This window comes from Paenibacillus sp. B1-35 (assembly GCF_050474385.1).
In the GTDB taxonomy this organism is placed as follows: Bacteria; Bacillota; Bacilli; order Paenibacillales; family Paenibacillaceae; genus Paenibacillus_B; species Paenibacillus_B alvei.
In genome coordinates, this window is the sequence record NZ_JBCHVJ010000005.1 from 57672 (window position 1) to 115342 (window position 57671).

Genomic DNA, 57671 nt, shown 5'->3' on the forward strand with positions numbered 1-57671 from the left:
CCAGACAGCGTTGTCGCCGGCTGTCCAAGCTTCATATAGCCAAGGCCGACATCAAGTATCGTTTGAATCTTGCGATGAATGCGCGGAACGTTCTGGAAGAACTCTACGGCATCTTCCACCGTCATTTCCAGCACGTCTGCAATGTTTTTCCCTTTATATTTCACTTCCAGTGTTTCACGGTTATAGCGTTTGCCCTTACATACCTCGCAAGGCACATATACGTCAGGCAGGAAGTGCATCTCAATCTTAATAATCCCGTCGCCGCGACATGCTTCACAGCGGCCGCCCTTCACGTTGAAGCTGAAGCGTCCCTTCTTGTAGCCGCGAATTTTCGCTTCATTTGTAGACGCGAACAGGTCGCGGATATCGTCGAACACGCCTGTATACGTTGCCGGATTCGAGCGCGGAGTCCGTCCAATCGGTGATTGGTCAATATCAATGACCTTATCGATATGCTCTAGTCCGCGAATTTCCTTATGCTCGCCCGGGCGAACCTTCGCTTTATTCAGGTCGCGTGCCAGTGTCTTATATAGTATCTCGTTAACGAGTGTCGATTTACCAGAACCGGATACACCCGTAACGGCTGTAAAGACGCCAAGCGGAATCTTGACATGAACGCCCCGCAAATTGTTCTCCTTCGCCCCGCGAACTTCCAGCCAGCGTCCATCATTCTGACGGCGTTCCTCAGGTACCGGAATGAACTTGCGGCCGCTCAAATATTGACCCGTCAGCGAGTTCTTGTCCTTCATGATCTGGTTCGGCGTTCCCTCAGCCACAACCATACCGCCATGGATTCCAGCGCCTGGACCGATGTCGATAATATAATCGGCTGCCAGCATCGTATCCTCATCGTGCTCAACGACAATCAATGTATTCCCCAAATCACGCATATGCTCCAGCGTCTGAATCAAACGGTCATTGTCCCGTTGATGCAAGCCAATACTAGGCTCGTCCAAAATGTATAGAACACCCATTAAGCTAGAGCCAATCTGGGTCGCCAGGCGAATGCGCTGTGCCTCACCGCCAGACAGTGTTCCCGCTGCGCGGTTTAAAGTTAAATATTCAAGCCCAACATTCACTAAAAAGCCTAGGCGAGAATTAATCTCCTTCAAAATAAGATGCGCAATCAATTGTTCCTTCTCCGTCAGCTCCAAGCCGCTGAAGAAGCGCTGTGCTTCCCCAATTGAGAGGGAGGTTACATAGGCCATGTTTTCCTTGCCAACCGTAACCGCCAAGCTTTCCTTGCGCAGGCGATGACCTTTACAAGATCCGCACGGCTTTGCACTCATAAAGCCTTCAATATACTCACGAATGCCTTCTGATGCCGTTTCGCGATAACGACGCTCCAAGTTATGAACGATTCCTTCGAACGGCACGTACGCTTCCTTCTTATGACCGAAATCATTCTCATAGCGGAAACGAACCTTCTCCCCGCCCGTACCATTCATCAGCTTAGACATCTGCTCCTTATCCAACTGCGACACCGGCACATCCGTAGCAATTCCGTAATGTTCACATACCGCAGCAAGAAACTGCGGGTAGTAGTTCGACGTGCTGCCTGCCCAGGCCTCAAAAGCACCATCTTCAATCGTACGTTCACGATCCGGCACAAGCAGCTCCGGATCCACAATCATCTTCATCCCGAGCCCATCACATTCCGGACAAGCACCAAATGGACTATTGAAGGAGAACATACGCGGAGCAAGCTCATCTATACTGAATCCGCACTCGGGACAAGCCAAATTCGAACTGAATACAAGCTCCTCCTCGCCGATAATATCCACAATCAGCTTGCCTCCTGACAGCTTCAATGCGGTCTCAATGGAATCGGCAAGACGCGATTGTACATCTTCCTTCACGACGATTCGGTCTACAACCACTTCTATCGTGTGCTTCCGATTTTTCTCCAATTCAATCGTCTCAGACACATCGCGTATTTCCCCATCTACACGTACCCGCACGAAGCCTTGCTTTTGGATATCAGCAAATACAGTCTTATGCTCCCCTTTACGACCAGAGATGACAGGGGCAAGCAGTTGAAGCTTAGTACGCTCAGGGTACGTCATGATACGGTCTACCATTTGTTCTACCGTTTGCGACGTAATCTCAATCCCGTGTTCCGGACAATGCGGATGACCAATGCGCGCGAACAACAGGCGAAGGTAGTCATAAATTTCAGTAACTGTACCAACCGTTGAGCGCGGATTCCGGCTTGTCGTCTTCTGGTCAATCGAGATAGCTGGAGAAAGCCCATCGATCGAGTCGACATCCGGCTTCTCCATCTGCCCTAAAAATTGACGCGCGTAAGCGGATAGGGATTCCACATAGCGGCGCTGTCCCTCGGCATAAATCGTGTCGAAGGCTAATGACGATTTGCCCGAACCGCTTAGGCCCGTAAGTACAACAAACTTGTCACGCGGAATCGTTACATCGATATTTTTCAAATTGTGGGCGCGTGCCCCTTTGATTACAATATGTTCACTAGCCAATGGAATACCCCTCCTGCTCGTTCAGGTTCACTCGAACCAAGCACGGCATCTAAAATCACTGCTCTATGTTAGTCCATCGCCTTCAATTCCAGCAAAGCATCACGCAGCTCGGCCGCGCGCTCGAATTGAAGGTTTTTCGCTGCATCTTTCATTTCCGCTTCCAAGCGCTGAATGACCGACTGGCGATCCTTCTTCGACATCTTCTCGACAGACTTGCTTATGTTGTAGTCTTCCTTCGTCTCCGCCGTCTTCGTTGCCTCGATCACATCGCGCACTTTCTTGCGAATCGTCTGCGGCGTAATGCCATGCTCTTCATTGAACGCCATCTGAATGCGGCGACGACGCTCTGTTTCGGTAATAGCCTTATGCATCGAATCCGTTATTTTATCCCCGTACATGATAACAAGTCCCGATGCATTCCGCGCCGCACGCCCTATCGTTTGAATGAGGGAGCGTTCCGCACGCAAGAAGCCTTCCTTATCTGCGTCCAGTATCGCTACCAGCGATACTTCCGGCAAGTCTAGACCTTCACGCAGCAAGTTAATGCCGACTAACACATCATATACACCAAGCCGCAAATCACGCAGCAGCATCATACGCTCCAATGTCTTAATATCAGAGTGCAAATAGCGAACCTTGATGCCGATCTCCTTCAAATAGTCCGTTAAATCCTCGGACATCTTCTTCGTCAATGTCGTGACAAGGACGCGCTCTTCCCTATCCAAGCGTATGCGGATTTCTTCAATCAGATCGTCAATCTGTCCTTTCGTTGGGCGTACCTCGATAATCGGATCCAGCAGTCCTGTCGGCCGGATAATTTGCTCGACCATCTTCGGACAATGCTCCAGCTCGTATGGTCCTGGTGTGGCCGATACGAACACCGCTTGACCTACCTTTTGTTCGAACTCCTCAAACTTGAGCGGTCGATTGTCCAATGCCGACGGCAGGCGGAAACCATGCTCAACAAGTACTTCCTTACGCGCTTTGTCTCCATTGTACATCGCCCGAACCTGCGGGAGCGTAACATGAGACTCGTCGACCACGACAAGGAAGTCGTCAGGGAAATAATCGAGCAGCGTATAAGGCGTAGCGCCGCGCTCGCGGAATGTAAGCGGGCCAGAGTAGTTCTCGATACCCGAACAAAAGCCCATCTCCTGCATCATCTCGATATCATAACGAGTACGCTGCTCCAATCGTTGTGCTTCTAACAGCTTGCCCATACTTCGCAGTTCTTCTAACCGCTCTTCCAATTCCCGCTCAATATTGACAAGAGCCAGCTTCATCGTTTCTTCTCTCGTTACGAAGTGAGAAGCCGGGAAGATCGCAACATGCTCACGCTCGCCGATAATCTCTCCTGTCAAAACGTCGATTTCGGTTATACGCTCGATCTCATCGCCGAACAGTTCGACGCGAACTGCATTTTCGCCATTCGAGGCAGGAAAGATTTCAACTACATCGCCTCGTACGCGGAACGTACCGCGTGTGAAGTTCATATCATTGCGCTGATATTGGATGTCTACCAGCTTGCTAAGGATTGTGTTGCGCGGCTTTTCCATACCTACTCGCAGCGACAACACTAGATTGCCGTATTCCATCGGGGAACCCAAGCCATATATGCACGACACGCTCGCTACGATAATCACGTCACGGCGTTCGAACAAGGAACTTGTCGCCGAGTGGCGCAGCTTATCAATCTCCTCATTAATACTCGAATCCTTCTCGATGTACGTATCGGAAGAAGGAATATAGGCTTCCGGCTGATAGTAATCGTAGTAACTGACAAAATAAGACACGGCATTGTTCGGGAAAAATTCCTTGAACTCACTGCACAACTGTGCTGCCAGTGTCTTATTATGGGCAATAATAAGCGTCGGACGGTTCAAACGCGCTATTGTTTGGGCAATCGTAAAGGTTTTCCCTGTTCCGGTCGCTCCAAGCAGCGTCTGATACCGTTTCCCTTGATTAATGCCCTCAACCAATTGTTCAATCGCCTTAGGCTGATCCCCCTGAGGAGAAAAATCAGATACTAGCTCAAAAGGCCTCTCTTCCCTTTCAAAGTCCGTCACAACTTCACCGCTTTCTATTTAATATCATGTATATTTCATATGATGAACTGCATCAGTCGAGAGTCGAAGCCAAAATCAAGCAGCCGTGCTCATGACCTGTACAGTGAACATTCGTTTATTGCAGAAAAAGCTTCCTTATCATGCCATTGCTTATAGGCATATACTCCTGCATATAAGCACAAATTTTCATTATTCTGGGACATTCTAGGACTCTCGACTCAAAACTTCGGCACAGCTCTGAGAACCTGCCCCTTCCCTAAACTTTACCCATTTTCCACCCGATAAACATATCAGGAACAGCATCGCGAAAAAAAACTTCGCACAGGTCTGTTGGCATTATCATATTGCTTGCAAAATTGTTGCAAAGAAGGTCCCGCATGAGGCGGATATCATCTTTACATATGAAAAAATAAGAATGTTTGTTCCCTTTTCCATTATACTCTTTTCGTCGATTGGATGCAAATGGGAAACATTGAACGGGAGAGAGGATTATTTCTATGGACAAAACAACTGTTATTGGTATTCTTGCCGGCTTGGCTGCACTCATCGGGGGCTTCCTATGGGAAGGCGGCCAAATGGGCGGTCTCTGGGAAAAAACGGCTGCACTTATCGTGTTCGGCGGCACGATTGCCGCCGTCGTCATCAGCTTCCCTGGCAAGCGGCTGCGCAGCATTCCGAATGCGCTTAAGATGGCCTTCGGCCGCAGCACTGAGAACCCACAGCAATTAATTGACGACATTGTTGCGATGAGCACTGTCGCTCGTCGCGAAGGTGTACTTGCATTGGAGAACAGCATCCACAAGCATGACAATGGCTATTTGCGTGATGGTATTATGATGATTGTGGACGGGACCGATCCCGAGCTCGTAAAGCAGATGATGGAGCTGGAGATGGATGCAATTGAAGAAAAGCATGAAGGTTATGCTAAAATGTTCGAGGCTGCTGGCGGCTATGCGCCAACAATGGGGATCATCGGAACAGTCATGGGACTGATTCATGTTCTTGCCAATTTGTCGGATCCCTCGACACTTGGGCCATCGATTGCCGTTGCCTTCACAGCTACCTTATACGGTGTTGCAACTGCGAATATTATATACTTGCCGATTGCAAGCAAAATCAAAGCGCGAAGCATGGAAGACTTGCGTGTGATGGAAATGATCGAATACGGCGTATTAGCAGTACAAGCTGGTGAGAACCCGCAACTCATTCGCAAAAAGCTGGGATCGTTCCTGCTTGCCGAAGACTCCTTCGCGCCGCTGAAATTGGTTCCTGAAGCAAACCGGGGGATGATCCATGAGACGCAGAAATAGAAAACAAGCGGCACGCGCTGAAAACCACGAGCGCTGGCTCATTACTTACGCGGATCTCATTACCTTGCTCATGATCTTTTTCGTCGTCATGTACGCGATGAGTAAAGTTGATGTGGATAAATACGAGTCACTATCTGAAACCCTACAGCTATCCTTCCGAAATACGGATACGTCTTTAAAGGGCTCTACCATTCTAGATGGAGCTTATTCTAAGCCTGGACAAACTGGGGATAAGCAAAAGCAGCAAGATGGGTCAAGCGGCAAAGACAAAGAGGAAAAAGCGGTGGCTATCGGTACAATTACGAATAAGGACCTAGCCTTCCGCAAGCAAGAAGCAGAGCTAAAAAACTTTATGGGCGTCATTCAACAGTATGTGGATGACAATAAGCTTGGAAGTCAAATTACCGTATCTGATACACCCAAAGGCATCGCCATTCGAATGAGCGACCGCCTGTTGTTCGACCTAAGTCGTGCGGATTTAAAGGAAAATGCACTGCCACCGCTGAAGAAGCTCGCTACCTTATTTCCTAAGCTGAGCACGTTAATCAGTATCGAAGGGCATACGGATAATTTGCCGTTTGCACAAGGCGGACGGTATAAAGATAACTGGGAGCTGTCTGCTGCCCGTGCTCTATCTGTACTTCGCTACTTTGTCGACGACAATAAGCTGGATGCAGACCAATTCCAAATTGCCGGATATGGGGACACGCGCCCACTTGTGGATAACGATACCGAACAGCATCGACAACAAAATCGGCGTGTAGAGATTATCGTTCTGCGGAAAATGATCCAATAAGCGAGTAGTTAACAGCTCCACCAAAATGGTTATCCAGTAGTTATACACAAGGGAAACTGGACTTATCCACTTTATTCACGGATTTATCTACAGAATGTTAACAACTTGTCGACAATATCATCGTTTTCACTTGATTTTATCCACAATCCACAAGAGTTCTAAATTCGACTCATAAAAAACAAAGGGATTGACCAGTGCAGCTGTAAACAGCATTTGGTCAATCCCTTTTTATTATCGATTCGACACCTATGGTCGATATTATTGTACCAACATATATCAAGCTCGGTATTTTATCCAATAAACATCCTACTACAAAAAAATAAGATGAATGAAAGAAACTCTCGCTATGCCCGATTATCCACATCTGCAGAGATCGATGCTTTCCCAGCATCCACAGCGCCTTCTGCCTTGTCCGCAGACTGACTACCGCTATCTACATTCTCTTGCTGCTTGCACTTCGCCCCGCGCTTGGAACGAGTCCACGGCACACGCAAAAAGGAAAATAAGGATAGCGCCCGTGTCACTGCTACATATTCGACATGATCATCCGGAGCCAGCAATACACCCAGTTGATGATGATCGCCTGCGTAAATGGCTCTCTGCAGGAACCGAACCTCACCTGCTAAGTTGTTGACTTCAAGCTTGCAAAATGCTGCGTTCATTCGCAGCGCCTGGTGCAACTCCTCTTTTGTCCTCACCTTAATGCCATTTACCTTTACAATGACTTCACCCTGCACGATACCAAGCTCTGCTGCAGGACTTTTAGGAAGTACCGCCAAAATGCGAAGTCCACCCGCATCTTGCGTGAACACCGGACTATGTTCTGCCTCTTCCCTGCGACTCAGCCATATCAGGCCCTCATGCATCCCCAGCGCAGCAATTGCAGCTACAGGGACAAGCGGCGGCCACCAAGCAGCAGCTAGAGATACGGCCAGCAGCAGCGCTGCATATGCGAACAATCGCGTGCTGCTTAGCGCAGCCTTCTGCTGCGGAAGCTTCGTGAACGTCAGCTCTGAGAAGCCGACGACGACAGGAAATGCAACTAACATCCAGCCCTGCTGCCACAGATCTCCGCCAAACAGCGGCGTCCAAGGCAAGGCTGCTCCATCGCTCGAGGCTGGAAAGAGCAGGAGCAGCGGCACTGGCCACATGCTCTGCATGCGATAAGCGCCTACTACGCGTCCGCGTTTGCTCTCTATAAACATCGGGCCAGCCATTTGCGCTGCCTGTTTGCGGATAAGCACAGCTTCAGCGGCATGCAGCAAAGCAACAAGCACCAGCAGACCTGCCGCGTCCATCCCGCGAACAGAAGCAACTGCATCTCCAAGCCAGCCTTCCGGATTCCATGCAGTCCCCCAGATGTTCAATCCAAATTGAATAAGCGCAAGCATGCTCGCTGCATACGCAAGACATAGGAAACGAACACGTACAAGCAGCAGCACGAGCGCAATCATCCATAGCAGTATGATGACTTCACGCGATAGAGTCACACCGAGGCCAATCGAAGCGAATGAAACGAGGATCCCTGCAATCAAGCCACCAAGCCAAGCATGCCAGGTGTGGGTTATCCAACTATGCATCTTCACGGCAAATAACCTTCGCTCCAGGATGACCTGCCTGCGATAATGCAAGGCAATAAGAAGAATGGACAGCCAATAAAATGGTGACAGCAGCCACTGCAATAGAGCCTCTCCCACTCGAACACCGATATCGATAAGCAGGTTCACTTGATTCGCCCCTCTCCATCACCAATTAGACAGTGCATTCCAACTGTGTTCACAAACATGCTACCTATTTGCTGCCTATACGCAGCCTTTCTTGCCTTCAAGCTCACCAACCATCTTGCATTCAAACTATATTCCCACTTTCTTTACACCCTTTGTTACAACATAAACACTCGCACATCATGCGTTCACGTATCCATTTACCCGAAAATTAAACCTTACAATCAAAAGAAAAAGAAGGCCGAAGCCGAGGCTTGCGACCTTCTTTATATTCGACAGCGTTTAGCGGATTTCCTTCTTAAGCACATCAACCGCCTTATGCAGCTGTGCATCATTTTGCGGATCCCGCATCGCCTTAATAATAGCCTGCTCTAACTGCTCGCCAGTCTTTACATCTACCTTGCCTGTAACGTTCAACTTATATGCTTGCTGGAACGCCTTAACGGCTGCTTCGGTCTCTTTGGAGAAATAGCCATCCTTACGTCCAGGCTTATAACCAAGCCCGTCAAGCATAATCTGAATGTTCTTCACATGCTCATTGTTCATATCGAAAGCAAGTGTTAGATCCTTGGCTACAGGAGCGACATAATAGAAATCAGGCTGCTGCACAGCAACATCCGGTTCAATGCCCTTCTGATGGATCCAATTGCCCTGCGGCGTCAGCCATTTCGCAATCGTAATCTTGATCAAGCCGCCATCCCCAGAATTATAACTTGTCTGTACGGTTCCCTTGCCGAACGTATGCTCACCGATAAGCTTCGCTCCAGCCGATTCCTTCAGCGCACTAGCCATAATTTCAGAGGCGCTAGCACTGCCCTTATTCGTCAGCATTGCAACCGGATAAGGCTTCAGTTTCGCTGTTCCCTTGGATACATAGCTGCTGCGTTCTTTGTTCCGATCCTCCACTTGCACAATCGATTTGCCTTCCGGAACGAACAGCTCCGTCATCTTCTGGACAATATCGAGCACGCCGCCCGGATTATTACGGACATCGATTACAAGCCCCTTCATTCCTTGCTTCTCCAGCTTCTCCAGTTCTTCCTTGAAGCGTTCGAATGTGTTAAGTGAAAATTGGCGAATTTCGATATATCCGATGCTTCCATCAAGCATTTTTGGATATACGGTCTCCATATCGACCTCACCCCGAACGACAACGAGCTCAAGTGGAGCCGCTTGCCCAGCACGTTTAATGAGGATTTTAGCTTTTGTCCCTTTTGGACCGCGAATTTTCGCTACGGCTTCATTCAGGCTCTTGCCTTCCAGACTTTCTCCATTTACGGAAATAAGCACATCCTTCGGCTTTACGCCAGCCTTTTCAGCTGGGGATCCCTTGATAGGAGATACAACCGTTACTTCGCCGTTCTCCATCGTTACTTCCGCACCAATACCAGTAAAAGCGCCTTCAATGCTGTGATTGAATTGCTCAGCTTCCTCTTTCTCCATAAAGGAGGAATATGGATCGTTAAGCGCAGCGATCATGCCGTGAACAGCACCGTTCACAATCTTGTTGCGATCAATGGCGGTAACATATTTATTCTCGATAATGCCTAACGCCGAGCTCAGCTTCTGCATCTCGCTTGCTGATAAGCCATTGCCTGTCGATGCAGCTTGTCCACCACTCGCAAATATCGGCAAATCCATTACTGTAAACGTTAAGGCACTGCCTGTCAGCATTGCCGCTCCCACTAACAGAGCGACGGTCCGCCCTTTGAATGACATCGAATCACCGCCTTTGTATTCCCTATGTTCCGTATGCTTGCTCAGACAACATTCGTTTTAGTATATGCCGAAGCTGCCATTTTTATTTCAAGTAAGGCCGTGGATCAACCTGTTCCTTATTCACGAGAACTTCGAAATGCAGGTGGTTACCTGTCGCGCGTCCCGTGGCGCCTACCTCCGCAATCTTGTCGCCGCGAGAAACTTGGTCGCCCTTCTTCACTTTAATGCCCCCATTGCGGATATGACCGTATAACGTCCATAAACCATTACCGTGATCAATGATGACACAATTACCATATCCTGACCACCATTCAGCCAATGTAACCGTCCCTGATTCAGCAGCATAAATATCCGTTCCTCCAGGCGTAGCCATATCCAGCCCACTATGGAACGCGCCTTGCCGTCCAGTGATCGGATCTTTCCGCGAGCCGAACTCAGAAGAGATATAATAATCGGCATGAAGCGGAACTGCTAATTGCCCGCCGGAATATGCAGCACTCGGATTGCTTCTTGGCTTCGGTCTAGGCGATTCCTTCGGCTTCATCAGCTCATTCTTCTTCCGAAGAAGATCAGCACGCTTTGAGGCAAATTCAATAAGCAGCGCGCGTTGTTCCTCGCTCGCTTCATCCGATTCGTCAATCTGCTTGTTATAGCTTGCGATCATGACTTCCTTTTCTTTTTCCTTCAGCATTAAGTCTTTCTTCGCATTATCAAGCTTTGCATACAACAGCTTTACTTGCTTCAAGTTGGTCTCGATTTCTTGCTTTTTCTGCACAACCAGTTGCTTGTCACGCTTATGCTCCGCCAAGATTTCCTTATCGTTCTCCGCAATCGACTGCAGAGAATCAAACCGATCAAGGAAGTCAGAGAAGCTAGTGGCGCTAAACAACACATCTATGTAAGACACAACTCCGTTCGTATACATTAATCGAACACGTGTATCCAATAAATTTTCACGATCCTCAATGCGCTTATTCACTTTTTGCAGCTCATCTGCCGCTTGAGCAAGATTCAGCTCGGTAGTATCAATTTGATGAGCGACATTCGCCATCTCACTTGCTTTTTTATCAATCTCAGACAGCAGGTAGTCCATATCCTTCTTCGTCTTCCCAAGCAGCTTTGTTGCTTCAGCCTTCATAGTCTTTGCTTCCTGCTGCTTGTTTTCTGCCTGGCGCATCTCGTTCTGAAGCTGCTTCAATTGCTGATTGACCTTATCCAACTCCGATGCTTGTCCCGTTGTTGGCGGCACCATTGAGAAGAGAATCGCAAAGCTAGCGAATAACATGAACCACTTTTTAAAATCTGTTCCCCGTTTCAATCCGATGTTCCTCCTATTCTCCCCGATTGGGACTAGCGCTCAAACAGTCACTACACGATAACGCTATACTTTCAAAAATTTACGAATGGAGATTGTACTTCCCCACATGCCGATCAAAATGCCCAATGCTACTAGCGAGCTGCCGACAAGCAGCCATGCATCCTGAAGTGGGACAAGCTTAACCATTTGCAAGCCCAGCTCAAAATTCGTCACGAGCTGCTGATATCCGTAAAATAGAATTCCAACTGTAAGTAATGAGCCTAACAGCCCTATAAGAGCCCCTTCTACGAAGAACGGCCCTCGGATGAAGGAATTGGTTGCCCCTACAAGTTTCATAATGCTGAGCTCGCGTTGGCGCGCCATAATCGTAACTTTAATCGTATTTGAGATAAGAAACATGGCGGTTACAGCCAAACCCGCTACAATGATCAACCCAAAGTTGCGAACAGTTGCCGTGACCTTTAACAGTGTGTCGACGGTACCCTTCCCGTAATTGACCTTCCACAGCGGCTTCGCACTATTCGTATCATTAATGGCATTAATCTTCTTAGCAACCATGCTAATTGTTGCCGGATCATATACCTCTACCGTGAAGGAATCCGGCAATGGATTCGTCTCTTTCGTATAGCCGTTGAGCAGTTCCTTGCCATCCTCGCCCAAGTTTTCCTGCAGCATCTTCATGCCTTCTTCCTTGGAAACCGAGATGACCTTGCTTACCTCCGACATATTGCCGATATCTGTAGCGAGCAACTCCTTCTGTTCCTTTGTCACATCAAGCTTAAGGAAAACTCGGATTTGCACTTTGTTGTCAATCTGCTTCGTCATTTCATTCACATTCAGCGACAACAGCATGAACACACCTAAAATAAACAACGAGATAACAATGGAGCTAACCGATGCGAACGACATCCAGCCGTTGCGTAATATGCTCTTGCTTCCTTCTCTGACATGGCGGGTAAGTGAATTAAAAATCATAGCCGTATTCCCCCCGCGCCTCGTCACGTACAATTAAGCCTTGTTCGATTGCAATAACCCGCTTGCGCATCGAGTTGACGATATCTTTATTGTGAGTTGCCATGACGATTGTTGTGCCGCGGAAATTAATTTCCTCAAGCAGCTTCATAATGCCCCATGATGTCTCTGGATCGAGGTTCCCCGTGGGCTCGTCCGCCACAATCACGGAAGGATTGTTTACGATAGCTCTAGCTATGGCAACGCGCTGCTGTTCCCCTCCGGACAACTGCGCCGGCAGACTGTTCATCTTATGCTTCAAGCCAACCAGCTCCAGCACCTCAGGTACACGGCGCTTAATGACCTTCTTCGGCGCTTCGATAACCTCCATGGCAAAAGCAACATTCTCATAGGCTGTCAGCTTCGGCAGAAGTCTGAAGTCCTGGAACACGACGCCGATATTGCGCCGCACATAAGGAATTTTGCGCTGCTTCAACTTGCCGATATTGAATCCACTTACGAAAATTTGCCCTTTTGTGGGCACTTCTTCTCTATAGATCAATTTCATGAACGTCGATTTCCCTGCTCCCGACGGTCCGACCAAGTAGACGAATTCATCCTTATCAATTTGGACGGATATGCCGCGCAATGCGTGAGAGCCGTCTTGGTACGTTTTCCATACATCTTGCATTTCTATCAAATGATCACACCCTAAGTTTAAAAGATCAGCTAATATACATTCGACATAAGTGCCCCAATTCCTTTAAAAGAAAGGAAATTTCAACATCTTTTTACGCATTGCTCCACAATCAGCTACATATAGCGGCTATCGCCGTCGGATTTGCGTCTTTCTAAATTTCCTCATTACTGCGCAATTGTCCCCCTTTGTATTTTTGGAATAGTAAGAACTCTCATTTCCGTTTCCTAGTGCATTAGTAAAGTTTAGCGTGCAAGTCGCATATAGTATGAAAATGAACGATTCCGCCTATATGGATTGGAAGCATATTTGGAATACGGACGATTTTTTCTTTATTTTTTCATAAGCAGGAGGCTGTTGCAGTGAAAAAAATCCATGCACTATTTATTATCCTTGCCTCGCTCTTATTGGTAGGTACTGCGCTCTGGGGGTGGGCTCACAGCTATGCTTCACAGTCTACGATCCCTCCCAACGTACACTTGTCTACATGGAATATCGGTTCCCAATCCATGGACACCTTCCGCGAGCAATTAAAAGATAAAATGAAGGAATTAGAGCGGACGTCGTTCGAACTCTCCTTCAAAGGCACTAATATTGAACCCATCCAAACGACACTTGCCGATCTCGGTGTAACGTATGATGCAGATCCTATACTGCGCGCACTCGACAAAATGAAGGAAGGCTCACTGTGGGAACGAATCCAAGCCCGCTACAATTTCTCGACGTCCTGGACGCTTCAATTCCGCTGGAATAAGGAGGTTTGGGCAAAGCGCCTAACAGCCGATTGGGAGGCGCAAACCTTTGGCAAGCCCGTGAATGCAAAAAGGGAAATCACCAAAGACGACAGCATTCGATATACTCCCGAGAAAGCAGTCTATCGAATCGATCGGGTTCAGCTGGAACAGTTGATTCGGGCGTCCATCCCGCATACGTGGAATGATGGACGGACGATTGCGCTTGAAGTCCCGATGCAAAAGACAAATCCGCCAGTTACGGTCGCATCACTGCAAGCCGAAGGAATTGAACGAAAAATTATCGAGTTCTCTACAAGCTTTGTGCAAGCCGATGACGGCCGCACCCATAATGTCAATGCGGCTGCACAAACGATCCATGATATGGTGCTGAAGCCTGGTGAAATTTTCGATTACGATAAAGTCATTGCCGAAACGGAAAAGAAATACGGCTTCAAGGAAGCTCCCGTCATCTTTAACGGCAAGCTTGTACCCGGTATTGGCGGCGGCATCTGCCAAGTATCTAGCACACTATATAATGCGGTGCTTCGCACCGGGCTAGAAATTGTCGAACGGCGCAATCATTCCCTGCCAGTCTCTTACTTGCCTATTGGACTGGATGCTACCTTTTCTCAGGGTTATATTAACTTCCGCTTCAAAAATACGACCGGCAAGCACTTAATGATTCGAACCGCTGCCGAGAACGATCGGCTGATTATTAAATTTTTTGGAACTATGGATAAAGGCGTCTCTTATCGAATGGAAACCAAAACATTAAAGGTGTTGGAACCGACGATTAAGTATGTTAAGAATCCAAACCTGCCTATTGGCAGCCATGAGACCATTCAGCGCGGAAAGCAAGGGTATACGGTGGAATCGTACCGGATTAAGCTGGTGAACGGCAAAGAGGTCGAACGCAAGAAAATGTTTGTGGATACGTACAGACCGCAGCCTACTCTTATAGCAGTGAATACAGGAGGCTCCGATCAGTCTTCTACGAGGAAGGATCAAAGTCCAATCTTAGAGGATGGCGTGAATGGGCCAATATTTAACGATGAATCTTAAATAGAGGTAAGCGAAGGCAAAACTCATGAGAAAGAGCCCTGCATCAACTTGTGATGAGGGCTCTTTTACGTTCATATCGATCTCGTATGCAATTTATTAATATACTCGCAGATAGGAATTAAGCTCCCAACCATGAACTTGAGATGCATATTCGTTGTATTCCTGCTCTTTCACCGAAATATACGTATTCAATGCCTGCTCACCCATAATATCCTGGATGATTGTATCCTTTTCCATATGTCTTAACGCCTCAAATAAATCCCGGGGGTAGGCATCCCATTTATACGGAGTGCTATTTACCGCTTGATGAATGTCCCTACTCGCCTCCTTAGGAGGCATTTCCCTCTTTTTCACACCCTCCAAGCCTGACTTCAGCATGACGGCAAACAGTAAATATGGATTAGCAGTTGGATCAGGCGTACGATATTCAATTCGCGTCTGTTTGCCTCGTGCCGCAGGAATTCGGATCATTGCCGAACGATTGTTTTCAGACCAAGTTAGATGAGTCGGTGCTTCATAGCCTGGCATCAAACGTTTATAAGAATTAACTACCGGGTTCGCAATGGCAGACATTCCTTTTGCGTGATGCAGCAAACCGGCTATAAAATAGAGAGCAATGTCACTCATCTTGGATGGTGCTTGCGGATCATAGAACACATTACACTTCGCATCATCCTGCAAAGATTGGTTGCAATGAAGGGCGTTGCCATTCTGACCGCTCATCGGCTTCGGCATGAATGTAGCATGAAGGCCATGTTGATTTGCCACTCGCTTCGTCAGCAGCTTGAACATTTGCCACCGATCGGCGGCCCTAAGCGCTTCACCGAAGCGAAAGTTGATCTCGTGCTGGCCTGGAGCCACTTCATGATGAGACGCCTCGATTTGGAAGCCTTGCTTCCTCATCTCCTGCAATAATTCAAATCTTACATTCTCCCCGCGATCTTGAGGGAATAGATCACAATATCCACCTTCGTCATGAGGCGTGACAATTGGTATTCCCCGTTCACTTAGAGGATAGAGGAAAAATTCGCCCTCTACCCCGATGTAATAGGAATAACCCAATTCCTTCGCTTCCTGCAGCACTTCTTTCAGCATACTCCGGGTACACCCCTGCGCGCGGCTGCCATCCGGCAAGCGGACATCACAAAAGAAAGATGCTATAGTACCGTATGTGGAGTCGTGCCAAGTATCCACATGGAATGAAGTTGGATCCGGATGCAAGGCGAGATCGGATTGATCTACACCGCCGTACCCTGTGACCGAAGAACCGTCAAACATCATCTTCCCTTTAAAGGCAGCTCCCGCTTCATCACGATGGATGACAAGCTGCTTTACCTTGCCGAACAAGTCCGTAAATTGCAAACGCAAATACTCTACAGCATGCTGATGCATCCATTCAACGACTTCGTCTCCAGATTGAATGAGGGGAACATCTTCGCATGGGCTTGATCCAGCTAGGAGTTCAGATGAAGCTGTACAATCCGACGATGGTACAGAACGTTGCATTACGCATCCCTCCTCGTTCGCTGTTGCGGCACATCTGGAAGTGTATTTACAGAAACGATATCTTGGGATTTTTTGCGCGGAGGCGTCCAAAACTGCTCATTGCCGGGCAGGTCATCGAACCATGCGGCATCATCCGGACAATCTAGTATCATGAATTTGCCGTAATTTCCTTCTCGGGATTGATGATATTTCAGAAATGCCTTTCCATTCTCAATTGCCAATATTTCAATTTTGCCGGATGTATGGCTCATGGACAATCGAACTCGCTTGCCAAGACCCGACGTCTTCGCCTTCGCTTCTTCTACGAGCTGGTACGCCTCCTTCAACGAGAGGACAAATTCACTATTTCCAGCGACCGGCCGATTAATAAAGAAATAATAAGGAGTTACCCCCGCCCATGACAGCTTATCCAGCAGTTCGCCCAGCACTTCAGCATCGTCATTGATGCCTCTAAGTACCGGTGTTTGGTTGACCACAATTGCCCCAGCATCATGCAGCGCCTGAAATCCGCGCTTCGCTTCTTCTGTAATTTCACGAGGGTGGTTAATATGGGCCATTACATAAATCCGGTGGTCAGGTGTGGAAAATTCCCGGATTGTCTCCAGCAACAATTCGTCTTCATAAATGCGCATTGGATTGAAGACGGGCAGCTTGGAACCTAATCGGATGATCTTGACGTGCGGGATATCACGCAGACGCTGCAATATCTTTCTTAGCTTCGGTGTGGCTAAAATTAGGCTGTCTCCGCCAGTGAGCAGGACATTATTAATCTCGGGGTGTTCGGCAATGTAGGAGAGTCCTGGATTTACATCGGACATCGCTTCTTGGACATCGTTACGGAAAAGTCGCTTGCGGAAGCAGTATCGGCAATAAGCGCCGCATACCTCTGATACAATTAATAGGGCGGTAGATGAATACTTGTGCTGGCAGCCAGGAACCACGTAGTTCGTATCCTCATCCGAGGCGTCCCATCGTCCATACTCTTTCAGTTCCCCTGTATTCGGGATGACAAGCTTCCGAATCGGGTCATTGGGGTCTTTCCAATCAATGAGGTTCAAATAATAATCATTGACGCGGAATACAAATTTCTCGGTAATTTGCTTAAGCCGTTTCCTTTCCGTCTCGGGTAACTGGGTAACCTTGTCGATATCGGTGACGTACTTCGGCTGAGGCATTGGCATTCCTCCTTATAAAATTTTGAATATAAGTGCACATGTGCACCTCTCTTTATTATACACATATTTACATATTCAGGCAAACACTGAGTGGCTTAGTCTGTCCACCTGAGCAGGAATGTCACTGATTTTTCACAAAAAAAGAGCAAGCGCGTCAGCGCCTCACGGGACGCTATTAACGCGCACTGCTCTCCTCTTTTTATGCTAATGAATCCCTCTATCAAGCCTAGTTGACGCATGTAAAAATCCAGCAAGGTTTCATACTGCCCGCTTCGGTCTCCTAAACTTACATAATAGCTCCATTCGACTCAATCCATACTGCCTTCTGCGCTATTGCTTCCTCTGCTCGCTGAATCGCAGCCTCTACCTGAACTGTTGCCGTTCCTCCGTACACATTGCGCGCATTGACGACTTGCTCTGGCTGAAGCACAGCATAAATCCGATCATCGAACAGCTCCGAAAATTGTTTGAACTCTTCCAGTGTTAAATCAAGCAAGTATTTGTTTTGCTCAATACAATACAGCACCGTCTTGCCAATCACTTCATGCGCCTGCCGGAACGGCAAGCCCTTGCCTACAAGAAAATCCGCAATGTCCGTCGCATTGGAGAAATCCTGACGTACCGCTTCACGCATCCGTCCGCGGTTCACCTTCATCGAAGCAACCATCGGAGTGAAGAGGCGAAGTGCGCCGTTCAGTGTATCCACTGTATCGAACATGCCTTCCTTGTCTTCCTGCATATCCTTGTTGTAAGCCAGCGGCAGTGCCTTGAGCACTGTCAGCATGCTCATGAGATGGCCGTATACCCTTCCTGTCTTCCCGCGAACAAGCTCTGCGACATCCGGGTTCTTCTTCTGCGGCATAATGCTGGAGCCAGTACAGAAGGCATCATCCAGCTCAACAAACTGGAATTCTGTACTCGACCATAGTACCAGTTCTTCGCAGAAGCGTGATAAATGCATCATAATGAGCGAGGCATTCGACAGAAACTCCACGATAAAGTCACGGTCGCTTACCGCATCGAGACTGTTCTCATATACACGGCTAAAGCCTAACTGCTTCGCCGTATAATGGCGATCGATAGCAAAGGTCGTGCCTGCAAGCGCTCCTGCTCCAAGCGGCAGCATATCAATCCGCTTGTAGCTGTCCATCAGTCGTTCAATGTCACGCTCAAACATCGACACATACGCCATCAGATGATGGGCGAACAGGATCGGCTGCGCGCGCTGCAAATGCGTATAGCCGGGAACAATCGTTTCCACGTTCTCTTTCGCCTGTGCAATTAGCGCTTCCTGCAACTTCACAAGCAATTCAACAAAAGTAACGACACGTTTACGCAAATACAAATGCATGTCAGTTGCAACCTGGTCGTTACGGCTTCTTCCAGTGTGAAGCTTGCCGCCAATCGGGCCAATCAATTCAATCAACGCTTTTTCAATATTCATATGAATGTCTTCATCGGATATCGAGTAATCCAATTCTCCGCGACGGATCATACCCGCCACCTGATGAAGCCCATCTGTGATTGTATCCACATCCTCCTGCGGCAAAATGCCGCAGGCTCCCAGCATCGCTACGTGAGCCAGACTGCCTTGAATGTCCTCTTCTGCCATCACTTTGTCAAAAGTAATCGAAGCTGTATATTGTTCGACGAGTTGATCCGTCTGCTTTGTAAATCGACCGCCCCATAGTTTGCTCACGCTGCTCTCCCCTTCCTGTATTACACGCCCGTTTCTTGCAAGGAAGCACCCGCTCCATGAACCTTCGTGCCGTGTACGCCGGCAGCGACCTTCAGACGCAGCGCATTCAAGTGGATGAAGCCTGTTGCATCGTTCTGATCGTAAGCTTGAGACGGATCTGCCTCCATAGTCGCAATATCTGGATTATACAAGCTGACCGGGCTTTGTACGCCCGCGCCCATAACATTGCCCTTGTATAGCTTCAAACGTACTGTTCCTGTCACATGCCTCTGGCTTTCGCCAACAAGCGCTTGGATTGCAAGCCGCTCAGGAGCGAACCAGAATCCGTTGTATACTGCCGCACTGTACTTCGGAATGAGCGAGTCGCGTATGTGCATCACTTCACGATCCATCGTCAACGATTCCATAATGCGATGAGCTGTAAATAAGATGGTGCCGCCCGGTGTCTCATAGACGCCGCGGCTCTTCATCCCGACGAAGCGGTTCTCTACCATATCGACACGGCCAACGCCATGCTTGCCGCCAAGCTCATTCAACGATTCCATTACCTGTAATGGCGACATGAACTCACCGTTGATCGCAGTACAGTTCCCTTTTTCAAAAGTCAACTCGACAAGCTCTGATTCGTTCGGCGCTTCCTCAGGAGATACGGTTAACACATACATGCCTTTATTCGCATCTGCCGTTGCATCGAACCACGGATCCTCGAGCATACCACTCTCGAAGCTGATATGGAGCAGGTTGCGATCCATCGAGTATGGCTTCGCTGCAGAAGCCTGCACCGGAATACCGTGCTGCTCCGCATAAGCAATCATCTCTGCACGACCTGGGAATTGCGCACGGAATTGCTCAGAACGCCATGGCGCTATTACTTGAATATCGGGAGCAAGAGCCGCCGCAGTCAATTCGAAGCGCACTTGGTCATTCCCTTTGCCAGTTGCACCATGCGCTATTGCCGTTGCGCCTTCAAGGCGTGCAATCTCAATCATCCGCTTTGCAATGAGCGGACGCGCGATGCTCGTGCCAAGCAAATATTGCCCTTCATACAGCGCTCCCGCCTGGAACATCGGAAAAATGAAGTCCTGCGCGAACTCAGCGCGCAAATCGTCAATATAGACTTTGGATGCGCCTGTTGCAATCGCTTTTTCCTCAAGTCCATCCAGCTCTTCCTTCTGTCCAATGTCTGCTGTGAAGGTGATAATTTCTGCATCATAGGTTTCTTTCAACCATGTTAGGATGACGGATGTATCTAAGCCGCCTGAATAGGCCAGCACAATTTTGTTCTTTGCCACGACAATTCCCCCGTTCAATGTGCAGTTCAAAGTGAAGTCAATTCGGTTATTTACGCCCCCATAATTGAAGCCATAATCGCTTTCTGTGCATGCAATCGATTCTCCGCTTGATCGAAAATAACCGAGTGCTTGCCATCGATAACGCCTTCGCTTACTTCTTCGCCGCGATGCGCCGGCAGGCAGTGGAGGAAAATATAATCCGGCTTCGCATACCGAGCAAGCTCCTCATTTACCTGGAAACCGCGGAACGCTTGCTCACGCTTCAACTGCTCCATCTCGAATCCCATGCTTGCCCATACATCTGTATAGACTACATCTGCATTGGCGATTGCTTCCTTCGGATCGTTCGTGATGAGCACGTGAGAGCCTGATTGCTGCGCCTGCTCGTGGCATTGCTTTATAATATCCGCATCCGGCATATAGCCTTTAGGCGATGCAACAGCTACATGCATGCCCAGCTTACTTGCTCCCATGAGCAAGGAATGCGCCATATTGTTGCCATCGCCGATGTACGCCAGCTTCAAGCCCTGTAGCATCCCTTTTTTCTCATAGACAGTCTGGAAATCCGCAAGAACTTGGCATGGATGATTCATATCCGTCAGTCCGTTAATGACAGGTACAGTAGCGCCACGAGCCAGATCAATGACGGTGCGATGAGCGAAGGTACGAATCATAATGCCGTCTACATAGCGGGACAACACCTGAGCCGTATCCCATATCGGCTCGCCACGTCCGATCTGCAGGTCATTTTTGCTCAAAAACAAAGCCTGACCGCCCAACTGATACATGCCGACTTCGAACGATACACGCGTGCGTGTAGACGATTTTTCAAAAATCATGCCGAGTGTTTTCCCCTTCAGCGGGTGATACACCTCGCCTGCCTTCTGCTTCCGCTTCAATTCGATTGCAAAATCGATCAAATAGTGCAGTTCTTCCTTCGTATAGTCAGCGAGTGCGATAAAATCGCGACCGCGCAAATCAATTGTCGTTGCTGTTATTGCCATCAAGGCCACCTCCGTATATTTTCTCTGTCTTCCCGCTTCATCTGTGCTTACGATTGCTTACCATCTATACAGGTACAACAACCTCTGAGCGTTTCGCTAATACCTCATGGATAATTGATACTGCCTCTTCAATCTCCTCGTCTGTGACCAATAAGTTCGGCAGCAGGCGAATGACATTAGGCCCTGCACTAAGAAATAACAGTCCAGCTTGCTGGGCGTCCTTAATCAAATCTGCTACAGGCTCACTGCATTCGATGCCAACGAGAAGACCGAGTCCGCGTATATCCTTCACGAGCGGAACATCACTCAGCTTCACACGCAGTGCGTTGAGCAAGGACGTTCCCTTTTCCGCTGCCCGCTGCGCCACCTTCTCCTCTAGCATCGTTTCCAGCGTACCCACAACTGCAGACATCGCAAGCGGATTACCGCCGAAGGTCGAACCATGCGTGCCTGCACTGAACGCTGCCCTTACATGCTCCTGCGCCAGCATTGCCCCTACAGGGAAACCGCTGCCGAGTCCTTTGGCTACAGTAAATATATCCGGCTGCAAGCCGTAATGCTCATAGGCGAACAGCGCTCCCGTGCGCCCCATGCCCGTTTGAACCTCATCCACGATAAGTAAAAGTCCATGCTCGTTGCACAGTTCGGCCACTTCTTGGGCAAATGCCGCCTTAATCGGGAAAACGCCGCCTTCCGCCTGCACGATTTCAAGCATAATTGCTGCCGTACTGTCATTGATTGCGGCCTTCAACGCTGCGATATCGTTAAACGGCACATACCGGAATCCTCCCGGAAGCGGAGCAAATCCCTCCTTCACCTTGTCTTGCCCAGTAGCCGTCAGCGTCGCCAGCGTACGACCATGGAAAGATTGATGGAATGTTATAATTTCCGACCGCCCTGTCTTAGCGACTACAGTCTGATAGCGGCGCGCCAGTTTAATAGCGGCCTCATTCGCTTCCGCCCCACTATTGCAAAAGAACACAGCATCCGCACAAGTGTGAGCGGTCAGAAGCTCTGCAGCCTGTTCTTGCTGAGGGATATGGAACAAGTTCGAAGCGTGCCATAACGTATCCAGTTGTTCTTGTACACGCACCTTAACTCGCTCCGGCACATGTCCTAAGTTCGTTACGGCTATGCCGCTCATGAAATCCAAGTAGCAAGTTCCTTCATCGTCCCATACCCGACTGCCCTGTCCCTTCACCAGTGCAATTGGATAGCGGGCATATGTTGGGAACAAAGCATTCGTTCTCTTCCCGGCATCTACATTCATCGTCATTGTCTCCACCCCTTCATTCGATTTGTATACGATTGTAGTAAGTCTCTTGAGTACATCTCTGCGATTATTATTTATGTTTCTCGTGCTGCTTGCCCCAATCTCAATCTATTGAATGTTCTGCAGAATGATAGTTAGATTGTTCTATGCCTATACTCCTGCTGCACTAACAATCCGAGTTCCAATCGGCTCCCCTGCCATCAAGCGACGCAGCACATCAGATTCTGCCCCGTCTGCAATAACAACCTCCTGCACGCCACCCTCCAAGCACTTCATAGCGGCCTGCACCTTCGGAATCATGCCTCCATATATTTCTCCGCTAGCTATCATCGCTTCAATGTCTACAGTCGTAACGATTGGAAGCACAACCTTGCCTTCCGGTGTATTTCTCATAATGCCCGGCACATCTGTCACGACAATCAATTGTTCGGCTCCGAGATGAGCTGCAACAGCACCTGCTGCCGTATCCGCATTAATATTGTAGCGTTGACCCGTGCCATCAAGTCCAATTGGCGCGATAACAGGCATATAATTCATGTCGATTAATCCAGTGAGCAAGGCTGCTCGAACTTGAATAACATCCCCGACATAACCCACCTGATCCACGTTGGATACTGGTTCCGATTGAATGAGTCCGCCATCCGTTCCTGACAAGCCAATTGCATTGGCTCCCACTTGCATCAAGCGACGCACAATTTGCTTGTTGATCTGTCCGGCAAGCACCATTTCGACGACATCCAACACGGCTTCATCAGTCTTGCGAAGACCGCCTATAAATTCCGATTCAATGCCGAGCTTATCCAGCATGCCTGAAATCGCTGGCCCTCCACCATGTACAATAACAGGCACGGTGCCTTCTTCCTGCAACTGCTGAAGCTGTTCATAGAACGAGTCTGGCAATGCAGCCAGCGTACTTCCTCCGCATTTCATTACGAACAGTTTCACAGCTGTGGCTGATGACTGCACATTACCCTGAGTTTCTGTCGCTGCCATATCCCTCCGCTGAACCTCCCCGCTCTATCGTTACGTCTTACGACGCCTTGTCATGCTTTACTTTGGCGTTCGACCTTCCGTCCGCTGTTTCTCTCCTATTCTTCATTTCCTTTGCACTGCAATGAGAGGTTCTTACCGCTTCTATAGCCGTGCTGTACTGCTGACCCAACTGCCGTCTGCAAGCTATAACGATCTCATACTCGATACTTATTTGCGTACTATGTCCGATACGCTGCATTAATGCGCACGTAGTCATACGTCAAATCGCAGCCCCATGCTTTGGCTTCCCCAGATCCCATATGTAAATCCACTTGGAAAACCACCGTATCGCCCTTTAAATACGCAAGCGCCGCCGCTTCGTCAAATACAACCGGCGTCGACTGCTGCAGCACCATAATTGATCCCATATGAATATCCACTGTCTCGGGGTTTACAGGCTGGCCTGCATAACCAACTGCTGCAATGACTCGGCCCCAGTTTGCATCTGAACCATATACAGCAGATTTCACGAGACTTGATCCGACAATCGATTTGGCAATAGCACTAGCAGATTCATCAGACAAAGCACCAGATACCCGCACCTCAATCAGCTTAGTCGCCCCTTCACCATCTCGCGCGATGGCCTTAGCCAGCTGTTCACACACATATTGAAATGCCGCAGCAAATGCCGGCCACGCTTCATGCTGTTCTGTGAACGGTTCATTACCTGCCATTCCACTGGCCATTGCAAGAAGCATATCATTCGTGCTTGTATCTCCATCAACCGTAATCATATTGAATGTCTTATTCGTCACCGTCCTGAGAAGACCCGCAAGCGTATCTTGTTCGAGCGCTGCATCCGTCGTTACGAAGCCGAGCATTGTTGCCATATTCGGATGAATCATTCCCGATCCCTTCGCACAACCCGCAACCGTGACTTGCTTGCCATTAACAGTTAGAACCGCACAAGCTTCCTTCTTGACGAGATCCGTCGTCAAGATCGCTTGCGAAAACTGTTCTGCGCCCTCGGCAAGAGGAGTCAACTGCTCAGGAAGCTTCATAATGCCTTGCTCCACACATTCCATTTTCAACGCCTCACCGATAACGCCTGTGGAAGCAACTGCTACGTAATGCGGCGCAATGCCAAGCTGCTCTGCAAATGCGCTGCGCATCCGGTATGCATCCGCCTCGCCTTGCTTGCCCGTACAAGCATTTGCGTTGCCGCTGTTCACGATAATGGCCTGCAGCTTGCCTTCCTCCTCCAAACTCGCCCTCGTCACGGCAAGCGGTGCTGCTTGGAATACATTTGTCGTATATACCGCAGCAGCAATAGCTGGAACGTCGCAGACGATTGCTCCTAAATCATTGCGCGCCGTTTTCTTCAATCCGCAATGCAGCCCGCTGGCCCGAAATCCAAGCGGAGTGGTTACTGAACCGTCAATGATATCGAATAATTGCGTCTCTTTCGCATGTACTACCTGCGTTTGCATCATTATCTACCTTCTTCTTTTTCAAAGTCGTACATCTATATCAAGGAGATTTGATCCTTCTGCTCCGCTTCTCACATTTCTATGTTCACATTACGGGTACACTGGCGTGAGCATTAGCCCTGCCGTCTCTTCCCAGCCCATCATATGATTTAAATTTTGTATTGCTTGACCTGCCGCTCCCTTGACCACGTTGTCAATGACCGAAATAATCGTTACGCGATTCGTTCTCTGATCTACGGCAAATCCAATATCACAAAAGTTCGAGCCGAACACTTCTTTCGTCGCCGGCCATTGTCCTTGTGGACGTATGCGCACAAACCTCCGACCTGCATAATATTCTTGATAAAGAGATATAAAGTCCTCTTCAATAAATGTGCCTGCAAGCGATGCATACATCGTACACATAATGCCACGAGTCATCGGCGTCAAGTGTGTAGTAAACGTCACCGTAACCGGGTTCTGCGCAACCTCGCTAAGCACCTGCTCAATCTCTGGAATATGCTGATGCTTGTTGACTTTATAAGCTTTGAAGTTTTCATTAATCTCAGCGTAATGGACACCTAAGTTCACGCCCCGACCCGCTCCGGATATGCCAGATTTTGCGTCAATAATGAGAGTGTTAGGCTGAATCCATCCTGCCTGCAATGCCGGAATGAGCCCGAGCAGGGTTGCTGTCGGATAACAGCCCGGATTGGAAATGAACTTGCACCCCGCTACATACGGTTTCTGGTACATCTCGCACAATCCATACTTTGCTTCAGCTAACAGCTCAGCCGGAGGAGCAGAGTGCTTATACCACGCGCTGTACAACTCGCCATCCTTAATGCGGAAGTCCCCAGATAAATCAATGACGGCGAGTCCTGCCTCCAGCAGCTTCGGCACCAGCTGTCCGCTCACACCCGAAGGGGTTGCGGTAAACACAACATCCGCCTTCCTTCGCATCTCCTCCACATCGACTCCGTCCAGCGTATCGCACATCACTTCATTCAAATGCGGATATCCCTCTGCGATTGGAGCCCCTGCACTCGAAGCCGAAATGACTGATGTGATGGTGACATTCGGATGATTCAGTAACAACCGGATAAGTTCAACACCGCCATAGCCTGTTGAGCCGACAATGGCTGCTCGTACATGCTTCTCTTGATTCATTTTCATTCTCTCCATTCCTCGCTACTGTTGCGTAGGCAATAGCATGATTTCGCAACGTTCGATATACGATTTACGGCTGCTGCTACTGGCTTCAAAAACAATGACACGTCTAGGAAAATGATTCCTCATGAATAATTATGTATCATTATACGACTGTATTTATATAAATACAACGGTTTTCCATGAAATTTCATGATATTTATGAAAAGAGCAAATAGAATGTATCTATGCGAGAGGGATTACAACGGGATAAAACGCTTGGTATAAAGGGGTTTATGGCTACTACGTATGGTCATTAAAAGTATGAGGTTCTTTTCAAACAAATAAAAAAACGCGGATTCGACCGCATTCACTTACAGCATGATATGCAGGAGGAAACCACGTTTTATGAATAAAATCGTACAACTTATGCAAGCTATGCATTCTGTAACAGAGGCATGCATAGCATTCCACTTATAAATTACGCTTGGATCTTAAAGCCTTCTCCAAGTACTTCATTTGTATCACTAATAATGACGAACGCTTGTGAATCTACGGAGCGGACGATCGCTTTCAGTTTATAAACCTCACTCTGTCCGACAACAACCATCAGTACAGTTCGTCCTTCCCCAGTATAACCGCCTTCGCCTTGCAGCTTCGTTAATCCTCGATCAAGATCATGGAGAATCGCATCTGCAATTTTATCCGAATCATCACTAATGATGAATGCAACCTTTGTATAGCCTAAACCTACTTGCACCACATCAATTGTTTTGCTTGTTACAAACAATCCGATGAGTGCGTACATGGCACTTTCAAAGGAAAGCATGAAGCCCGCCAGCAAAATGATAACACCGTCACAAATGGCAACCGCCAGCGCTATATTGATTTTCCCGAACGTACTAAGCAGTTGCGCCGTTATGGCATTGCCCCCTGTAGATCCACGACCGCGGAAAACAATGCCTAAGCCAAGACCGATGCCAATACCGCCAAATATAGCAGCAAGCAGTGGATTGTCCGTTGCCGGCCCTACATGCTGTGTCAGATAGATAAAGGTCGGCAAGGAAACGGAGCCTATTAAAGTCCGTATGCCGAACTGCTTGCCAAGCAAGCACACGCCTAAGATAAAGAGCGGGATGTTGAAGGCATACTGCGTGATCGCCGGATTCCACCCAAATTGATTCTCCAGTACGATAGAGAGGCCTGATATGCCTCCTGAAGCAATCTTATTTGGCAGCATTAATGTATTGAACGTAAGCGCCATAATGAAGGCTCCGAGGAAAAGAAGGCCGTAATCCATTACTGCTCGCATGGGATGATTGTACGGTACCAGCAAGCCATCGGCGCTGCGCCGAGGCTTTTTCAGTTCAGATGTAGATGAATCCGATGTATGAGGCATACTGTGTTCTCCTTCGTATTACCAATATGATAGTGCCAGAACGAATCGGTTGAATGAACAGTATATTGGTACTGCATGCTGTCAGCCGTCTGCTCTGTGAATCTGTCTTATTATGCTCATTCTCTAGCATGGTAAAGCATTCAAGCACAACAAAAAACCTGCCCCGATCAAAGATCGGCGCAGGTATGTGCAGTCGGTACCAACTTATTATGCTTCAGATGATGGTTGAATTAAGGTTCTCAAGTACGCGTCAATAAACGTATCCAAGTCGCCGTCCATCACGGCGCCGACATTTCCGGTTTCCACCTGCGTCCGGTGGTCCTTGACCATGCTGTACGGATGGAATACATAGGAGCGAATTTGGCTGCCCCATGCGATGTCCATCTGATCACCACGGATTTCTGCTAACTGCTTCTGTTGTTCCTCAATCTTGCGTTCATACAATTTGGAACGAAGATGGGTCATGGCACGCTCACGGTTCTTGATCTGCGAACGCTCTGTCTGACACGTCACGACGATGCCTGTTGGTATATGGGTAATCCGAACAGCGGAATCCGTCGTATTGATGTGCTGACCACCTGCACCGCTCGCGCGGTACGTATCGACTTTCAGATCCTCTGTACGAATTTCAATTTCTGCGTCGTCTGTAATCTCAGGCACGACGTCGCAGGATACGAATGACGTATGTCTGCGGCCAGAGGAATCAAATGGCGAGATACGAACGAGACGATGTACGCCCTTCTCCGCCTTCAGATAGCCGTAAGCGTTATACCCTTTAATAAGCAGCGTTACGCTCTTAATGCCCGCTTCGTCGCCTGGCAGATAATCCAGTACTTCGACCTTGAAGCCGCGCTTCTCTGCCCAACGTGTATACATGCGCAGAAGCATTTGGCCCCAGTCTTGAGACTCGGTTCCGCCTGCACCTGGATGCAGCTCCAAAATGGCGTTCATTTTATCATAAGGCTCGCTCAGCAGGAGTTGAAGCTCGAAATTCTCGATACTGGACAGTAGCTTCTCTACACTAGCTGTCAGTTCCTCAGCCAGCGATTCATCATCCTCTTCCTCTGCCAGCTCCAGCATCATCTCGTTGTCTTCATAATCCTGCTTCAGCTTCCCATACTGCTCGACAATGCTCTTGATTGCATTGAGCTCGGAGATAAGTCCTTGCGCTTTGTCATTGTCATCCCAGAAGTCCGGTGCGGCCATCTTCTCCTCGAAGTTGGCAATCATCTCTTGCTTCAGATCGAAGTCAAAGAGACCCCCTAAGGTTTGTAAGTTTAGCTGCGATGCTGCGCATATTGTGACGTACACTTGCGTCGATCATCATAATACCACCTCGGTAAAATTGGTTAGGAAGGGAGCTGTGTCGCTTCCTTCTCCCGAACAACGGGCGGCTATACGGCCGCCCGTTCGGGTCTATCATGTGGAGATTTCGCATTGGCATCTATCCACAATGATGTATGCTTTTGCTGTATTGTATGTCCGATATAAGAGCGTTCATAACCTCAATCGGCATACAAATCTCTAAACCTTATTAGTCTTGCTTACCGTGACATTGCTTATATTTCTTGCCGCTTCCACAAGGGCACTGATCGTTACGGCCAATAACTTCGCCTTTCACGACAGGGCGCTTTTCCGCCGGCTCTGCATTCGTGGACATCTTGCTTTCTTCCACGACAGCTTGACGCTCAACGTTTTGCTCTACATGTGCCTTCATGATGTACGTAGATACTTCTTCTTGAATCGAAGCTACCATGCTGTTGAACATTTCGTAGCCCTCGAATTGGTATTCACGCAGCGGATCCGTACCGCCGTAAGCACGTAGGTGAATCCCTTGACGCAAATGATCCATTGCATCGATATGATCCATCCACTTGGAGTCCACGGCACGAAGCACGACAACCTTCTCGAATTCACGCACAAGTTCTGGCCCAATGCGCTCTTCGCGTTCTGTATATTTCTCCATAACCTTGCCGAACAGGAATTCCGTAATTTCTTCCTTTTCCTTGCCCCACAGGTCATCCTTCGTAATTGTACCCTCGTCAAGCATCTGACGATGCATGTAGTTTACAATTTCTTCAAGATCCCAGTTCTCTGGAATATCATCTTCGTTACAGTGTGCATCTACGACACGCTCGATGCATGGCTTAATCATATCCAACACAATTTGGCGGATATTTTCGGAGTCAAGCACCTCATAGCGCTGCTTGTAAATGATACCGCGCTGTTGGTTCATGACATCATCATATTGCAGGACGACTTTACGTAAGTCGAAGTTGTTGCCTTCTACCCGCTTCTGTGCAGATTCCACAGCACGCGTAATCAGCTTGGATTCAATTGGCTGATCCTCTTCAAATCCGAGACGTTCCATCATGCCCAGTACGTTATCCGCACCGAAACGGCGCATCAGCTCGTCCTCCAAGGACAGATAGAACTGCGAGGAGCCTGGATCGCCCTGACGTCCGGCACGTCCGCGAAGCTGGTTGTCGATACGACGGCTCTCATGACGCTCTGTACCGATAATATGCAACCCGCCTGATGCCGATACGCCTTCGCCCAAGATAATGTCCGTACCGCGACCCGCCATGTTCGTAGCGATAGTAACTTGGTTCGGTTCACCTGCGCTAGAAATGATATTCGCTTCCTCCGCATGGTACTTCGCATTCAATACCTGATGTTTTATACCTTTGCGGCGAAGCATGTCAGACAAGCGCTCAGAGTTCTCAATCGACACTGTACCAACCAAGACTGGCTGGCCATTTTTGTGGCGCTTCACGATTTCCTCGACTACCGCGTTATATTTCGCATTTTCCGACTTATAGACGACATCCGGCATATCCTTACGCTGGTTCGGCTTATTTGTCGGCACTTGGATAACTTCCAAGCCGTAAATGCTCTTAAATTCTTCTTCCTCTGTCTTCGCTGTACCAGTCATACCGGCAAGCTTGCGATACATACGGAAGTAGTTCTGGAATGTAATTGTTGCGAGCGTCATGCTCTCATTTTGCACCTCAAGGCCTTCCTTCGCCTCGATCGCTTGGTGCAAGCCGTCGCTGTAGCGACGTCCAGCCATCATACGGCCTGTGAACTCGTCGACAATGACGATTTCGCCGTCATTTACGACATAATCAACATCCAAGCGCATAATTGCATGAGCCTTCAACGCTTGTTGAATATGGTGATTCAACGTTACGTTCTTCACGTCGAACAGGTTCTCCACGCCGAGTGCTTTCTCCGCCTTCGCCACTCCTGCTTCGGTAAGGGCAACTTGACGCGTCTTCACATCAATCGTGTAATCCTCTTCACCTTTCAAGCGGCTAACGAACCGATCTGCAACGAAGTAAAGCTCTGTAGACTTAGCAGCTTGTCCAGAAATGATAAGCGGCGTACGTGCTTCGTCAATAAGAATGGAGTCCACTTCGTCAATAATCGCGAAGTTCAGTGGACGCTGAACCATCTGCTCTTTGTAAAGCACCATGTTGTCACGCAGGTAGTCGAAACCGTACTCGTTGTTCGTACCATACGTAATATCGCACGCATATGCTTCCTGCTTCATATTGTGATCCATGCCGGAAAGGTTCAAACCAACCGTCATCCCCAGGAAGTTATATACTTGGGCCATAATCTCGCTATCGCGGGATGCCAAGTAATCGTTAACGGTAACGACGTGTACGCCTTTCCCTTCCAACGCGTTCAAATATACAGGAAGTGTTCCGACGAGTGTCTTCCCCTCACCTGTCTTCATCTCAGCAATTTTGCCTTCATGAAGTACCATACCACCAAGCATTTGTACATCATAATGGCGCATGCCCAGCGTACGCTTTGCAGCTTCACGCACAGTAGCGAAGGCTTCTGGCAAGAGCTGATCCAATGTGTCGCCCTTTGCAAGACGCTCACGGAATTCCTCCGTCTTCGATTTCAATTGTTCATCGGATAATTTCTCGAATTCGGGTTCCAGACCGTTAATAACCTCAACCGTCTTCATGAGCCGCTTAACTTCGCGTTCGTTGGCATCGCCGAATATTTTCTTTACAAGTCCTAGCATGCTTAACCCCTTTCATGCAAATCCGATCGTGATTTTATGGCCGTTCTCTATACCACATTCAAGCTTCTGCATATAGAACGGTAACATCGACTCGTTTTGCAATAAATTGTAACAGTTTCAACAGGGTCCCGCAACCGCCGCAGGGCATGTTTTCGGCGATCTTTCATCACATTTTCACACGAATGTAGCGGCATACCGTGGGCAATCCTGCTTCCAGCAACAAAACAAACATTTACAAGATAATATTAGAAGGTATTGAACAATTGATATACAAGTCCAGCCTTCTGTAATGCCATACTATTATATACGTGAAAAGAGCCCATTCCGTTGTGGAAATAGGCTCAGTCCTTTTTTGGTAATCGGGTAGATTCTAGGGTTCTCTGCCTATATTGGCATCCGAAACCTCAATATTCCCGTTCTTAGCCTTGTTCAATCAAGCCATAACGGCCGTCATCGCGGCGGTATACAACATTGACTTCCTTGCTCTCCGCATTCGAGAATACGAAGAAATTGTGGCCAATCATATTCATCTGCAGGATTGCTTCTTCAACGTCCATCGGCTTCAGCGTAAAGCGCTTCGTCCGTACGACTTCAAGATCATCCTCTTCTTCAACCGCAACTGGTGTTGATGTGGACTGCTCACGGAACAGCTGCTCTGCCGCACCAACCTGACGGAACTTGCGGTTGGCTTTCGTTTTATGCTTGCGGATTTGCCGTTCCAACTTGTCTACGACACCATCGATCGATGCATACATGTCCTTGCTTCGATCTTCAGCCCGCAGCAGCAAACCCGGTAATGGGATTGTTACTTCAATATTGTGTACATCCTTCGTAACGCTGAGTGTAACATTAGCGCCTGAAGCAGGGGGAGTTTCAAAATACCGTTCCAGTCGGCTCAATTTCTTTTCGACATAGTCAAGTAGTGCGTCTGTAACTTCAATGTTCTGACCTCGAACTTTATATTCCATATAGCACTCCTCCTTTGGATACTTCTATTATACCATAGCTATGATGGAGGAATCAAAAAAACGGTTACAATCCGTTTACAATTCCGTATCCTTCATTACCCCTCAGTGGAGAAGGTGAAACGATATAAAAGGTTGTCAGAGAAGCTGTATTACGTCTGCCGTATTACATCAAATGGCAACTTACTTATAAGCAGGCTATAAGTAGCCTTGGGATACAGCCACAGAACAAATAAATAACCACTACCAAAATATAAAAACCCCTGGCATTAAGCCAGGGGCGTGTAGCTAATCGGAATCATATATAATTCGACTCACGTCGGGTATGATTACAGTTTGATTACGTTAGCCGCTTGTGGACCGCGAGCGCCTTCAACGATATCGAATTCTACGGATTGACCTTCTTCCAAAGTCTTGAATCCTTCGGATTGGATAGCGGAGAAGTGTACGAATACGTCGTTGCCTTCTGCAGTTTCGATGAAGCCATAACCTTTTTCAGCGTTGAACCATTTTACTTTACCTTGCATGTCGATAACATTCCCTTCATCTTCAAATGCCGTGGAGTTTTTATCCTCCACAAGTTTGACTATATCACCGGGTGGAAGCGTTGTCAATGAGGAAAGGGATATTTTTCTTATTATTTAATCTGTAATATTTTTTGGTTATTATTCACAATCGTTCTCGGCCATTCCCCTAAAATAAAATCAAAAGGCACGGGCTTATAGAATGTTCATAAAACAAACTTCATCCTATAGCCCGTTCCCGTAAAATCTGAAAAATCACGCTCTCAAAAGAGTATATACAGATCTCATTTACTTCATATTCAACCATTCGGAAACAGGTTTTAAATGGCGCATTTTATCCAAATACATGCTTGCCTTCATGTTTTCGCCGCGTTCAACGCAGATATCATACAATTGACTCCAAATTTTAAATGATGGATCGATTTCGCTGCATTTACGGTAGTAATAGTAGCTAGATTCATCATCTCCGTTCAACTTCAAAGCTTTTGCTGCGATTTCAAATATGCGTGCGTTAAGTTTAGGGGAGTCGCTCTCCAAGAGAACATTCAGGGCAACTTCATGGAAGCCATACTGAACTAGTTTTTCACTTAAAATCAGTCTAATGTACGGATCATGAACATGGCTGCCAAAATAATCGATGATATCAAACTCTTGAGCATGCAGCACATCCTCCAATAAATCGGAGACATATTTATAAAATTCGTTAGATAAATCTTTTTCAGATAAAACCATGCCTTGAATCATCTTTTTTAAAATTTTTGATTCTTTTTGATTAAGATTTATATCCAAGGAAGCTCTGTTATAAAGATTTTCGTCTCTTGTCACAAACGAAAGCAACAACATATCTCGGCCATATTGAGAAGATTGATCCCTTGCAAGCTCCCCGTTGACCGCTTCCCTCTCAAGCACCTCTTCGTATTTTTTATCCATAAGAAGCAGGAATCTTTGCATTTCATACGGTATAGAGACATTATATTCCTCAACATAATTCAGTAACAATGGATGACGCATCTGGTACAGGGCAATCAGCAGCAATTCCAGATCCTTGTCCGAATCCAAGTTCCATACTTGTTTGAGTATCCCATATAGCTGCTTTCTATCCCCGCCAGGGAAAATGTTCAGAAAAACTTTCAATGTCGGAAAACTATTTTTGCTTCCTTTCAGCGCTTCTAATGCATGGTTCAGCGACTCTTCCCGACGTTCCTCTTTCAAATATAATTCAGCTAGCTGGGCATGGGCCAAATAAGAGCCGACGCCTTCTTGGGAATTATGGTACGTTTCCGACACTTCGCCAATCTCTAAACATTTTTTGTAGCATGCTTCGGCATCCCGGAAGTATTCGATCTTTTCATATACGAAGCCTTTGAAATAATGCAAATCTGTATACGTAGGATATAAAGCGATACTGTCCCGGAACACTGCAAGCGATTCTTCGTGCCTGTTAAGCTCCATTAGACTTTGTCCCAAATATACAAGCAGTTTTGGCGTAAAGGTGTAGTTGCTTCCCGCAGCAAACGATTTCTTAAATGCATCAATCGCAGCCAAGTGTTCACCTTCAATTTTAAGCTGAACTCCAAGATTGTATAAATTGAATGCATCCGGATTTAATTTGGCTTCTTTTTTTATGATCTGCATGTTTCTCTTGTTTTTGTTTTTCTTATCGATTACGGATTGTTGATAACCGTCATGATGTATAAGGACGGATAATTTTCCATGTTTTAATTTTGTAGTCTCTGTATCAATATGCTCATGCAGCGCGCCTACATATTTAATTTTTGGTGAATTTCTGAACAGTCTAATGGAAGAATGGACCTCGTTAAATCCCGACCCCAGGTCATTTCTAATCTTTAGTATGTAGCAATCGCAATCTAAGGGTTCCTTCAATACACCCTTTGTCGATTCGTCCAAATACTCATCGGCATCGAGCTGTAAAATATACTCCCCGGTCGCAAAAGATATCGCATGGTTTCGTGCATCGCCAAAATGATGATTCCAATTATAATGATGAGCTGTAATTCCGCGTTCCTCTAATATTTGCAAAGTCCGATCAGTAGATCCCGTATCTACGATTACGATCTCATCCACAATATTTTTCACGCTGTCCAAACATCTTTCCAAACAAGACTCTTCATTTTTCACAATCATACATAATGAGATCTTGGGACGTGTCATAACACATTCTCCTTCAGTCATGTTGTTTTATCGTAACAAGAGCAATCGTTCCATAGCAGGCTTAAAGCCGAATTCACTACATCGTTCATAACAGTCCAAGGCTTGCTGCTTCTGTCCCGCCATTTCATAATAGATGCCCAAATTATAAAGAGCCTTGAATGTACCGACTCCCACATGAGATTCATATTGCGTATTTGATACTTCACCCAGCTCTACGCAGCGCTCAAACAACTGCGGAACTAAGTGAAATTGAGTTACGTCCAAATTATCGACGATTGCACGACCCTTCATAAAATATAAATCCGTATAATCAGGGTACAGAGTAATGGCCTCATCAATAATAGACGAAAAATCGTTGTATTTTTTCACTTGCAGCAGAACATGACATAAAGAATAGATGATATTAGGCAGGCAATAATGGGAATCTTGCGATGCTGACTGATAAGCCTGACGAAGATATATTTCTGCCTCGGCATATTCCTTTTGGATAGCATGTGTTTTGCCTAATTGATATGTAATATATGAGTTATCCTCGTTTTCCGAGGCTTCTTTTCTTAACAATTCAATATTTCGCGTAATTTTCTGTTTTTGATCAATAACTTCTTGCATGTAACCAAAATGATTAAATTCGATATCTGTATCGATACTTTCTGGTACATTTCCTTCCTTACATAACTGTTCATGTATACGCCCCATATATTTGAATTTCCCGTTATTCGGGAACATTCTGGTTGCGTAACTAATGGATGTATTTGCATCATCCGTATAATTTCGAATTCGTATTCTGGCTGCCTTGCTCTTATTTTCGTTCAAAAAACGTGCGGTATCATGTAACGCTTGAACAGTGCGATGATCTAGCCGTTCGTCTGCGTCAATCATAAGAACTATTGGAAGATTCGAATGTTGAATCGCCGCATTTCGCGCCTTGCTAAAATCGCCTTGCCAGGGCATTTCTATCGTTTTTGCCCCCATATAGGATGCTATTGAAACGGTATCATCCTTGGAACCTGTGTCAACCACTACAACCTCTTCCACATACGGAAGTACCGAAGCAATACTCTCCTTTATAAAGGATTCTTCGTCTTTGACAATCATGCAAGCGGAAATTAAAGATTTCATTATCCACATCCCTTTTATAAAAGATACGGCGCCTAGAAAACTAGACACCGTATCCTTTACTTAAGCATTAGTTATAAGTGTATCCTCCGGCAACAATGCCTTCTTGTCCATCTGGGTTCACGACTTTTACGTCAACCGGACCTTTGACAGGCGAAGATGGCGTTCTGACTTTCAACGAAGTAGAATCTACAAATACCGTAATGGCCTTCACTCCGCCGAAATAAACGGTAGTTCCATCTACGAAGTTAGCTCCGTTAATGTAAAAGATATGTCCGCCAGATGAAGATCCACTTGTAGCCTTCAACTCCGTGATAACTGGAGCCGGTTTAGGCGGAACTGGCTTATAAGTAAACCCGTTAGGAAGAAAACCTTCCTGGCCAAGACTTGATACCACTTTGACGTTAACACTTTCAGGTTTTGCCCATTGAGGTGTTCTTACCTTCAACTGAGTACTGCTTACAAATGTAGTGACTGTTGCTACGTCATTAAAGTAAACTTGTGATCCTGAATCGAAGTTTTCACCGTTAATGGCAATTACGATAGGACTGTTATATACGGTTGAATCCGGCGTAATATTCGCAATTGTCGGAGGCGGCGGAAGCTCAAAGGTATAGCCCGCTGCCAATACAGCAGATTGTCCGTCCGGATTAGTCACCGTGACGTCTACGCTTTCTGGTTGTGTCCATGCAACAGTACGAATCCGAAGTTCAGTATCACTCACAAATACTGTAACTACCTTCTTGCTACCCAATGAAATTACTGCTCCGTCCACGAAATTCGAGCCTTTCACTGTAACGATTTGATCGCCCTTCATCGTTCCCTTGTCTGGGGAAAGAGAAACAATTTCTGGTTTAGGTGGCGGTGGCGGCGTTACATAAGAAAAGGCCTTAGGAAGTTCCACGGACTGTCCATCCGGATTCGTTACCTTAATATCTACGACTTCCTCTTGCGGCCAACTTGGCATAAGAACTTTCAATTGCTCGCTGCTCATAAATACAGTCACTGCATCCTTGCCACCGACAGAAACTTTAGCACCATCTTTAAAGCCCTTACCGCTTACGAACGATGCCTTTCCTCCGGCGAGGTAACCTTCATTTGGAGAAATGCCATCAACCGTTGGTGCTGGATCTTTCTCCGGTTCTTTGTACGTAAACGCTCCGTCTAGTTTTCCTTCTTGATTATACACGTCCGAGACTGTAATACTTACGCTCTCAGCTTTGGACCACGCAGGAGTCTTGAAACGAAGTTCGCTATTGGACACGAACGTAAATGTTACCGGCTTATCTCCAATCATTAACTTATTATTAGAGGAGAAGTTAGTCCCCGTTACCGTAACAGTAGTCCCGCCGGCTATCAAACCATTATCAGGATTCGCCTTAACGACCGTTGGCGCCGGTGGCGACAACAATTCATAACCTTCCTTTAAGGTCGCGGATTGTCCATCCGGATTAGTCACTACGACATCTACTTTTCCAGGCGTACGCATCTCTGGTATTCTAACGCGTAATTGCTTATCACTTAGAAAAGCAGTTGCGGTAATCTGTTGGCTTCCTAAATAAAGTTTAAAGCCATCTTTGAAATTTTCACCATTAATGTATACGATATTCCCGCCGCTTACAGGTCCGGAAGCCGGGTTTACGCTCTCAATTTTAGGTCCCGGTGGAGGCGGTGGCGCAACAAATGTATATGCTTGCTTTAATGTACTGACTTGGCCGTCCGCACTCATAACGGTTACATCAACAGTCTCTTCTGCTGCCCATTTAGGAGTTTTGATCGTAACGCTATCAGGCGTAACAGCCGAAACCACAACATTGGTATTATTAAATAGAACTTTTAAACCGGAAGCAAAATTTTTACCGGTCAGAGTTACCACTTCTGAACCCAGAGTGGAACCCTTGTCTGGATTCACCGTCAATAATTCTGGAGCCGGAGGCGTCAAATATTGATACGCATCTTTCTTTACTGCTTCCTTGCCGTCCGAATTGACTACTTTGAGGCTTACTAAGCTTCCAGTAGTCCATTGCGGCGTTCTGATTCGGATCGTGTTGGAATCTACCACTGTCACAACGGAAATTTGTTTATCGTCAAAGTACAGCTTAGCACCTTCTCTGAAATGATTACCTTTGACATTAACCAGCGTGTTGCCTTCAATTGGCCCTTCAGTGGGCGAAATGGATTCGATGATCGGTGCGGGATACTCATATTTGTATCCATTAACCATTACAGCTTCTTGCAAGTCCGGATTGACGATTTTAACGTCTACGGATTCGGCTGTGCTCCAAGCTGGAGTTACAAAACGCAGTTCAGTTGCAGAAATAAATTCAACAGGAACTTCCTTATTTTTAAGGAACAGCTTAATATCTTGCTCGAATTGAGAACCTGTAATCGTTACCTGTTCTCCACCCAAAGTCGATCCGACATTCGGAGTAATAGATGTGATTTTAGGCCCTTCAATATACGTATACCCATTTGGCATATTAACTTTCGTACCGTCAGGGTTTGTTACTTCAACCATAACCGCTCCGCTGTTTGTTGATGCAGGAGCTTTTACCTTTATTTCCTTTTGGGTAACCGAGTTGGTCGTGGCGGAGTTGTCTCCGAACTTAACGACAGCGCCATTCATGAAATAATCACCCTTAATGACTACTTCATTCCCCCCGGATACAGGCCCTTTATTCGGTACAATTTCCGCAATGACAGGCTGCGCATGATAGCGGAATTTTGCCGTCGCTTGTTGACCATCATCGTTCTTGACGGTAAGGGTAACTTCCCCTTGCACCCCCGTCGGCGTCACTACGACCAGCTTTTCGGGACTTACATATTCAACCGAAGCTGCTTCCTTATCGCCAAATAAAACAGTCGGTTGCGGACGGAAGTTTTTACCGGAAATCTCAACTTTTTGACCACCTGCCACATCTCCGTTATCTTGAACAACCGTCGTGATGACAGGGGCAGGATATGTAACGTTAACATGAGGATGCTCAACTTCAAATGCCTGTCGAGTGCCTACATGATCTTTATAATCGATTTTAATTTTTTCTGAGCCTACCGAAAGATCGCCAACCTTGGAACCTTTAATATGACGAATCTTGTATTTAAAAGTTAGGACTTCATTTTTCAGCTCAAGGAATTTCCATTCCAGCGTATTTCCCTTTACGGTTGGCTGTGGAATATTATTCTCATAGGATCCAGGCACAATTTCAAATTCGGGTGCAACCGAATCGGTAACCGTAACATCATATGCACTTGCCAAGCCGATTTCTTTAACGATCGCTTGGTAAATTTCATTCAGTCCATTTGCACCTAATACAAAATGATGATGCTGAGCCGTCGTGGCCATTTCCTTCATCAATAAATTCGGTGCACTTTTGGTTGGATCTTCATCCGGCAACAGCAAAGCAACCGTATAAAACACGATGCCCTCTTGTTTTGCCAGCTTAGCTTGCTCCAACGCCGCCTTGCGGGCGTTCTCTACCGGTTGAGGATGAGTTGCTTCCCCATCCGTCAACAAGATAATGACTGGCTGCGCATCGGGACGATGGTTGTGCAGCAAACCTCTTGCACTCTCGATAGCATCCGCCGTTGCCGTGCCTCCCCCAGCCGTAATCTGATCCACGTATTTGTTCAAATCACCCGCATTTGTGGTCATTGGCTTAGAAGTAAGCGTCGTACTAAAATCGACGATACCAATCTGATGCTTTGTAAAGTCCACAAGATTAACGAAGCCTTTAGCAGCCGCTTTCGCATTTCCTATTCTATCTTCATTGTTATTTGATTTTGACGGCATCATACTGCCCGATCGGTCAATGATAAGGATGATATCGTTTGGCTTTACGTAATTGACCGGGTTTGAGCCCTTAACGTTGAGAGTAACTTCAGTCTCTTCCCCTTCTACCATGCTCAAGGGGTTTACCGATTTCTCAACATTTACAATTTGGTCTGCTTGAACTCCACTTGCTGCAGCTGATATTGGGACATTAACAGCTGCGAGCATAATAATTAGTAAGAGATTCAGCCACTTTGGCATGAACTTCTTCATTAATATAGGCCTCCCCAAGTTACTGTTTTTGATCAAAGAAGTAAGGAGTCGTAGAGGACATTAACTTCGTATACGGATTAGCTGTCCTGTTCCCTGCCCCCAATTTTTGGATGTCTCGGTTCTGTGCATTTTTATCTTCAAGAATGAACTGTACGAGTTGTTCGTGCAACTCCTTGACTAAGGCAAGATCAGAATGAATTGCAACAGTTAGCGTGCTTTGCTTCAATTTGGCATAGATCTCATCCAGCTCGGGCGCGAACTCCTCATAACGCTCAAATTGGTAGTCCTGTAGAAGCTGACGATATATAGATATCATTCTGCCAACAATTTCTGAAGGGTGATTTTCATTGTTACTCATATTACTTTCCACCCGTCTTTAATTGCAGCAGTGCCTGCTTCCAGGTTTCGACCATTCCCTTAGCGAATTCCAATACATCGTCAAGCATTTTGACATCTCTGCTGATGATGAACTGTGCGATATGCTGATTGTAGAACATATAGAGATTAGCCAAATCCTTTGCAATATCATAGTCTGTATTAAGTGTCACGATCAGTTCGTTAAGAATCGAACGCACCTTATGCAAGCTGTCGTTCATCTCTGCATACTGATGTTGAGAATATAATTGCTTTGCTCGAAGCAATGATTTGACCATCTCCTGATAAAGTAATAATGTCAATTCACCAGGACTAGCTGTCTCTACCTGAACTTTCAAATATTGCTGTTGTCTCGCGTTCTGCATCATTAACATCTCTCCATCAGTTTTCATTCTTGTCGAAGCATTATTGTCCTAATTGTTGTGCAAGCCATGAACCTTGACTATTCAACTTCTGCATCGCCTTTTCCATTGCAGTAAATCTCTTGTAATAACGATTTTCAATATCCTGCAGTTTTCTTACCCATTGCTTCTCTTGATCATTGATATCTTTTAATTGTCGACCAATAACGCTGTCATCAATGGATTCTAACAGGGTCGCGGAGCCCATCTTTTTCGTTACTTTTTTCATTTGCGCATCGATTTCTTCGTATAATCGATCGCCGATCCCCAATTCGGAACGACGCTGCTTAATGTTCTCCGGCGTATCCGGCTTTGTTGAAGATGTCTTCAGAAATAATTGCTTAACCTCATCAAATTGGTTATTGATCGCATCCGTCAATTTCTTTTCATCGATCTCCAATTTGCCGTTGTCTTTATAGTTTTTCGACGTTGTAATTCCGATTTGAGACAACATATTCAATTCGCCGCTCGGAATACCTGCCACTGGAAGGCTTAGAGAGCTTCTTAAAGATTGTAACGCCCCCTGAAGCATGCTGTCGCCATATAATGTTCCTTGACGCGCTTTTTTCTCCCACATCTCGATTTGTTTTTCTGACATGGCCTCTTTTTCTTCTTCCGTGAGCGGCGTATAGTCGCGATTGCGTCTTGTCGTCGTCATGGTAGAAACCTGGTCGACCATCTCATTGTATTTGGTTACGAAGTTTTTAATTTTGTCTATCAAACCGGATTTGTCGGATTCTACGCCGATCGATGTTTGGCCAACATCTTTCAGCTGCAATTGAACGCCATTGACGTTAATAGTATTGCTTGTAGACGTTATGGGCGCAGAATTATTTACGCTATATTCCGCATCCGAACCTGTAGAACTGCCTGGAGTAATATTGAGCACGCCCTGCAAATTACTCGGAAGCGATATATCGATTTTTGCGCTTGAACCCGATTCTTTGGACATCAACGTTATGCGCTTTGTATTTTTGTCAAAAGAAGCCTGCACGCCGCTTTTATTGGCTTGCGCATTGATATTCGCTATTATCGCATCTATATCATCATCTGCTTTAACTTCTATATCCACGCCGTTGATATTAATCATTCCCGCCTCATTAAGAGGCTTACTAAGGTCGGCGGTCATCGGGCCGCCTATCGTCGTTGCGGATGTGGCTAATTTGTCTACTCTGATTTGAAAAGCGCTCGCTATGCTGCTGTTGCTCGTAACAACCCCAGCGACCTTTTCATTAGATGAAGAGGCTTTCGTTTTATTGAACGAGCTTTCAAATCGAATATCGTTCGCCGCATTTCTGAAGTTCAATAATGCAGTATTAGCCGTACGATAATCCTCGCGTTGCCACAGTACAAGTTGCTTCTTTCTGTTCAGCTTGTTCAGGGGCATTTTTTCGCTTTTCATTAAATCGCTAACTAATTTATCAATATCCATGTTCGAAGACAAACCGCTTATCCGAATTGGTCCACCGATGCTTGGCATTTTTCTGGCACCTCCTACATTCTTTCATCAAAAAAAACACCCGCTCGAATACAGATGTTGTACATCATATCCAAAATCTTTTCACTTGGTATTTCACGTATAACCTCTTCCGTATCGTTTCGAATAACCATGACCATGATCGTATTGGTCTTTTCGTGTATTTTGACTTGGATGTGGGTTTGGTTAACGCTTAATGCTTCATTGCACTTATCTATCATTTCTTCTAAAGAGTATTTTTTTCCATGGTACTGCCCTGATTCTTTTCCCGTGCTTTCCATGCTCAATGATGCAATATCTTGTAAGGTTAACGGATTAGGGAAAACATTGTGCGGACGGTGTTCAATCCTCATATCTGCAATCCCCTCAAAATTAATAGGTTAATCGGTTGAAACGAATGTTCCTATTAAAAAAGGCCGACCGGTATCCCGGCCGGCCCAGAGCCTGCATTAACGGAGCAATTGCAGTACTCCTTGAGGTTGTTGGTTAGCTTGCGCCAGCATTGCTGTAGCAGCTTGTTGAAGAATGTTGTTCTTCGTGAATTCGGACATTTCTTTAGCCATGTCAACGTCACGGATACGGGATTCAGCAGCTTGCAAGTTCTCTGCAGTTGTTCCCAAGTTGTTGATTGTGTGCTCAAGACGGTTTTGAACAGCACCCAAATCGGAACGAATTCCGGAAACAGCATCAATTGCAGTTTGGATCGCTGTCAAGTTGGAAGCCGCTGTAGCATTCAATTTACCCGCAGCAGCGGACAATTCTGTTACAGCAGTTTTGTCGATGGAAAGAGCAGTAGAGTCTGCTTTTTTCAAAGCCAAGGAAATTGTTTCCCCGGAATTTGCACCAACTTGGAAAATTACAGTGGAAGCTGCATTCAACAATTTCTTCGTGTTGAATTGTGTTTGCTTCGCGATATCATCGATTTGGGAACGAAGTTGATTCACTTCAGCGTCGATTTTCTTAGCATCTGTAGTTGTCAACACTTCGTTCGCACCTTGAACCATCAATTCGGACATGCGTTGAAGCATGGAATGAGTTTCATTCAAAGCACCTTCAGCTGTTTGGATCAAAGAGATACCGTCCAAAGCATTCTTGGAAGCTTGTTCCAAACCGCGGATTTGGTTACGCATTTTTTCGGAGATCGCAAGACCTGCAGCGTCGTCCGCAGCACGGTTGATGCGGTATCCGGAAGACAATTTCTCCAAAGATTTAGCTTGAGAGAAGTTGTTAGTCGTCAATTGACGATGAGCATTGTAAGAGCTGATATTGTGATTAATACGCATAATTAAGTTCCTCCCTGGAATCGTTTTATGGTGCTCGCTTCCTTGCTTACACCCTATTGGTCAAGGTCTGTTCTTCGGCCGATAGAATCATACGTTTGACCTACTATTTTATATATCGGCATTGGTTTGTCGAAGTTTATAGCTAAATCATTTTTTATTCAACTTTTTTTCTTCAGCATCATCTTTAGAACTTCAAGTTGCTCTTTCGATAGATCAGACTTTGCAGCAATTTCGTTTTGTTCTTTAATGCTTTGAAATATTTCCTCTCTGTATACGGAAATATCCGAAGGAGCATCGATTCCAAGCCTTACCTGGTCGCCATTTACCTCTACCACGGTCAAAACAATGTCTTGTCCAATCATAATTTTTTGACCTTTGGCTCTCGTAAGCACCAGCATACTATCCCCTCCCTATTGGATACTGCAACTGATATTGAGGGCCGTCCAAAATAATTTGAGCAGCTTGATTATTAGTTACGTTTATAATTAATGGGGCTCTTAAGTTCAAGGTTGTGTTAGAATCGGATCTGGCCGTAAGAATAACACGGACAACAATTTGCTCTTCGGATGTTATATTCAAAGTTTGCTTTATTTCCTCGCTAAGCTCGAACTCATACTCAGGAGCAAACAAAAACGGATCGACGATCATAAATGTTAATTGTTCGTTTATGGCGCACTGTAAACACTCTATCGGCAAATTAGGCTCGATTGAATGAACCCATGCATACCCCTTAGATTCTGGAAATCCCAAAATGCCATCGTGAAACGCAATCATATCTTTTTCTTCAACATGAAAATCGCCAAGTCGCGCAGATCGCACTACCATTCTAATCCCTCCCAAAATAAAATAGCTATAAAGAACATCAATCGTTCTATATAGCTACTTCATACCTTCTATACTACTGCATCTAATTGTTTGCCGCTACTCGAAAAAAAGATATAGTTATTCTGAATCAAGTACGGATTCACCTTGCCAGGATAAAACTCCATTTTCGGGATCGTACGCTCAAAATTAAAATGTACGCCGCCGGGATTCCACTCTGTCTTCAATTCGCCCGGAGTGTATTCTACGTCGACATTATCATAACTTGGCATACCGCATATTTCGATTGGATATTGTCGAAACATTCGCTCTCTTGCTATCTCTCCAAAGGCATTTTCCTTTTTGTGGAATGCCATCATGCGATCGCCTTCGCTCGCTAAGTTCGCAATGTTCTGCATCGAGATTTGGAGTGATTCTTGCGCGATTCGATCCGTCACTTCCTCAAATCTAGCCCTTCCCAAGGCTGACCAGGCTTTACGCGAATCAATATTCAATTTCCCATCGCTGCGATCCATCTGAACGGACACTTGCTGCTGCGAGATTTCTAATCGTGAAGGCGGAGTTTCAATATTCAACTTACCTGCCTCGCGCTCCAAGCCGACTCTTGAGAATTGTTGATTGATCTGGATATGAGGTATATTCATCCCCTATCACCCTATCGTAAGAAATCTAGCAGACTTGGGCGTGAAATACGTGCAATTGTGTCAAGAGAAGCTTGGAATATGCTTTCTGCAGTCTTTAATTCTGTGATCACCTTAGGCATATCAATATCTTCCGTTTTTGATTGTAGGTCAATATAATTCAGATTTAGATCTTCTAAACGGCTCGTCGTAAATTCCAAACGATTTTGTTTAGCCCCAACCTCTGCTTGCCCTATTACCAGCTTTTCTAACATTCCTTGCAGCTTAGGAATTGCCCCTGAAATTCCACTAGTATTGTCGTTGAGCAATGCAGTTTTCATATCATTTACAATTGTAAATATGTTATCAGCATCTCCAAACTTCCCAAATACCTTGTCACCTAACATATTCACATCAACATAAATACCCGCGCCAACTTGATACTGTACTATACCATCATCTAAACTATACTTTTCGTTAGCTGGATCATCTGGATAAGGCTTCTGATCTGTACGTTGTCCATTAAAAATATATCTTCCCTTAAACTGTGTATTCCCTAGAGATACCAGATGAGTATATAATTGTTCAACTTCACGAGCAATATTCTCACGCGCATCTTTAGGTACAGTATCCGTACCACCTTGAACAGCGAGTTCTGATAACTTCTGTACAATTTGAGTAGCTTCGTTCATTACAGTATCAGTAAACTTCAAAAAGGAATCAGCATCATCTACATTCTCAGAAAATTGCGTCGTAGAACTAATTTCCGCACGATAATGCAGAGCACTTGCCACGCCGACTGGGTCATCGGAAGGACGGTTCAGGCGACGATTTGTCATAAGCTGCTCTTGATATTTGTCAAGACGCTTATAGTTATTCTGCAAATTTTTCATCATGGAACTGCTCATCATCGATTGTGTTATACGCATGTTACTCTTCCTCCTTATCTGCCGACGACGCCAGTGCCGTTAATGAGCTTATCCAGCATTTCGTCCATCGTTGTAATAATGCGGGATGAAGCACTATATGCATGTTGGAATTTGATCAAGTCCGACATTTCCTCATCCATTGACACGCTGCTAACTGCTTGACGCAGACTGTCCGCATGATCTGCGAGCAGCAAGCTGTTCTCTACCATTTTCGTTGCATGGTCAGCATCTGTACCAAGCTGCGCCACGACGGATTGCACATAGCTGTTAATCGTCGCGGATTTCGTAACTGCACCTGGTTGTGAGAAGCTATAAACTTTCTCCGCCAAACCAGCAATAAGCAAAGCCATATCGCCGTTCCCTTGCAATGGAACTTCTTGCGTAGTGCCGTTTGGCCCTTGGCGTACTTCTGTGCGCATCGATGCCGCAATATTCTTTACATCACTCAATATGTCAGCATTTACTCTCATATTGCTTGCAGTGATAGGTCCACCATTTTGCGATACAAAGAAGTCGCCGCCTTGCTTAGCAGGCTCTTGTAAAGCATAGCCCAACTTGTGCAAACCATTAAGACCGTTTACGGTATACTTTGTATCGTTCATCAGCTTACGTGGGTTAGAAGGATCCGTAACTGCATTTGGTATAGATACCCCTGGAGGCAAGATAGTGCCCGCCGGCAAGGTAACTTCAACTGGCCCATTCGCAATCGTATTCGCGATGATGTCCAATTGGCGTTTGTACTCTGCCACATGGATATCTCTCGATTCCACGTAACCTTTAATCTCGCCATCTGTCAATGCGCCAATATCACCATCAGTAATTTGCGTCATCGCCATATTGTCGACTACAAGCGTGCCGCCAAAGGTTACCTGATAGCTGTCTTCTCCTTCCACGACATTCACATTGCCAAGTCCAGATAGCTGATCAACCAGCAAATCCCGCTTGTCGCGTAAATCGTTGGCATTGTCGCCAAGACCCTCAATGCGTTTAATCATCTGAGTCAAATCAGAGATTTGAGTAATATAGTTGTTAGCCTCGCCAATTTTGACGTTAATCCGCTCAGTCAAGTTATTTTCGAGCGTGTTCAACTGGTTTGAGATATGGTTGAACGTTTCCGTCAATGCAACCGCTTTTTGTTGTACAACGGTACGCGCGGAGAGATCGGAGTTACCTGGATTCTTACTGAGCAGCTGCCAAGCATTCCAAAACTCTGATACGCTCTTTGCCAAGCTGTTATCCGAAGGTTCATTGAATACGCCCTCAATATTGCCAAGCGTCTCCTGCTTCACCTTCCATGTGGAATGCACCGTATTCTGATTTCGATATTCGATATCCAGCAAGAAGTCACGCACTCGGCGGATACTATCCACCTCGACACCCATTCCTAATTGGTTCGGGTTCTTAGACAAGTTATACATGCCCGGATAATCAATCGGACGTGCAGCCGTCAGTCTTGCCACCTGACGGGAATAGCCAGGCGTATTCGCATTCGTAATATTGTGACCTGTTGTGCTAATGGACGTCTGGTGGGCCATAATGCCCCGCTTACCAATCTCTAATGTATGAAAAGTCGAACGCATCGCTCGCTTCCTCACTTTCTCCGTAGCTTCACACTTCAGCTTTCTATCTGTTGTCTAGGTAAAGCTGTACCTTTATAACCTGCTTCATCCTTGCTTTTACGCTCTTGTGTCGAACATACTGCGTGGTGTGCTCGAGTTTCCCTGTGCCGGATGCTGATATACGACCTCATCTTCCGGACGGCTCATATATAAATTCAATGAGTATTCGACAAAGGACAACGATTGTTGCAGCAGCTCCTGTAAGATTACATTGCGTTCCTTCAGCTTGTGTAAGGTATCGGATAAATCCCGCTGAATATTGAGCAGTTCCATTCGTTCCTCCGCTTGGAAGACAAGCCGAGCAATTTCCGTTACCGTTAAATTCAATTGGGAACGTATGCCCTTCTCCTGTAGGAACTGCTGTGCTATCTGCTGCCGCTCTCCTTCTGCTTCAGCAACCTGCTTCAGTAATCTGGATTCCTTCGTCATCAGCTGCGACAAAGCTTCGACATCGTTCTTGATAATCACCTGCTTCTTCTCTTCTGCGATATCCAGCAATTGTTTATGCAAATCGTTCAGAAGCGTAAGCGATTCAATGATTTGCTGCACACTCACACCAGTTCCTCCACTCATTCGTTCTCTTTACGGAACAAGGGAAGAAGCTTCTCTGCTATCTTATCCGCTTCCACATGGTATGTCCCGGTAGATACCGCCTTTTTCAAATCCGCAATGCGCTCACTGCGCGCAGGATCATTCACGCGATTCTGTGCGTCAAGCATCTCCTGTGCTTCTGTCGAGATGATAAGCTCATCCTTGCGGGAAGGCTTCTGCGACGCACGATGCATTGCCTGCTGCTTTTGATAATATTGAATCGCGCCAAGACGCTGTGTTTCATTAATTTTCATCTCATTCACCTCGTTCCATAAGACAAACTCAATTCATTACAAATCCCTATAGCAAACCATGCTTCAATCTCATAAATACCTTCAAATACTTTATACGGTCGCCTTCTATCCAGTCAAAAAGAAAAGCCGATAACCTTTACTAAGATTATCGGCGCAGTGTCAAGAATTATTTAGATGTAATGTCATGAATCTTTTGAAGTTAATCTAAAAAATCCAATTTTAGAGAGTTTTGTTATTGACAATCTCAAAATTTAAATTATTCACGTTCCCGCTTCGTATCAATGACCCGGTACGCGCCATCCCCCGTGCGAGGAGCTTCCTTCGTCTCTTCCGCACCGACTACCGTCTGTGTAAATTCCTTCACCAGGCGATTTCGACAAGGCTCACACATATTGCCCTCGCGAATTGGCTTATGGCATATTTCACAGTCATAGGTCAAGTTTGGTGCTTGGTATATGGAAATGCGCCCTTCTTTAATAAAACGCGTGATTTGACGAACGCTTACTTCTGTCGCTTCACTCAGCTCCTGCATCGTGGCTTGACGCTCTTCACGCAGATAAGCAACACAGCGTTCATACTCCTGTTCGATTTGTTTCAAGCAGTTTGGACAGAGATCTCGGAACGCCTTGGCAAAAAGAATTCCGCAGCGCGGACAATTGCTCAGCTCCATGTCATTCGCCTCCTTCGATGCTTCATTTCTTCATCATATCGCAATATTCGGCAGATGACGAGTAATTTTTTATTCAGTTTGACTAAGCTCTCGCCCACGTATAGCTTACGATTGAAACTGGACAGCCCAGTCCCCAGCATATGGACGATAACTGGCGAGAACATGCTCGCAATGTACTGCCTGTTGTGTATACATCATCGATCAAGAGCAGGCGCACTTCTTCCATTCTACTTACTTCCCTTGTGCAGTGTAAGGCCCAAGATTCCTGCAGTAATTTTAATGCTGTATGACGCAGTGTGAATGCATGCTCCATATTGTGCTCCCTTCCTGCACGCGTTTGCTTGCTTTGCTTCTCCGCATCCTGAACACGTGCAAGAAGTTCTATAACTGGACGTCCCCACTTCCCGCCCAATGCTCGCGCAAGTTGTTCCGCCTGGTTGAATCCACGAGCATAGAGACGCTCCCTAGTAGTTGGTACGAAGGTAATGAAATCGGGCAGAATTTCATCCAATCTTCCCTTGAATAACTTAGCCATTTGCCTTTCTTGGGTTCTTAGACCCCACACTGTTGACAGCAACGGTTCATATGCGAGCTGCATCATGTTAAGCACAATCTGCTCATACTCTCGATTTCCCTTAAATTTATATTGTGCAAGCCACTGCTTCATCCGATCGTCATATTGAACTACGCTTCGATTGGCTCTTAGACCATCATTTTGCAATGGATGCCGTCGACAATCTGGACAACGGATCGCACGTCCGCAATCGGAACAGCCTAGCGCATCAATCCATGGAATAAGATGGATACACTTACGACACATCAACGGCAGAAGGTGCTGTTCATAGGGAATAGGTGGACGAGAAGGAGCTGTTTGATTTATCTGAATCGAGCTTTTACAGATCATACACGTATACAACTTCGGCCTAAGCAACGTTCCATACATCTTCTCCATCCATGCCCCCAGTTGCATTCTGCTAACCAATTCGCTGTATCCTCTTAGCTTCCGACAATAAATAGCCTTTCCTAGCCGCTATTCGATTCATGTCCCGGATTTGGCGCACCGCAGACCGCTGCGATCGGTTCCATTGTGGGGAGCCGAACACAACCGTTCCTGAAGGATCATCCTTCGAGCGCCCTGCTCTTCCCGCCATCTGTACAAGCGAAGCTGCATCAAACAGACGATCATCCGCATCGAGGATAAATACATCGCTCATCGGTACCGTTACTCCCCGCTCCAAAATCGTTGTTGTAACAAGCAACCGTATTCTCCGATCCCGAAATTGAAGCACCTTATCTCCGCGATTCTCATCTGCTGCTGATGTACCTTCTATCAGGACACCCTGGATATGTTGACGCAGCAAGCGAACCATCGGTTCAACTTGACGAATACGTGCAAGGAATACGAACAACTGTGCACCTCGAGTTACCGAATGGCTCATGCGTGCAAGCAGTATAGCGGGAAGTTTGTTCACAGATAGACACTGCGCGACTGTGGACATTGTAATATGAGCAGGAATCGGCAATGGATGCTGGTGATAACGTACAGGTACCCTCGCATGAGATAATCTGCCGCTTCGGACGTTCTTCTGCATCTTTTCTGGTGGTGTCGCTGATAAAAACACAAACACACCTCCAGGGCGACAAGCACGTTCTGCGGTACGTTGGAGCACGGGATCATTATGATAGGGGAACGCATCAAGCTCATCAATAATTACCAAATCAAATGCCTCCTCAAATCGAAGCAGCTGATGGGTCGTCGCCAGCGTAATATCTCCTTCTCTCCAGCGTTCCGGACTGCCGCCGTATAAGGTTACAACCTTATTTCGCGGGAACGCCTTCTCTATCCGTGGTTTTAATTCCAGCACAACATCGCGCCTCGGAGTAGCGATCAATACCCGTCCATGCTGCAACAGCGTATCTTCAACAAGCGGAAAAATCATCTCTGTCTTTCCAGCTCCGGTAACGGCCCACAACAAAAAGACCCCCTTACTTACACTTCTTAACGCCCCCTGCTTTCGAATTACCCTACCATTCCGACTTCGCACTCCCAGCTTCAAATCTCGATTCTCCCTTCGAACTCCATCGATATAATCTAATGCTTGTCTGCTTGCCTCCAGCTGTGCGGGAGAAAGCCCCCACTTCTCCAGTTGTTCCTCTCGCAGGGATCTGAAAGCTACCTCTCCACCGTCACCACGATGAATCTTACCTGCTATCAAAAGAGAACAAGAGCGACAGCGACCCAAATTCAAGCATTGTGTACACGTCCAGCATTGAACGGAATGACAAGTTGAGCAAGAAGAACCACTCAAACCCTCCGAACTCCCACAGCGACCGCATTGAACTGTGATCGAAGCTTTACGCATAAACCTCATTACTCGCTTCAATGGAGATATTTGTTCGCTGCTTGACAGTCTAACTCCGTCCTCATGACTCGCATAAGACATTCCTGCCCGCAGCTCCAGCCAACCTTGCAGCCACCCCCATTGGAGGAGGGAATATCTCTCTTCAATCCATTGCTCTGCACCCCGATCTCGCAGCAAATGAACCAATTCTTCATCCAAAAGCAGGCGTCCACGAATCAAACAAGCCAATCGATAGGCATCTGTATCCAGTGCAGCAGCATATGCCTCAAACTGCGGATTGTTATACTGATGCAATGGGCTCGGCAGCTTCAACGTATTCGCCTGATCCTGCCCCGCTGTATAGGACACGGAATGCTCTGCGACCCGATACGCAGACATTTGCTTCTCCATTACCAGCTTGTTGGATGTAGGCTCTGAATATGGCGATTCGATAATGGCAACAGCCAAGTGCTCCTCCACCAGCATCCGCTTCATCTCTTCCTCAAGCTCCTCCACACATGGAGAGAGAATTTCAGCAAAATAGCGAATCCAGCCACGTTCCCCCCAGCGATCCATTGCTTCTCCTGCCATAAACTGCTCCAACGCAGAAATGCCAATCTGTATCGGCAGCTGTTGCTGCAAGACAACCAGCTTCGATCCGCGGGATTGACTATTGTCCCCTGTCAGCCAATAGCTTACATCGACACGCCAATCCATGGTAATGCCCGAGTGCCATCCGTACTCCGTTCGCACGGCATAAATTCTTACTTGCATGAATATTCCCTCTCCTTCGCCATACGGCTCACCGGAGCATGCTTGCTACTTGATGTCTGGATGCGCATCTGCCAAATACGCAAAAAAAGCACACCCCACCCGTTGTATCAGGTGGCATGTGCTTCATGCCCAGCGCCTTATCGTATTTGTATAAAATTGTATACGAATCGACGGGTTCTGACAACCCTAAACTTCAATAAACATCGAGAAAGTAACCGATCAGCATATCAAAACCTGACAGTCCCGTCCTCTCGCACAACACCGCTTACAATGCACTGCGAGCCTTGAAGGGAACCTTGCGCCAATCTTCTTGGCGCCGGGGCTCAATAACGACCAACACTTCTTCCTCTGATTGACGTTGCTTCAATTCGTTCAGCGTCATATCTAACTCATCCCGCTGGATTGCAAGCAGGCTCCAGCTCACTTCGTCCCTTTCCGTTACACGCGAAGCAATTGGGAACGTATCGTCAGTGGAACCGCTATCCACGAACGTGAAATGCAGCTTCCGTCCCTTCAGCCAAGCAAACCAACTATACGCACGAATCACCCATTCGATATGGCGTTCATCATTTTCCGTCACAAGCACGACATGCATCCAAGGCGCTGGTCTAACGCCACGTACGAGCTGCTGCCATTGATGAGCAAGATGAACAGCCGCTATCGCGAGTCCGAAGCATCCCACAATCCAACATAGCATTGCGATCATGCGGCCACCTCCTTACTACCAAGTGTATGCCGCAATAGATGCCGGGGTGACGGACAGGCGCCATCTGAATAATGGTTCAGATATAGAAATAGATAGTTATAAAGTTACCCAGCCGTTCTTAATGGAATTGATAACCGCTTGTGTCCGATCATCTACTTCCATCTTTTGCAGGATGCTACTGACATGGTTCTTAACTGTCTTCTCACTGATGAACAGGAATTCACCAATCATCTTATTGCTCTTGCCTTCGGCCATTAAGCGAAGCACTTCGGCTTCACGTCTTGTCAATGGATTATCTTCAGCGGCAATAAACTTCACGCCTGCATCTCTCGATTGGCTGCTCACGATACCGTTGCCATCAAGCAGCGTCATCCGACGAAGCTGCTGAATAAGCTTGCCCGTTACCTTCGGATGGATGTAAGCATACCCTGTTACAACCGAGCGAATTGCATTAATTAAAGACTCCGCCTCCATGTCTTTCAACAAATAACCGGAAGCTCCTTTGCGCAGCGTTTCGAATACATAGCTTTCATCGTCGTGTATTGAAAGGATGATCACCTTTACATCCGGAAAAATATCCCGCAATCGTTCTGTTGCAATAACACCATTTTCGATTGGCATATTGATATCCATCAGAACAACGTCCGGCACTTCTTTATTGCAAAATTCCAATACCTGAATGCCATCGCCACACTCGCCAATAACCTCCAGATCGTCCTCCATGTTCAATATACGCTTCAAGCCCTCACGAAAAAGCTGGTGATCGTCAGCAAGGAGTACTTTTATAGCTTCTGTGTCCTTCTTACGATTCTCCATAAGGTTGCTTACTCCTCTCTCTTATCCACATTCGTCGGAATTTTTATCATGATGCGAGTTCCACGGTTCTCCGCCGAATGAATTTCCATACGGCCCTCAAGCAGCTCTACCCGTTCCTGCATACCCAGCAGGCCAAAATGAGCATGCTCTTTCGACTTCTCCTCCAGAGACTCTACCTTGAAACCAAAACCATTGTCGCGCACGACCAGGCGCACTTCTTCTTCGTCATACGTCAATTCACAGGTAACGAAGGAAGGATGCGCATGCTTCGCCGCATTAGTGAAGGCTTCTTGCACCAATCGGTAAATCGCAGCTTCCATCGCAGAGCGCAGCCGACGTTCCTGACCTCTAACCTCGAATGCAGTCTTAATTCGATGCTTGTCTTCGTAATCATGTATAAATTTTCGCAGTGTCGGTACAAGCCCTAAATCATCCAACGCCATTGGACGCAAATTAAAGATCACCTTGCGGATCTCTTCCAAGCCGAAACGAACTTGCGATTTTAAATCTACTATTTCGTTCTGCACCATTTCAAATTCCTGCTTATTTAGCATTCTTTCTACAATTTCCGTCCTAAGCACTAGATTGGCAAGGGATTGTGCAGGGCCGTCATGGATTTCACGTGCAATCCGCTTCCGCTCTTCTTCCTGCGCCAAAATGATCTTCAAACCAAGCAGTTGCCGGGTTTTGGCTGATTCCAATATCCGTGTTACCTGACTCAGATCACCAGATAAATATTCAAGTGCGACACTCATCTGAGAACCAATTGTCTCCGCACGCTCAATCGAGCCCTCAATCGCACGCAGCCGCTTCTGAATATCGTCTCGCCGGGTTTTTAAGTACCCTTCCTTCTCCCGATACATCATTAGCTCAAGCTGAAGCTGTGTGGCCTTTTCATAGGCCTGCTTGATATCTTCCTCTGTGTACCGGACAAAATCGCGACTTACATCCGTCAAACGCAAACGAGCCAGACGATAGTTCCGCTCCAGCTCGTCCACCTTATCACAAATCTCTGCGGTCTGATCCATAACCATCTGCAGCTCTGTGCTCATTGAAATCGCTTCGTTACGAGACGAATCTAATATTTCATAGATTTGATATTTGCTTTCTTCCATCACTTTGATGGCGTTCTTAATAACGCGATCAATGACATCGACTTGATTATCCACTAACGTTCGGTCTCCTCGTTCATAAAAGGATGAATGGAATTTCATCCTTTATGATACCACATCAATGGATGGTAATGGACTTCGTATTTTGATCCCATTTTACAGTTAGGCCTAATTGTTCCGACACGAATCTAAGCGGGACTAAAGTCCGACCTTGACGAATGATTGGTGCGACATCAGAAGTAAGACGAGAGCCGTTGCGCACAAATCCCTTCTGATTTACGATCATTTCAAGGAAACGCTCGCCGCGCATAATCGTGACGGATTGTGCAGATCCATTCCAGAGCGCTTCGCCCCCAAATGCATCAAGCACAACACGCACTGGCACATAAGTTGATCCATTCAGCACGATTGGTGCAACGTCCATCTTCTTCACATCGCCATTCACCTTGGAAGACTTGCTGTTCACTGTCAAATTCATGGTAGCGGATGGGAAAATATCAGAAGAACCAGCTGGCAGCTGTGCAGTTAAGTTATCAAATGCAACCGCTCCTTCAGTTGCACGTTCATCCTGATCTTCCTTGAAGTTAACCAAATATAACCGTTTCAGCTTAGCTGGATAGGATATACCTAGTGATGATAAATCGACTTCTACCTTCTTCCACCCATCCCAATTGATAGATTCTGCAACATTCACATAGTGCGCTTTCTTGTTGGCATCATGGATCTCTAGTCTCAAGTTGTTAAAGCTCTTGTCTCCATAGACATCGAACTTCAAGCCACTAGTGCCGCTAGGAAGATCTATGCCTGTAGAACCATTTAGCTCCGCATAGGCAAACTTATCCACATTGCCGCCTGCCTTCATATCATAAGACAACTTAATCACCTTATCATTGGATCCACGGCCGCCAAATCCGCCTTCTATGCTCGCTTGTCCCTTCGTACTACCCTTAGGCAATCCAGAGAAAGACACACTCGTACTTGATTGATTGAAATTATCGATCTGCTTTTCTGCACCAAGTGTCACTGGAATCATCGTCTTTAAGCCATCGTAGCTGGCAATGGCATAGCCAATCTTCGTTCCTGCCGGAACGGAGTCAACTCGAAGCACTCCATCCACAACTTTTCCATTGAAACCGCGAAGCTCCCATTTGATAGCAGATGCAGGCACTGTAGCCTTATTGCCATCAAGCAATGTAGCCTTAATCGGAACTGGAACGCTGGCTCCTGCAGTAAGTGGAGCGGAGGACGTAGCAATTTGCAGACTCGATAGATCCTTCGCGCCGATGACCGTAATCTCTGCCTTTGTCTTAGCTCCTCCTGTTGTAGCTACGATCGTTGCCTTGCCTGACGACTGTGCGACAAATGCATCCTTATCCCACTTCATCTTTCCATCAGCAGAGCTCCATTTTACATCCAGATTAGAAGCATCTACAGGATTATAGTACTCGTCATATGCCTTCATGCTATATGTTGCTCGCTGACCGATAAACAGCGTTTTTTCGCCACTCAGGGTCATACCTTTTACTTTGCCAGTTGGGGCTGTCGTGAACACACCAAGACCATTCACAACAGAGCGGACATTGTTGCCGCCCTCTTTCGTTTCATGCGTAAGCTTCGTATCAAACTCGCCTAATGGCCGATTCGTCATCGTCGTGGAACCGCCACCGTCCAAATTCACCGCTTTCCAGACGCCAGCCTGCACTAATGCTTGCTGAAATTCCTTCAACGTAAAGCCAGAGCTTACGCTGTTCGATTCAGCTGTAACAATGTAAGCATATCGCCCATCCTTGGAATAGCCGACCGCTGTACGGGCCGTCACACCGCTGCCGCTAATGCCGCTCGTATCACGCGTGAAGCTAGATGCCTTGCCGTTCTCTACAAGCAGTGTATGACCGCTAATCATCATTTGGAAGGAGGAAGGGTCTACCGCTTGTCCCGATGTCTGTGACGTCAAACGATAATCAATCTTAACCGCTGTACCAACTTCCATCGTACGACGCATGAAATCAGCTGCCTGCCCATGGCCTCGCAAAATAACGCCATCTTCCGGAACCTCAATTGGAAGAGCGCCCATATCAGAGATTTGCTCTACAACTCCATTGCGCACAAGCACCTCGGTCGGGGTCGTCGTTGTATCATTTGGACGCTTCATCCCTGACCAAGCATTGGTGTAAATGTACATGGCATTCATGTGGCTGTGCTGCTTTCCAGG

46 protein-coding genes (2 of these 46 cut by a window edge) are annotated in these 57671 nt (G+C 46.7%); 3 read left to right on the plus strand and 43 right to left on the minus strand.

From position 1 onward, the window contains the following. Together uvrA and uvrB are read right to left on the minus strand one after the other, a co-directional pair. A protein-coding gene (gene uvrA, locus ACQ5BJ_RS17020; RefSeq protein ID WP_005544658.1) for an excinuclease ABC subunit UvrA crosses the window boundary here: on the minus strand, positions 1 to 2489 show its 5' portion. Its footprint begins 388 nt before the window's first position; the window shows 2489 of its 2877 coding nt (coding positions 1-2489); its start codon is at positions 2487 to 2489; its stop codon lies off the left edge, out of view. A gap of 68 nt (positions 2490 to 2557) precedes the next feature. Beyond that, entirely contained in the window at positions 2558 to 4555 is a 1998-nt protein-coding gene (gene uvrB / locus ACQ5BJ_RS17025) for an excinuclease ABC subunit UvrB (protein ID WP_005544660.1), read from the minus strand. A gap of 497 nt (positions 4556 to 5052) precedes the next feature. Between uvrB and ACQ5BJ_RS17030 the strand changes: the two genes are divergently transcribed. Together ACQ5BJ_RS17030 and ACQ5BJ_RS17035 are read left to right on the plus strand one after the other, a co-directional pair. After that, positions 5053 to 5865 (plus strand): flagellar motor protein, encoded by an 813-nt coding sequence (locus ACQ5BJ_RS17030; protein ID WP_268599111.1) that lies wholly within the window; start codon positions 5053 to 5055, stop codon positions 5863 to 5865. Continuing rightward, positions 5849 to 6661, plus strand: coding sequence for an OmpA/MotB family protein (locus tag ACQ5BJ_RS17035; protein ID WP_005544670.1), 813 nt, complete (start codon positions 5849 to 5851; stop codon positions 6659 to 6661). The genes ACQ5BJ_RS17030 and ACQ5BJ_RS17035 overlap by 17 nt, the downstream gene beginning before the upstream one ends. 344 nt (positions 6662 to 7005) lie before the next feature. On the opposite strand, the gene ACQ5BJ_RS17040 is transcribed toward ACQ5BJ_RS17035, so the two are convergent. The 5 genes from ACQ5BJ_RS17040 to ftsE all read right to left on the minus strand — a co-directional run bounded on the left by ACQ5BJ_RS17040 (position 7006) and on the right by ftsE (position 13073). Next, positions 7006 to 8388 (minus strand): PDZ domain-containing protein, encoded by a 1383-nt coding sequence (locus ACQ5BJ_RS17040; protein WP_268599110.1) that lies wholly within the window; start codon positions 8386 to 8388, stop codon positions 7006 to 7008. A 279-nt stretch (positions 8389 to 8667) separates the two neighbouring features. Then, on the minus strand, positions 8668 to 10104 hold the full coding sequence (locus ACQ5BJ_RS17045) for a S41 family peptidase (protein WP_005544673.1): 1437 nt from the start codon (positions 10102 to 10104) through the stop codon (positions 8668 to 8670). 82 nt (positions 10105 to 10186) lie between these two features. Beyond that, positions 10187 to 11422 (minus strand): murein hydrolase activator EnvC family protein, encoded by a 1236-nt coding sequence (locus tag ACQ5BJ_RS17050; protein WP_005544675.1) that lies wholly within the window; start codon positions 11420 to 11422, stop codon positions 10187 to 10189. 63 nt (positions 11423 to 11485) lie between these two features. Continuing rightward, complete coding sequence (ftsX, locus tag ACQ5BJ_RS17055; protein ID WP_005544677.1) at positions 11486 to 12397, minus strand: permease-like cell division protein FtsX; 912 nt, start codon at positions 12395 to 12397, stop codon at positions 11486 to 11488. Further along, positions 12387 to 13073 (minus strand): cell division ATP-binding protein FtsE, encoded by a 687-nt coding sequence (gene ftsE, locus ACQ5BJ_RS17060; RefSeq protein WP_005544679.1) that lies wholly within the window; start codon positions 13071 to 13073, stop codon positions 12387 to 12389. Before ftsE ends, ftsX begins: the two co-directional genes overlap by 11 nt. A 359-nt stretch (positions 13074 to 13432) precedes the next feature. On the opposite strand from ftsE, the gene ACQ5BJ_RS17065 reads away from it, so the two are divergent. Then, positions 13433 to 14866: a VanW family protein gene (locus tag ACQ5BJ_RS17065; protein WP_430111665.1), complete on the plus strand. Its 1434-nt coding sequence runs from the start codon at positions 13433 to 13435 to the stop codon at positions 14864 to 14866. A 96-nt stretch (positions 14867 to 14962) separates the two neighbouring features. Here ACQ5BJ_RS17065 and glnA read toward each other — a convergent pair whose 3' ends face one another. The 36 genes from glnA to ACQ5BJ_RS17245 all read right to left on the minus strand — a co-directional run. After that, a complete protein-coding gene (gene glnA, locus ACQ5BJ_RS17070; RefSeq protein WP_430111667.1) occupies positions 14963 to 16372 on the minus strand; it encodes a type I glutamate--ammonia ligase in 1410 nt (469 codons plus the stop codon). After that, entirely contained in the window at positions 16372 to 17547 is a 1176-nt protein-coding gene (locus ACQ5BJ_RS17075; protein WP_430111669.1) for a KamA family radical SAM protein, read from the minus strand. The genes glnA and ACQ5BJ_RS17075 overlap by 1 nt, the downstream gene beginning before the upstream one ends. Before the next feature lie 286 nt (positions 17548 to 17833). Further along, positions 17834 to 19246, minus strand: a complete 1413-nt coding sequence (gene argH, locus ACQ5BJ_RS17080; protein ID WP_430111671.1) for an argininosuccinate lyase — start codon at positions 19244 to 19246, stop codon at positions 17834 to 17836. A gap of 20 nt (positions 19247 to 19266) precedes the next feature. Further along, on the minus strand, positions 19267 to 20538 hold the full coding sequence (locus tag ACQ5BJ_RS17085; RefSeq protein WP_430111673.1) for an argininosuccinate synthase: 1272 nt from the start codon (positions 20536 to 20538) through the stop codon (positions 19267 to 19269). Between the two features lie 50 nt (positions 20539 to 20588). Further along, the gene (gene argF, locus ACQ5BJ_RS17090) at positions 20589 to 21542 is read right to left on the minus strand and encodes an ornithine carbamoyltransferase (RefSeq protein ID WP_005544690.1); all 954 of its coding nucleotides are present in this window, start codon (positions 21540 to 21542) and stop codon (positions 20589 to 20591) included. Positions 21543 to 21606: 64 nt separating this feature from the next. After that, positions 21607 to 22812 (minus strand): acetylornithine transaminase, encoded by a 1206-nt coding sequence (locus tag ACQ5BJ_RS17095; RefSeq protein ID WP_005544692.1) that lies wholly within the window; start codon positions 22810 to 22812, stop codon positions 21607 to 21609. 153 nt (positions 22813 to 22965) lie between these two features. Next, complete coding sequence (argB, locus tag ACQ5BJ_RS17100; RefSeq protein ID WP_430111675.1) at positions 22966 to 23808, minus strand: acetylglutamate kinase; 843 nt, start codon at positions 23806 to 23808, stop codon at positions 22966 to 22968. Between the two features lie 218 nt (positions 23809 to 24026). After that, positions 24027 to 25280 (minus strand): bifunctional ornithine acetyltransferase/N-acetylglutamate synthase, encoded by a 1254-nt coding sequence (gene argJ, locus ACQ5BJ_RS17105; protein WP_005544694.1) that lies wholly within the window; start codon positions 25278 to 25280, stop codon positions 24027 to 24029. Positions 25281 to 25367: 87 nt separating this feature from the next. Next, a complete protein-coding gene (gene argC, locus ACQ5BJ_RS17110; protein WP_262866531.1) occupies positions 25368 to 26426 on the minus strand; it encodes an N-acetyl-gamma-glutamyl-phosphate reductase in 1059 nt (352 codons plus the stop codon). A 460-nt stretch (positions 26427 to 26886) separates the two neighbouring features. After that, positions 26887 to 27804, minus strand: a complete 918-nt coding sequence (locus tag ACQ5BJ_RS17115; protein WP_005544697.1) for a YitT family protein — start codon at positions 27802 to 27804, stop codon at positions 26887 to 26889. 207 nt (positions 27805 to 28011) lie between these two features. Beyond that, positions 28012 to 29128, minus strand: a protein-coding gene (prfB, locus tag ACQ5BJ_RS17120) for a peptide chain release factor 2 (RefSeq protein WP_157266727.1) whose coding sequence is annotated in 2 segments (ribosomal slippage) — positions 28012 to 29055 and positions 29057 to 29128 — 1116 coding nt in all. Because the reading frame shifts where the segments join, the coding sequence is not laid out codon by codon here. Between the two features lie 210 nt (positions 29129 to 29338). Continuing rightward, complete coding sequence (gene secA, locus ACQ5BJ_RS17125) at positions 29339 to 31849, minus strand: preprotein translocase subunit SecA (protein ID WP_268599107.1); 2511 nt, start codon at positions 31847 to 31849, stop codon at positions 29339 to 29341. Between the two features lie 419 nt (positions 31850 to 32268). Next, positions 32269 to 32817: a ribosome hibernation-promoting factor, HPF/YfiA family gene (hpf, locus tag ACQ5BJ_RS17130; RefSeq protein ID WP_163978393.1), complete on the minus strand. Its 549-nt coding sequence runs from the start codon at positions 32815 to 32817 to the stop codon at positions 32269 to 32271. Between the two features lie 326 nt (positions 32818 to 33143). After that, positions 33144 to 33341, minus strand: a complete 198-nt coding sequence (locus ACQ5BJ_RS17135) for a cold shock domain-containing protein (protein ID WP_040735677.1) — start codon at positions 33339 to 33341, stop codon at positions 33144 to 33146. Positions 33342 to 33626: 285 nt separating this feature from the next. Next, positions 33627 to 35531, minus strand: a complete 1905-nt coding sequence (locus tag ACQ5BJ_RS17140; protein WP_430111678.1) for a glycosyltransferase — start codon at positions 35529 to 35531, stop codon at positions 33627 to 33629. Positions 35532 to 35537: 6 nt separating this feature from the next. Beyond that, positions 35538 to 36629 (minus strand): glycosyltransferase, encoded by a 1092-nt coding sequence (locus tag ACQ5BJ_RS17145; RefSeq protein WP_430111680.1) that lies wholly within the window; start codon positions 36627 to 36629, stop codon positions 35538 to 35540. 67 nt (positions 36630 to 36696) lie between these two features. Beyond that, on the minus strand, positions 36697 to 40668 hold the full coding sequence (locus ACQ5BJ_RS17150) for an IPT/TIG domain-containing protein (protein ID WP_430111681.1): 3972 nt from the start codon (positions 40666 to 40668) through the stop codon (positions 36697 to 36699). Between the two features lie 19 nt (positions 40669 to 40687). Next, positions 40688 to 41026, minus strand: a complete 339-nt coding sequence (locus ACQ5BJ_RS17155) for a hypothetical protein (protein WP_005544711.1) — start codon at positions 41024 to 41026, stop codon at positions 40688 to 40690. A 1-nt stretch (position 41027) separates the two neighbouring features. Continuing rightward, positions 41028 to 41411: a flagellar export chaperone FliS gene (gene fliS, locus ACQ5BJ_RS17160; protein ID WP_241751934.1), complete on the minus strand. Its 384-nt coding sequence runs from the start codon at positions 41409 to 41411 to the stop codon at positions 41028 to 41030. A gap of 37 nt (positions 41412 to 41448) precedes the next feature. Beyond that, the gene (gene fliD, locus ACQ5BJ_RS17165; RefSeq protein WP_430111684.1) at positions 41449 to 42924 is read right to left on the minus strand and encodes a flagellar filament capping protein FliD; all 1476 of its coding nucleotides are present in this window, start codon (positions 42922 to 42924) and stop codon (positions 41449 to 41451) included. 14 nt (positions 42925 to 42938) lie between these two features. Beyond that, on the minus strand, positions 42939 to 43274 hold the full coding sequence (locus tag ACQ5BJ_RS17170; RefSeq protein WP_268599102.1) for a flagellar protein FlaG: 336 nt from the start codon (positions 43272 to 43274) through the stop codon (positions 42939 to 42941). A 96-nt stretch (positions 43275 to 43370) separates the two neighbouring features. After that, positions 43371 to 44204: a flagellin gene (locus ACQ5BJ_RS17175; RefSeq protein WP_268599101.1), complete on the minus strand. Its 834-nt coding sequence runs from the start codon at positions 44202 to 44204 to the stop codon at positions 43371 to 43373. Between the two features lie 158 nt (positions 44205 to 44362). Next, positions 44363 to 44602, minus strand: a complete 240-nt coding sequence (csrA, locus tag ACQ5BJ_RS17180) for a carbon storage regulator CsrA (RefSeq protein WP_005544724.1) — start codon at positions 44600 to 44602, stop codon at positions 44363 to 44365. Between the two features lies 1 nt (position 44603). Beyond that, complete coding sequence (gene fliW / locus ACQ5BJ_RS17185) at positions 44604 to 45029, minus strand: flagellar assembly protein FliW (RefSeq protein ID WP_005544726.1); 426 nt, start codon at positions 45027 to 45029, stop codon at positions 44604 to 44606. Positions 45030 to 45097: 68 nt separating this feature from the next. Beyond that, the gene (locus ACQ5BJ_RS17190) at positions 45098 to 45670 is read right to left on the minus strand and encodes a DUF6470 family protein (RefSeq protein WP_430111688.1); all 573 of its coding nucleotides are present in this window, start codon (positions 45668 to 45670) and stop codon (positions 45098 to 45100) included. Between the two features lie 11 nt (positions 45671 to 45681). Further along, a complete protein-coding gene (gene flgL, locus ACQ5BJ_RS17195) occupies positions 45682 to 46575 on the minus strand; it encodes a flagellar hook-associated protein FlgL (RefSeq protein ID WP_005544730.1) in 894 nt (297 codons plus the stop codon). A 14-nt stretch (positions 46576 to 46589) separates the two neighbouring features. Further along, complete coding sequence (gene flgK / locus ACQ5BJ_RS17200) at positions 46590 to 48155, minus strand: flagellar hook-associated protein FlgK (RefSeq protein WP_005544731.1); 1566 nt, start codon at positions 48153 to 48155, stop codon at positions 46590 to 46592. Between the two features lie 96 nt (positions 48156 to 48251). Next, positions 48252 to 48749 (minus strand): flagellar protein FlgN, encoded by a 498-nt coding sequence (locus ACQ5BJ_RS17205; protein WP_005544733.1) that lies wholly within the window; start codon positions 48747 to 48749, stop codon positions 48252 to 48254. A 14-nt stretch (positions 48750 to 48763) separates the two neighbouring features. Beyond that, complete coding sequence (gene flgM / locus ACQ5BJ_RS17210) at positions 48764 to 49039, minus strand: flagellar biosynthesis anti-sigma factor FlgM (RefSeq protein ID WP_005544737.1); 276 nt, start codon at positions 49037 to 49039, stop codon at positions 48764 to 48766. Positions 49040 to 49295: 256 nt separating this feature from the next. Beyond that, on the minus strand, positions 49296 to 49709 hold the full coding sequence (locus ACQ5BJ_RS17215; protein WP_005544739.1) for a TIGR03826 family flagellar region protein: 414 nt from the start codon (positions 49707 to 49709) through the stop codon (positions 49296 to 49298). An 82-nt stretch (positions 49710 to 49791) separates the two neighbouring features. Then, positions 49792 to 50691, minus strand: coding sequence for a ComF family protein (locus tag ACQ5BJ_RS17220; protein WP_005544741.1), 900 nt, complete (start codon positions 50689 to 50691; stop codon positions 49792 to 49794). Beyond that, on the minus strand, positions 50684 to 52825 hold the full coding sequence (locus ACQ5BJ_RS17225; RefSeq protein WP_005544742.1) for a helicase-related protein: 2142 nt from the start codon (positions 52823 to 52825) through the stop codon (positions 50684 to 50686). Before ACQ5BJ_RS17225 ends, ACQ5BJ_RS17220 begins: the two co-directional genes overlap by 8 nt. Before the next feature lie 265 nt (positions 52826 to 53090). Continuing rightward, a complete protein-coding gene (locus ACQ5BJ_RS17230) occupies positions 53091 to 53531 on the minus strand; it encodes a glycosyltransferase (RefSeq protein WP_163978491.1) in 441 nt (146 codons plus the stop codon). A 96-nt stretch (positions 53532 to 53627) separates the two neighbouring features. Continuing rightward, positions 53628 to 54347, minus strand: a complete 720-nt coding sequence (locus ACQ5BJ_RS17235) for a response regulator (RefSeq protein ID WP_005544747.1) — start codon at positions 54345 to 54347, stop codon at positions 53628 to 53630. 8 nt (positions 54348 to 54355) lie between these two features. Continuing rightward, complete coding sequence (locus ACQ5BJ_RS17240; RefSeq protein ID WP_262866481.1) at positions 54356 to 55516, minus strand: sensor histidine kinase; 1161 nt, start codon at positions 55514 to 55516, stop codon at positions 54356 to 54358. 61 nt (positions 55517 to 55577) lie between these two features. Beyond that, positions 55578 to 57671, minus strand: the 3' portion of a protein-coding gene (locus tag ACQ5BJ_RS17245; protein WP_005544752.1) for a stalk domain-containing protein. The gene runs 633 nt beyond the window's last position; 2094 of the gene's 2727 nt are visible here — the last part of the coding sequence; its start codon lies beyond the right edge, outside the window — the gene reads right to left on this strand; the stop codon is at positions 55578 to 55580.

What these genes read in the sequence shown, in the direction of transcription:
- ACQ5BJ_RS17190 (WP_430111688.1), bottom strand. Translation starts at nt 45,670, where the DNA reads ATGAATATACCTCATATCCAGATCAATCAACAATTCTCAAGAGTCGGC.
- fliS (WP_241751934.1), bottom strand. Translation starts at nt 41,411, where the DNA reads ATGATGCAGAACGCGAGACAACAGCAATATTTGAAAGTTCAGGTAGAG.
- ACQ5BJ_RS17230 (WP_163978491.1), bottom strand. Translation starts at nt 53,531, where the DNA reads ATGATCGCAATGCTATGTTGGATTGTGGGATGCTTCGGACTCGCGATA.
- ACQ5BJ_RS17215 (WP_005544739.1), bottom strand. Translation starts at nt 49,709, where the DNA reads ATGGAGCTGAGCAATTGTCCGCGCTGCGGAATTCTTTTTGCCAAGGCG.
- ACQ5BJ_RS17150 (WP_430111681.1), bottom strand. Translation starts at nt 40,668, where the DNA reads ATGAAGAAGTTCATGCCAAAGTGGCTGAATCTCTTACTAATTATTATG.
- ACQ5BJ_RS17095 (WP_005544692.1), bottom strand. Translation starts at nt 22,812, where the DNA reads ATGAATGTAGATGCCGGGAAGAGAACGAATGCTTTGTTCCCAACATAT.
- ACQ5BJ_RS17225 (WP_005544742.1), bottom strand. Translation starts at nt 52,825, where the DNA reads ATGCAAGTAAGAATTTATGCCGTGCGAACGGAGTACGGATGGCACTCG.
- ACQ5BJ_RS17175 (WP_268599101.1), bottom strand. Translation starts at nt 44,204, where the DNA reads ATGCGTATTAATCACAATATCAGCTCTTACAATGCTCATCGTCAATTG.
- ACQ5BJ_RS17155 (WP_005544711.1), bottom strand. Translation starts at nt 41,026, where the DNA reads ATGAGTAACAATGAAAATCACCCTTCAGAAATTGTTGGCAGAATGATA.
- ftsX (WP_005544677.1), bottom strand. Translation starts at nt 12,397, where the DNA reads ATGATTTTTAATTCACTTACCCGCCATGTCAGAGAAGGAAGCAAGAGC.
- ACQ5BJ_RS17045 (WP_005544673.1), bottom strand. Translation starts at nt 10,104, where the DNA reads ATGTCATTCAAAGGGCGGACCGTCGCTCTGTTAGTGGGAGCGGCAATG.
- ACQ5BJ_RS17140 (WP_430111678.1), bottom strand. Translation starts at nt 35,531, where the DNA reads ATGACTGAAGGAGAATGTGTTATGACACGTCCCAAGATCTCATTATGT.
- hpf (WP_163978393.1), bottom strand. Translation starts at nt 32,817, where the DNA reads ATGGAATATAAAGTTCGAGGTCAGAACATTGAAGTTACAGACGCACTA.
- ACQ5BJ_RS17030 (WP_268599111.1), top strand. Translation starts at nt 5,053, where the DNA reads ATGGACAAAACAACTGTTATTGGTATTCTTGCCGGCTTGGCTGCACTC.
- flgM (WP_005544737.1), bottom strand. Translation starts at nt 49,039, where the DNA reads ATGAAAATTAATGAAACACAGCGTCTTGGCGCGATTCAATATTATCAA.
- ACQ5BJ_RS17075 (WP_430111669.1), bottom strand. Translation starts at nt 17,547, where the DNA reads ATGCCTCAGCCGAAGTACGTCACCGATATCGACAAGGTTACCCAGTTA.
- ACQ5BJ_RS17035 (WP_005544670.1), top strand. Translation starts at nt 5,849, where the DNA reads ATGAGACGCAGAAATAGAAAACAAGCGGCACGCGCTGAAAACCACGAG.
- fliD (WP_430111684.1), bottom strand. Translation starts at nt 42,924, where the DNA reads ATGCCAAGCATCGGTGGACCAATTCGGATAAGCGGTTTGTCTTCGAAC.
- argC (WP_262866531.1), bottom strand. Translation starts at nt 26,426, where the DNA reads ATGAATCAAGAGAAGCATGTACGAGCAGCCATTGTCGGCTCAACAGGC.
- ACQ5BJ_RS17115 (WP_005544697.1), bottom strand. Translation starts at nt 27,804, where the DNA reads ATGCCTCATACATCGGATTCATCTACATCTGAACTGAAAAAGCCTCGG.
- flgK (WP_005544731.1), bottom strand. Translation starts at nt 48,155, where the DNA reads ATGCGTTCGACTTTTCATACATTAGAGATTGGTAAGCGGGGCATTATG.
- flgL (WP_005544730.1), bottom strand. Translation starts at nt 46,575, where the DNA reads ATGCGTATAACACAATCGATGATGAGCAGTTCCATGATGAAAAATTTG.
- argF (WP_005544690.1), bottom strand. Translation starts at nt 21,542, where the DNA reads ATGGCAATAACAGCAACGACAATTGATTTGCGCGGTCGCGATTTTATC.
- glnA (WP_430111667.1), bottom strand. Translation starts at nt 16,372, where the DNA reads ATGCAACGTTCTGTACCATCGTCGGATTGTACAGCTTCATCTGAACTC.
- secA (WP_268599107.1), bottom strand. Translation starts at nt 31,849, where the DNA reads ATGCTAGGACTTGTAAAGAAAATATTCGGCGATGCCAACGAACGCGAA.
- ACQ5BJ_RS17235 (WP_005544747.1), bottom strand. Translation starts at nt 54,347, where the DNA reads ATGGAGAATCGTAAGAAGGACACAGAAGCTATAAAAGTACTCCTTGCT.
- fliW (WP_005544726.1), bottom strand. Translation starts at nt 45,029, where the DNA reads ATGGTAGTGCGATCTGCGCGACTTGGCGATTTTCATGTTGAAGAAAAA.
- ACQ5BJ_RS17135 (WP_040735677.1), bottom strand. Translation starts at nt 33,341, where the DNA reads ATGCAAGGTAAAGTAAAATGGTTCAACGCTGAAAAAGGTTATGGCTTC.
- argJ (WP_005544694.1), bottom strand. Translation starts at nt 25,280, where the DNA reads ATGATGCAAACGCAGGTAGTACATGCGAAAGAGACGCAATTATTCGAT.
- csrA (WP_005544724.1), bottom strand. Translation starts at nt 44,602, where the DNA reads ATGCTGGTGCTTACGAGAGCCAAAGGTCAAAAAATTATGATTGGACAA.
- ACQ5BJ_RS17170 (WP_268599102.1), bottom strand. Translation starts at nt 43,274, where the DNA reads ATGAGGATTGAACACCGTCCGCACAATGTTTTCCCTAATCCGTTAACC.
- ACQ5BJ_RS17145 (WP_430111680.1), bottom strand. Translation starts at nt 36,629, where the DNA reads ATGAAATCTTTAATTTCCGCTTGCATGATTGTCAAAGACGAAGAATCC.
- argB (WP_430111675.1), bottom strand. Translation starts at nt 23,808, where the DNA reads ATGGCAGCGACAGAAACTCAGGGTAATGTGCAGTCATCAGCCACAGCT.